This window comes from Roseibium aggregatum, assembly GCF_017309185.1.
GTDB lineage: Bacteria > Pseudomonadota > Alphaproteobacteria > Rhizobiales > Stappiaceae > Roseibium > Roseibium aggregatum_B.
This window is the reverse complement of record NZ_JAEKJZ010000007.1, coordinates 225,074-282,574: the sequence shown is the minus strand read 5'-3', so window position 1 is coordinate 282,574 and position 57,501 is coordinate 225,074. Positions and strand designations below refer to the sequence as shown.

Genomic DNA, 57,501 nt, shown 5'->3' with positions numbered 1-57,501 from the left:
CCGGTATTTCGGGCCGCTCCCGGTCACTGTGATTTCCGCAAAACTCAAGCCGGTCTGGACTGACGAGCCCGCTCGCTTCGAGCAATCACCGAACCGTCGCCCTCCTTCCCAGTCGAGCGGTGAGGAGTGATGCCGTGCGCCATGCAATCCCTCTTGTCCTTACCGGCCTGTTCCTCGAGTGCGCCTCAACTTATGCGGAATCGGCAAGAGCCGAGACGTCCATGCTGCAAGCGGCAAGTGATCCATGTGCCGCTTTCATCACTGAGGCCTCACAGCGTTTTGGCATTCCGGCGCATTGGATCCGAGCGGTCCTGGACACGGAAAGCGACGGCAATCCGAATGCCGTCTCCGCCGCCGGCGCCATGGGACTGATGCAGCTGATGCCCGGAACCTGGGAGGAGATGCGCGGTCGATACGGCCTTAGCGCCGATCCGTATGAACCGCGCGACAACATCCTCGCGGGCACGGCGTATCTCCGCGAGATGTTCGACCGATACGGCAATATCACCGGCATGCTGGCCGCTTATAATGCCGGACCAGTTCGTTACGATGCCTATCTGGAAACGTGTCGAGCGTTGCCATCCGAAACGCGGACCTATGTCGCGCTGCTCGCCCCGGTACTCGGCGGTTACCCGCTCCCGGACGCCGGCGGTGCATCCGCTTGTTTCCCAGGTTGGTGGGGTGCATCGCTTCTTCCCGATCATCAATCCACCGACGCATCTGCAAACCGGCAGCAATTCGACGGCAGGTCCAGTGCAGCACCGAATGCAGCTGGAACGGACCACAAGGACAACCGTTCCGGGGCGGCTGAAACTCTGTTTGTCTCCAGATCTTCCGGGAAGGGTTTTCGATGAGCGCGGTCGACGGAGCCCGCACTCTGGAGTGCATCTGCGCAGGAGTGAGCAAATTAGGGCCGGCGGCGTGTGACGCGGCCGGGGGATGGCGAGATAAAAGGGCGCAAGGTGCGCTTGGGTCGGTCGGTTGTTTTTGCTGGTCTTTTTGTTGTGTTTCGCAATGTGTGGCCAAAGTCCGCAATGTGCGCACACTCCCTATCGTTCTGAACTTGCGTGGATTTTTGCACCTTGCGGAGATGTTCCATGTCCGATGAGCACGATTTCCGCATCCGGCCCGGACGCGTCCGGTCATCGCGCGCGCAGCGGGCCCGCCCGTTCATTGCCCAGGCATTGGCGGCCGCCCAGAAGGCCGGCGGGCATGTGTCGCGCACGGGCCGGATCAGCACCGGCAAACACTCGCACTTCGGACGCGGCCGGAGGGCCAGTGTTCAGGCCAACCGGCTGCTCGCGGGCAAATCCCGTGTCGTGGTTATCAAGACCCGGGTCGTTCGGCATTCGGCACGATCCGCACCTATGTCAGCACATCTCAAATACCTCGGCCGGGAAGGCGTGACCCGTGACGGGGAAAAGGCGCGGATGTTTGGTCCTGGAAACGATTCTGTTGATCCGAAAGAGTTCGCCGAGCGTTGCCAGAACGACCGGCATCATTTCCGTTTCATCGTCTCGCCGGAAGACGCCACGGACCTGGCGGATCTCAGATCCTTCAGTCGGGATCTGATGCGTCAGATGGAAAAGGACCTCGGCACAGACCTCGACTGGGTTGGCGTAGATCACTGGAATACCGACAATCCTCATGTCCATATCATCCTGCGCGGGAAGGCCGATGACGGCCAGGACCTGGTTATCTCCCGGGATTACATCAAGGAAGGCATGCGCGCCCGTGCTCAGGATCTGGCGACATTGGAGCTCGGACCGTGCACCGATCTCGATATCCGATACCATCTGGAACGCCAGGTCGAAGCAGAGCGTTGGACCCAGTTGGACCGCCAGCTTGTTCGTGACGCCCGCAGGACCGGCATCATTGACACGGCGCCCGACCCGGACCGGCAGCCGGATGAATATCACGCCCTGAAGGTTGGACGCTTGCGCAGGTTGGAGGCGCTTGGCCTGGCCGATCAAGTCGGTCCCGGGCAATGGGTGATTGGCGAGGGTGCGGAAGCGACGTTGCGCGAACTGGGAGAGCGCGGCGACATCATCAAGCGGATGCATCGTGCTTTGGCTGGTCGGGGTATCGAGCGTGGGTCGTCAGGCTATGTGCTCGCTGGGGAGAGCTTGGACACGCCCATCATCGGCCGCCTGGTCGAGCGCGGTCTCGACGATGAGCTGAAAGGGTCCGCTTATGCCGTCGTCGACGGCGTCGACGGGCGGACGCACCACATCAGGATTTCCGACATTGACGCAGCTGGTGACAGCGCGCCGGGGTCTATCGTTGAACTCCGAAAGTTTGATGATGCGCGCGGGCAGCGCCGCGTGGCGCTCGCCGTCCGCTCCGATCTCGACATCGAGCGGCAGGTCACCGCCTCGGGGGCCACCTGGCTCGACCGGCAGAACATCGCCCGTGATCCCGTTGCTCTCTTCGAGGGTGGTTTTGGGGCTGAAGTCAGAGACGCTCTTGAGCGCCGGGCAGAGCATCTGATTGAAGAGGGCTTCGCCGAGCGGAAGGGCCGGCGCATGTTTTTCGCCCGAAACCTCATCGAGACACTGCGCCGCAAGGAGCTGGAAGCGCTTGGCGATCGGCTGACAGCCAAGACCGGGCAGCCATTCAACCGTGCTGGTTCCGGCGAATATGTCGCCGGCACCTACCGCCAACGCTTTGACCTCGCCTCGGGACGTTTCGCCATGATCGACGACGGTCTCGGTTTCCAACTCGTTCCGTGGACCCCATCACTCGAAAAGCAACGTGGGCAGCTTGTGTCCGGCGTCGCCCGCTCTGGTGGCGGTGTGGACTGGAGCTTCGGGCGCAAACGAGGTCTCGGGCTTTAAAATTTGATCGATAGGGACCGCCACAATGTCTGCGACAAAAATCCTCTGGGGCCAGCTTTTGGCGGTCTCTCTCATTGCGACGCTTACCACCTGGGGCGCAACGCAATACGTTGCCTGGAGTTTGGGCTTTCAGGCGCAGCTCGGAACTCCCTGGTTCGAAGTGGCCGGTCGGCCGATCTACTATCCGCCTGCCTTCTTCTGGTGGTGGTACTTCTATGATGCGTATGCGCCGAACGTCTTTCTGCACGGCGCCGTCATTGCCGCTTCCGGCGGATTTCTGTCCATTGTTGTTGCCATCGGCATGTCAGTCTGGCGGGCGCGCGAAGCAAAACGCGTTGAGACCTATGGCTCCGCCCGTTGGGCCGAACGGGAAGAGGTGAGAGCGGCGAACCTTCTGAACTCTGATGGCGTAGTCCTCGGCTGCTACGAGGAAGACTATCTCCGCCATGACGGTCCGGAACATGTGCTCTGCTTCGCCCCCACCCGCTCCGGCAAGGGTGTCGGTCTGGTCGTCCCGTCACTGCTGACCTGGCCGGGCTCGGCCATCGTTCACGATATCAAGGGAGAAAACTGGCAGCTCACGGCGGGCTTTCGCGCCAGGCATGGCCGGGTTCTGCTGTTTGATCCCACCAATCCGAAATCGGCCGCCTACAATCCGCTGCTCGAAGTGCGGCGAGGCGAATGGGAAGTGCGCGATGTACAGAACATTGCGGACATCTTGGTGGATCCGGAAGGGTCGCTCGAAAAGCGGAACCACTGGGAGAAGACGTCCCATGCGCTACTCGTCGGTGCCATCCTGCATGTCCTCTATGCCGAGGAAAACAAGACACTGGCCGGTGTCGCGGCTTTCCTTTCCGATCCGAAACGTCCGATCGAGTCGACCTTGGCGGCGATGATGAAAACTGACCATCTGGGAGAAAGCGGTCCGCATCCAGTTATTGCCAGTGCGGCACGTGAACTGTTGAACAAATCCGAGAACGAACGCTCCGGAGTGCTCTCGACGGCCATGTCGTTTCTGGGGCTTTACCGGGATCCCGTTGTGGCCGAGGTGACGCGACATTGTGATTGGCGGATTGCCGACATGGTGGGAGGCCCAAGCCCCACGAGCCTTTACCTCGTGGTGCCGCCGTCGGACATCAACCGAACCAAGCCGCTGATCCGCCTGATCCTCAATCAGATCGGCCGACGCCTGACAGAAGATCTTCAGGCAAATGCCGGCCGGCACCGGCTCCTTCTGATGCTCGATGAGTTTCCGGCTCTGGGGCGATTGGATTTCTTCGAGTCTGCCCTTGCCTTCATGGCCGGCTATGGCCTCAAGAGCTTCTTGATTGCGCAATCTCTGAACCAGATCGAGAAGGCTTACGGGCCTAACAATTCGATCCTCGACAATTGCCATGTGCGTGTCAGCTTCGCCACGAATGACGAGCGGACCGCCAAGCGGGTTTCCGATGCTTTAGGCACTGCGACGGAGATGAAGGCGATGAAGAACTATGCGGGTCACAGGTTGAGCCCCTGGCTCGGCCATCTGATGGTTTCCCGGTCCGAGACCGCACGCCAATTGCTGACCCCAGGCGAGATCATGCAGCTTCCACCCACCGATGAGATCGTCATGGTCGCGGGTACGCCGCCGATCCTGGCGAAAAAGGCACGTTACTATGAGGACAAACGGCTCAGCGAACGCATCCTGCCGCCGCCTGAACCGGCTCCGCCCCTCCAACGACAGACTGATGATTGGAGCGAACTGCCGGTTTCTGACTGTTCCGAGGTCATCCATAGAACGCAAGAACAGGTCGCAGACGACGAGGATCCAACGGGATCAGAGCGCCGGCACCAACCGGAACTCAGCAGATTTGAGCCCGCCGAACTGAGGGAGCCGGTCAAAAACGAATTCGAGATCGATCTGATAGACGAAACCGAGGATGACACCGCCCGGACCAGCCGGATGACCCGGGTCATGCAAGGCGTGGCGAGGCAAGTTTCGCTCGATCCCGGTGATGGCATGGAGCTTTGACGGCTATGGCGGCTCGCAAGAAAAAGGCGCAGATCTCTGCCTATCTCGACCAGGACGTCATGAAGATGCTCTCCGATTATGCTGCGCGCCGGGACCTCTCGCAGTCGCTCGTTGTCGAGGCTGCCATTGCCTCCTTTCTGTCCCCGGACGCAGATGAGCGACGCGAGGCAGCTATCACCAAACGCCTGGACCAGATCGACCGGCGGATGACGCGGCTGGAGCGCGATCTCGGGATATCCGTCGAGACTCTTGCCATATTCGTTCGGTTCTGGCTTGCGACTACACCGGCACTTCCAGAACCGGCAGCGCAGGCTGCGCGCGGTAAGGCCGGTGAACGATACGATGCTTTCGTCACTGCGTTGGGGAGACGATTGGCGAAAGGGCCAAAGTTGAGGCAGGAAATTTCGGAGGATGTTTCAGGGAAACCAGATTAGGGCAATCAAATGAACATGGCCGTTTCTGTGTCCGAAATAGTTTTGGCGTCTTGATTTCGTAACGTCTGTCCGACGCAATCATGGATCAACTGACTGCGAGGGACGATGCCAGAGCTGGCAAGCAGCAATGCGCGCCCATGTCAGTCATTTAGCTCCTCTGGAGCGGTGCCCGTAAGCTGCCGTCTAATACGGTCCGCAGAAACGAGGAAATGGAAGCGGGAAGCGAAAGTTCACTGAAGAAGCCAAGGCACGACAGACTTGCCACGGGGTTCTTCTTCCTCCGGCCCGTAAGCGGACCATTGATAGAGAATGCATCCCTTATGTGTTGCTAGTCGTAACTTGAATTGGGAGCCGGCACCTCGAGCAGTTTCAGGCCAACGTTATTTTCAGTTTTGCAAAAAAAGGAGACATACTGGTCGATCGAGCTGATTTCCCCATCCCTTCGAGGGAAGCCGAACTCCTGCAGGAAATCCATCAAGTTGTACAATGATTTTTTTGAAAGTTCCGTTTTGTCTTTCTGTTCTACTAGCGAGATTAAGTTGGGATGTTTGAGAACTTCGGCAAGCGCATGAGCTGAAAAAGCAGGTGTTTGCGAAGCTGCCGCACGCGCTATTGCAATCGTCCGCACGCTCCAGGCAATCCTTCTGTTTATTGAAATGGCTCTCAGTTCGTTCCAAAGAGATACGATCGCCCAGCCGACATCGGAGGCCTTCAAGATTTCATCTTCGTAACTCGGCGCAAATTGAAATATCTCTTGCAGCTCAACAAGAACATCGTGCGGATCGAAGATCGCCAATGCTTCTGAGATGATGTGCCAGACAAATAGGTCGCCTTGCTCGGCTTTAGCCGTCAACCAATCTGCGCTGTAGAGATAGAGGGTAGCCGGACCCATCCCCGTCACCGTCGGCTCCGACACACTGCTTATGGCTAGCAGATCAATGTCCGAGTCACTCGAATGATCACCGCGAGCCCTACTGCCAAAGAGAAACAGTGCTGAAATACTCATGTCTCTGCGGCATCGGCATAGCGTTTCAGTGCGTCTTTGGAGAGCTTTCTGGCAACTTCTCTAGCTTGGACCACTTCGTCCGCATTTCTCAGAACGATCTGTTGCTTGACAGGAGGTAATACTCCGTCAGCAACATCGAGATTGTGTTCACTCATCAAATAAAAACTAACTGATAGGCGGCAGTTAACTTTTAAGCACTTGTCCGTCATCTCGTACTCATACTCAACTGCGGCTTGCTTTTCCTCTGGCAGGTTAGGATTCGGAACGATCTCCAGATCAATGGAGTGATGCCATTGGAAGTCTAGCGAGCGATCTATAGTTGCAGGTTGACCCAACGTCGCTTCATGGATTCGATTCAGGTTGTAATCGCGAAAATCGTTGTGTTCGCTCGACCAAGCTCTGACATACCAGCGGCCGGAATTGTAACTTAGAGCATGGGGTTCCACCAATCGCGTTGATGCAGTTGACCCGGTCATTGACCGATAACCCATGTCAAGTTGGCGCTCATTGCGGATGGCGTCCAAGACGTTCATGAGAACATTGGTATCCACTCTCTTTTTTGTGAGCGTGGTGACCTCTATTGCCTGCCTTTCCTCAAACCAAGTCTCATCGTACTCCATCCAACCGCTCTCAATGGCGACAAGTTGCAGAAGGTATCTCTGGGTCGATGCTCCGAGAAGCGCCGGGACGAACTCACCTGATCGGAAGTACGATTTCTGGCCGGCATCATAGCTTAGGTTCCTTGGAGCGATTTGCTCGTACGTTGAGATGTCTGCAGAGGCCTGCTGTGGAGAAATTCCAAAAGTGTCGACTAGGTCTTTGCGATTAAGGCGAGCAGTCCAAAATAGCCGGAACTCTATGAACTCTAAGCGCTTTTGAACATTCCACTTCGTCTTCTTTTTTGAAGCCTGATCGCCAAATTCGACCATAAAGTACCCCTTTCTACAGAAGATTCGTCTAGTTTATTGACTGATATGAGATTCATGCCTACATTAATATGCGAAATCGAGCGACTCGGGTCAACAAGCAGGATTCATCATTAACCAACGCAGAGACGAACGCGCATGAGGAAGAGTGTCGAAGATGATCTGAAGGCGATCGGCGCGGGTCTCGACGTTGATGTTCTGCCGACAGTGTTTAATCGGGGGGTCATTCGGCCCGATACCTCCCTGGTTATCTTGAAACCTTCGGGCCAGGAGAAAGCCGATGCACGGCAACAATCGACACGATCCGCAACCCGACCATGGGAACGGCCCGCCAGAGGGCAAGGGACGTCCGGACAATCCGGGGCGCCCGGTTCCGGAGCACCGTTCGTCCAGCCAGGACTACGGTCTCTCTATGCGGAATGCGTAGGGGAATGCCGGGACGCTTACCCGGGTCTTCTCGCGTATCCTCAAGAACGGCAGATGTGGCTTTACGTTGAAAGTGATCTTATCGGAGGCCTTAGTCGACGAGCCGCATTTGTCGTTCAACTCCCCTACAACATCAGCAGGCCGGTTCGAGCCTGGGGCTTCTGGACCACCGCAGTCAGCAAAGCCTGGATCGGACCTAGGCACACGAACTTTCCCGACGGATCGATTTGCGCGTTCGAGCCAAGGGACGAGACATGGTGTCCCGGCGACTCGGTGACCCTTCTTCTGGACCTCTATAGCCTTTGGGCTGTGCGGCATCTCTATTTTGAGAAATACGGGAAATGGCCCGGACGACAATCGGTGCCTCTTCCGGCTGAGCGTCTGCTTGAGCTTGGCGATGACGAATATTGCGGGTGCGATATTCCGCTCGGAACCTACGCCGAGTGCTGCAAGTCATCAGATCAGGCGAACACTTCCGGTTCCGATCTATTGCATTTCATGATGAAAATGCGAGCACCTCCAGAGGAGGTCACTCGGTTTGTATGGAACCCAACTGCCCCTCCACGTCGGAGAGGCAAGACAACGTGCCAAACATGAGAAGGAGAAATTGGATGGCAGGCAAAGGCAACGGCGGGAGCTACCGCAGTGCGAAGTCAGGGCGCTACGTGACCAAGTCCTATGGGAAATCAAATCCGAGGACCACTGTGAAGGAGGCGCCCGGAAAGAGCGGTTCTACTGGGGGCAGCTACCGGAGTGCAATCTCCGGACGCTTCGTGACAGCGAAGTATGGCAAGGCCAACCCAGGGACGACCGTTCGGGAGAAGTGATTAGGCGGCGCCGCGGCGCCTTGGCAACCGACGAACTGCGGCTCAGGACCGGAGGTGGTAGTTGCCTAGCGCAATGTCGTCTTCGGCCAACCAGCATTCTAAACCTGCCAGTTCGCAGACGGCCCCGAATTTGTCATTCAATAGTATGGTAGGTGGCCATCTGAGCGATGCCCAAGTGCCATTTTCCTGTCTTTGCACGCCACGCTACGACGCCATCGAATAGGTATTGAACCCCACCAAAATCAGGTCTTTTTAATCATCCCCGTCCGGGAGCATTTCTGCCATCCCCGGCATCAACGGGGAATTAATGGCAACATCACATCAAGACCTGGAAGGTCACGCACGCAGCGCGCGAATGCTCCGCTCAGCGCTCGGACCCGCGATCGCTTGTCTTCTGGAAGACCCTGCCGTCATTGAGGTGATGCTTAACCCGGACGGGCATATCTGGGTTGACCGCCTTTCCGAAGGCCTGTCCGGAACCGGAGAGTGGGTGTCACCGGCCGACGGCGAACGCATCGTGCGCCTGGTCGCGCACCATGTCGGCTCGGAAGTTAATGATGGTGCGCCGCGTGTTTCAGCCGAACTCCCCGAAACGGGGGAACGGTTCGAAGGGCTTCTTCCCCCGGTAGTCGCCGCTCCGGCCTTCGCCATCCGCAAGCCCGCTGTCGCTGTTTTTACCCTCGAGGATTATGTTGCGGCCGGGACCATGACGCCGGCACAGGCGGAGGCGCTCCGTTCGGGCGTCGCGACACGCGCAAACATTCTCGTTGCTGGCGGCACGTCAACCGGCAAGACCACGCTGACTAACGCTCTGCTGGCCGAAGTCGCCAAGAGTTCCGATCGTGTGATCCTCATCGAGGACACCCGCGAGCTTCAGTGTGCCGCACCAAACCTCGTCGCCATACGGACAAAAGACGGCGTCGCCTCGCTGTCCGATCTCGTGCGCTCTTCCTTGCGTCTGCGCCCGGATCGCATTCCGATCGGGGAGGTCCGCGGACCGGAAGCTCTTGATCTCCTGAAGGCCTGGGGAACGGGTCATCCCGGCGGCATTGGCACCATCCACGCCGGATCTGCCATCGGAGCATTGCGCCGGCTCGAACAGCTCATCCAGGAAGCGGTGGTCACCGTTCCCCGCGCCCTGATCGCGGAGACGATCGACCTGATCGCAGTCCTAGCAGGCCGCGGCTCTCAGCGGCGGCTCGTGGAGCTTTCCCGTGTCGAGAGCCTCGGTTCCGACGGTGACTACCGCATTTCCCCAGCCGTTCCCGCAACTCCCTCTCATTCAGGAGATCCTTCATGATCCGGACCACCCTTCGTGTATGCCGTCCCATCGCGACCGCTGTAGCCGTCGTTCATGTCAGCTTGCTCACCGCATCTGCCGTTCACGCTGCCGGGTCTTCCATGCCGTGGGAGGCGCCGCTGCAGTCGATCCTGGAATCCATCGAGGGCCCAGTCGCCAAGATCGTCGCGGTGATCATCATCATCGTGACGGGACTGTCTCTGGCCTTCGGCGATACGTCCGGCGGCTTCCGGCGCCTCATCCAGATTGTTTTCGGTCTCTCGATCGCCTTCGCCGCCAGTTCCTTCTTCCTGTCGTTTTTTTCCTTCGGCGGCGGGGCGCTGATCTGATGGCGGAGACCTTCGATCAACGTGATGTGGTGCCGGGGTTCACCGTGGCGGTGCATCGGTCGTTGAGCGAGCCGATCCTGCTCGGTGGCGCGCCCCGAGCCATTGCGATCCTGAACGGTACGCTCGCCGGCGCCGTGGGGCTCGGCCTGCGCCTTTGGTTGGTCGGCCTCGCCATCTGGCTGATTGGGCATCTGGCCGCCGTCTGGGCCGCCAAGCGCGATCCTCTCTTTGCTGAAGTTGGACGCCGGCATCTGCGTTTTCCCGCGCATCTGAGCGTGTGAGCGGAGGCCCTGTCGATGATGAACCTCTCCGAATACCGAACGCGCAACAGCCGCTTTGCCGATTATCTGCCGTGGGCTGCCCTGGTCGAGAAGGGCGTGGTGCTCAACAAGGACGGCAGTTTCCAGCGCACGGTCCGTTTCCGTGGACCGGATCTCGACAGCGTTGTTCCGGCCGAACTCGTCGCTGTCACCGGCCGTCTCAACAACGCCTTCCGCCGTCTCGGCTCCGGCTGGGCGATCTTCGTCGAGGCGCAGCGTCATGCCGCCAATCACTACCCCGACAGCAGTTTTCCGGATGCGGCCTCAGCACTGGTCGATGCAGAACGCAAGGCGAGTTTTGAAGAAGCCGGCGCGCATTTCGAGTCGAGCTATTTTCTGACCTTCACCTATCTGCCGCCCGCCGAAGAGGCCGCCCGCGCGGAACGCTGGCTGTTCGAAGGCCGGGAGACCAACGGGCTGAACCCGCAGGAGGTGCTGACCGGGTTCATCGATCGTACCGATCGGATCCTTCAGCTGATCGATGCTTTCATGCCCGAATGCGAATGGCTCGACGATGCCGGGACGCTGACCTATCTGCATTCAACGGTCTCGACCAACCGGCACCATGTTCGCGTGCCGGAGACCACGGTCTATCTGGATGCGCTGCTCGCGGATCAGCCGCTCGCCGGCGGACTGGAGCCAAGGCTCGGAGACAAGCATCTGCGGGTCCTCACCATTACCGGGTTTCCGTCCGCGACGACTCCAGGCCTGCTCGACGAGCTCAACCGGCTGGCCTTTCCCTATCGCTGGTCGACCCGCGCGATTCCGTTGGACAAGACGGATGCGACAAAACTCCTTACCAGGATCCGCCGCCAGTGGTTCGCCAAGCGCAAATCCATCGCCGCGATCCTGAAGGAGGTAATGACCAACGAGCAGTCAGCACTCGTCGACACCGATGCCGCGAACAAGGCGGCCGATGCCGATCTGGCGCTTCAGGAACTCGGCGCTGATCATGCCGGCATTGCCTATGTCACGGCGACCGTCACGGTATGGGATAGTGACAGCAAGATTGCGGATGAGAAGCTGCGGCTGGTTGAGAAGGTCATCCAGGGACGCGATTTCACATGTCTGCCGGAGACCCTCAATGCGGTCGATGCCTGGCTTGGCAGCCTGCCGGGTCATGTCTACGCCAATGTCCGCCAGCCACCGGTCTCCACCCTCAATCTCGCCCACATGATCCCCTCGAGCGCGGTGTGGGCGGGGCCGGAGCGGGACGAGCATCTTTCGTCTCCTCCCTTGCTCTACGGCAAGACGGAAGGCTCGACCCCGTTCCGGTTTTCCCTTCATGTCGGCGATGTCGGCCACACACTGGTCGTCGGCCCGACTGGCGCAGGCAAGTCCGTCCTTTTGGCGCTGATGGCGCTGCAGTTCCGAAGGTACCGGAACTCCCGGGTGTTCGCCTTCGATTTCGGGGGATCGATCCGCGCAGCCTGTCTCGCCATGGGCGGTGACTGGCATGATCTCGGCGGCGGCCTCACCGAAGGCAGCAGCGTGTCGCTGCAGCCTCTTGCCCGGATCGATGCCGCCGTCGAGCGCTCCTGGTCCGCCGACTGGATCGCCGCTATCCTCATGCGCGAAGGCGTACCCGTCAACCCGGACGTTAAGGATCATATCTGGACGGCGCTGACATCGCTTTCTTCCGCACCGGTAGAAGAGCGGACGCTCACCGGCCTTTCCGTCCTTCTCCAGTCAAACGACCTCAAACAGGCTCTGCGTCCCTATTGCATCGGCGGTGCCCATGGCCGGCTGCTCGATGCGGAAAGCGAACGTCTGGGGTCAAGCAGCGTTCAGGCCTTCGAGACCGAGGGGCTGATCGGCACGGGAGCCGCGCCTGCCGTGCTCGCCTATCTGTTCCACCGGATCGAGGACCGGCTCGACGGGTCGCCGACCCTGATCATCATCGATGAAGGCTGGCTGGCGCTCGACGACGAGGGGTTTGCGGGCCAGCTCCGGGAATGGCTGAAGACGCTTCGCAAGAAGAACGCCTCCGTCATCTTCGCCACGCAGTCTCTGTCCGACATCGATGGCTCGGCCATTGCACCCGCCATCATCGAGAGCTGCCCGACACGGCTCCTGCTGCCGAACGAGCGCGCAATCGAACCGCAGATTGCCGGCATCTATCACCGCTTCGGTCTCAACGACCGACAGATCGAGATCCTCGCGCGGGCAACGCCCAAACGTGACTATTACTGCCAGTCCCGGCGCGGCAACCGGCTCTTTGAACTGGGCCTTTTCGAAGTCGCGCTGGCCCTTTGCGCGACCTCCTCGAAGACCGATCAGACCGCGATCAGTGGAATCCTCGCGGACCACGGCCACGAAGGTTTCCTCGATGCCTGGCTGCGCCACCGCGGTCTTCCCTGGGCCGCCGATCTCATCCCCGACCTCATCAATCTGGAGACCTCCTCATGACGGTTCGCCGATCCCGAGCAATTGTTGCTGCCGCCGCGCTCCTCACCATTCCCACATTGGGCTCCGTAGCCCTTGCTCCGCCGGCGCATGCCTGGCGGGTGGTGTTCGATCCGTCGAACTACGCCCAGAATGTTCTGACGGCGGCGCGGACGCTGGAACAGATCAACAACCAGATCGTTCAGCTTCAGAACGAAGCTCAGATGCTGATCAACCAGGCCCGCAATCTGGCGAGTCTGCCTTACTCCTCGCTACAGCAGCTCCAGCAGTCCGTGCAGAGGACACAGCAGCTTCTCCAGGAGGCTCAGAACATCGCCTTCGACGTCCAGCAGATCGATCAGCTGTTCCAGCAGCAATACGGTAACATCGACCTCAGCGCGACCGAGCAGCAGCTGATCGCCGGCGCGCGCAGCCGCTGGCAGAACACGATCGGCGGGTTGCAGGACGCCTTGCGTGTGCAGGCCGGCGTCGTCGGTAATATCGAGACCAACCGCGCGCAGATGTCCGCGCTGATCGGTCAGAGCCAGGGGGCGACCGGTGCGCTTCAGACCGCCCAGGCGGGCAACCAGCTTCTGGCGCTTCAGGCCCAGCAGCTTTCCGATCTCACTGCTGTCGTCGCTGCCAATGGCCGGGCGATCGCCTTGAGCGAAGCGGAACGAACGGCCGCGGCCGAACAAGGCCGCATCCAGCGCCAGCGCTTTCTGACGCCGGGCTCCGGTTACCAGCCCGGCAACGCACGCATGTTCAACAACTGATTTTTTTTGGAGGACATCCCCATGGACGGCAAGATGCTGGCCCGGCTGGCTGCCATCGTTTTTGTGGCGATTGCCATCACCGCGAGCCTGATCGAGATGTCCCGCAAGAACGAGGCGGTGCCCGTACTGACTGCACCGGTCGCTCCCTCAGCCTCCGATCCGCTGCGCACCGATCTGCGCCGCTGTCAGCAGATGGGCAGGGCTGCACTCGATGACGAAGACTGTCTCGCTACCTGGCAGCAAACCCGGGACCGGTTTCTCGGCAGGGATACTCGAACCAGCGAGGCTCGATGATCCATGGGCGGCACGGGTGTCATCGATAATTTTCTTGGGGTCTTCACCAGCTACATCGACAGCGGCTTCGGCCAGCTCGGTGGTGAAGTCGCCTTCATCGCGACAACGCTCATCGTCATCGATGTGACGCTGGCTGCGCTCTTCTGGTCCTGGGGTGCCGACGACGACATCATCGCCCGTCTCGTGAAGAAGACGCTGTTCGTCGGCGTCTTTGCCTATCTCATCGGCAACTGGAACACTCTCGCCCGGATCGTCTTCGAGAGTTTTGCAGGTCTCGGCCTGATGGCCTCCGGCACTGGCTTTTCCGCGGCCGATCTGCTGCGCCCGGGCAAGGTGGCGCAGGTGGGTCTCGATGCCGGGCGGCCGCTGCTGGAATCGATTTCCGACCTGATGGGCTGGGTGGCCTTCTTCGAGAACTTCATTCAGATCGCCTGCCTGCTCTTCGCCTGGGCGCTGGTGATCCTGGCCTTCTTCATTCTCTCCATTCAGCTCTTCGTCACACTGATCGAGTTCAAGCTGACGACGCTGGCAGGTTTTGTGCTCATTCCCTTTGGTCTGTTCGGAAAGACAGCGTTTCTCGCCGAACGCGTGCTCGGCAATGTCATCTCTTCCGGCATCAAGGTGCTGGTGCTCGCCGTCATCATCGGCATCGGCTCGACGCTGTTCGCGCAGTTCACTGCCGGCTTCGGCGGTGTCACGCCGACGATTGACGAGGCAATGGCCGTGGTCCTCGCAGCCCTGTCCCTGCTCGGCCTCGGGATCTTCGGCCCGGGTATCGCGAACGGTCTCGTCTCCGGTGGACCGCAACTGGGTGCCGGGTCAGCCGTCGGTACCGGTCTCGCGGTCGGCGGTGCTGCCGTCGCCGGTGTCGGGGCCGCCGGTCTGGCTGCTCGCGGAAGCGCTCTTGCTTTGTCGGGAACCGCGGCTGCCGCTCGCGGCGGTGCTGCGATGGCGGGTGGAGCCTCGACCGCCTACAGCCTTGGGTCGGCCGGACAGTCGGGTGCTGCCGGTGTCGCGTCCGGCGTTGGCGCTGTGGCAAATGCCGGGGCGCGAGCTGCCGCTTCACCACTCAAACGGCTGCAGTCAAAAGCAGCGGAAAGCTTCCAGGCGAGCCATCAGTCCGGAGCCCGGACAGCCTTCGAGGCAACAGGCGGTGCGATTGGCAACACAGGTGCTTCGGACACATCGTCTGCATTTCCGGGTCCCGCATCGCCTGCCGCCGATGCCCCACCTGCCTGGGCAAGGCGCATGAAGCGCTCCCAGCAACTTTCCCACGGTGTGTCCGCTGCTGCTCATGCCGTCCGTTCCGGCGACAGCCACGGTGGCGGCGCCTCCATCAATCTTCAGACAGGCGACCGCTCATGAGCCTCTTCAAACGATCTACCGTTCACTACGGCAAATCCCCGGAACCTGTAACGCCTTATCAGAAAGCTGCCCAGGTCTGGGACGAGCGCATCGGCTCGGCCCGTGTCCAGGCAAAAAACTGGCGTCTGATGGCCTTCGGCTCTCTCATCCTCTCCGGTGGTTTTGCCGCGGCACTCATCTGGCAGTCGGTCAACGGTTCCGTCGTGCCCTGGGTGGTGCAGGTGGACAAGCTCGGGGAGGCGCAGGTGGTTGCTGCCGCCACCGTCAACTATGAACCGTCGGATCCCCAGATCGCCTTTCATCTGGCACGGTTCATCGAGAAGGTCCGCAGCATTCCGGCCGATGCCATCATCGTCCGGCAGAACTGGCTCAGGGCCTATGAGTTTACGACCGACCGCGGGGCCCTCGCGCTCAACGATTTTGCGCGATCCAACGATCCCTTCGCCCGGGTTGGGAAGCAGCAAGTTGCGGTCGAGGTTTCCAGCGTCATCCGGGCCTCGCCGGGCAGTTTTCGCATCGCCTGGGTCGAGCGACATTACGAGAACGGGCAACTGTCGGCGACTGAGCGCTGGACGGCGATCCTGACCATCGTCATCCAACCGCCGCGAGATGCCGAGAGGCTTCGGGCCAATCCACTTGGCATCTATGTCAACGCCATCAACTGGTCGCGGGAGATGGGGCAATGAAGACGGCCTTCCGTAAATCCGCTTTTCCGGCATTCCGGATCTTCGCAAGTGCGGCTGTGCTTCTCTGCGCAACGGCTCTGGCGGGCTGCGCCACCTACAAGCCTACGCAGATCAGCTACGATGCCAACGTGCCGCCCCTGCCGGCGGTGCTCAGAACGGTGGGCGACGAGCGGCCAAAACCCCTGCATACACCGCCGGTCTGGACCCCAACAAAAGGAGGCAAGGCGGCAAAAACGTCAGCCGGCAGGATCGAGAATGCCAATGCCGCCGCGCGCGTCGAGCCGCGGCGTGAGGGCTACTACAACGCCATTCAGATCTATCCCTGGTCGGAAGGGGCGCTCTATCAGGTCTATACCGCTCCCGGCAAAATCACCGACATTGCGCTGGAACCGGGCGAAGCCCTGACCGGAGCGGGCCCGATCGCGGCTGGCGATACGGCCCGCTGGATCATCGGCGACACCACCAGCGGCTCCGGTGAAGAGCCCCAGGTCCACATCCTCGTCAAACCGACCCGCCCGGACATTGAGACCAATCTGGTGGTCACTACCGACCGCAGAGTCTACAGGATCGAACTGCGCGCGGCCGAGGGTTCCTATATGCCCGCGGTCGCCTGGAACTATCCAAGGTTACCCGGTTCTCAACGTTCTGCCGTGACGGCAACGCCACGCATTCCGTCGCTCGCGGCGCGGAACTATCGATACGGGCTGACCGGCGATACCCCGCCCTGGCGCCCGGTCGCCGTCTATGACGATGGCAGGCGGGTCTATGTCGAATTCCCGGGTGGCATCGCCCAGGGGGAGATGCCGCCGGTCTTCGTGCTCGGACCCGAGGGAAAACCGGAGATCGTCAACAGCCGCGTCTACAGGAACATCCTGATCGTCGACCGGATATTTGGTGCCGCGGAACTTCGCCTTGGCAGCGGCAAGCATCAACAGACAGTCAGGATTGTCCGGACGGATGGAAAGCACAACGACCTGACAAAAGGACAAGCTGCTGGTGATCATTCAGAGCGACCAACGATCGGCGATGGAGGTGAGGGGGCATGAGCGGTCCGGACCAGAATACGGAAAACGGCGATCCGCACGCCAACGCTGATGTCAGGGCGGCAATGCGCCTGCGAGCCGATCCGCCTCGCGTGACGCGTCTCTCGCGCAAGGTGCTCGCAGGGGTCGGGTTCGTCGCCTTGCTCGGCATCGGAGGAGCCTTGATCTATGCCTTCCAGACACCGAATCGGAGCGGGGAAGGCGAGGAGCTGTTTTCGACGGAGAACCGCAACACCGCCGATGGGTTGAGCGCTTTGCCAAGCGACTATACCGGCCCGGTTCTCGGACCGCCCTTGCCGGGAGATCTTGGCCGGCCGATCCTCAAGGCGCAGGAGCGCGGCCAGCCGGTTGTGCCTCCAGCGATCCAAACGCCCACGCTCGACGAGCAGGAACAGCGTCGTCTTGCCGAGGAAGAGGCCGCCCGCACCAGCCGCGTCTTTTTCCAGACGGGACAGGCTGTGTCGGGCGGTATTGGACCGGGTGCAGTGCCGTCGAGTGGCGGCAGTGTTCCAGGTGGGGTTGCGGCACAAGACAACAATACCGCATTCCTGAATGCATCCGTGGATCGCCGGACCACGGCATCCGATCGTGTCCTGGCGCCGGCATCGCCTTATGTGCTGCAGGCCGGATCCGTCATTCCCGCCGCGCTCATCACCGGGATTCGCTCCGACCTGCCCGGTCAAATCACCGCCCAGGTCACTCAGCATGTCTATGACAGCCCCACCGGGAGACTGCTTCTCGTTCCGCAGGGCACCCGCATCGTCGGCGAATATTCCAACGATGTCGGCTTCGGACAGCGTCGCGTTCTGCTCGTCTGGAACCGGCTGATCTTCCCGAGCGGCCGGTCCATCGTGCTCGAACGCCAGCCTGGAGCGGACTCGCTTGGGTCTGCCGGGCTGGAAGACGGCGTCGATTACCACTGGTGGGATCTCGCCAGGGCCGTCGGGCTGTCGACGCTGCTCAGCGTTGGAGCGGAGCTCGCCGCAAGTGACGACGACCGCCTTGTTCAGGCGATCCGTGAAGGCGCCCAGGACACGATCGACGATGCCGGGCAGCAGATCGTCCAGCGCCAGTTGCAGGTCACGCCCACTCTGACGATCCGGCCGGGGTTCCCGGTGCGGGTGATCGTCACCCGTGATCTCGTGCTCGAACCCTATGGAGATTGATCGTGGTGAAACTGAAGCTGGGGCCGTTACCGGACGACAAGCCGGTCAAGGTAAGTATCGAGCTGCCAGCGAAGCTGCATCGGGATCTGGTGGACTATGCCGAGATCCTTGGGCGGCAGAGCGGGCAGACTGTTGAGGTTCCTGCCAGGCTGATTGTTCCGATGCTGGAACGGTTCATTGCAACGGATCGTGGGTTTGCGAAAGCGCGGCGTAGTGTCAGCGAGAACCGCCGGGGACAGGATATCGTTCTTCCAGGAGAGCAATGAAGTTGGCCAGTGCCGGATTGTCATTATCGCCACGCCAATGCGCGGAAAAACTGATACGGCTCGGGCCCGTCCCGTCACGGACCTCAAGATAAGCAACGTCGGGAATGCTTGACCCCAGGCTTGCTTCGAGAACGAGGCTTACGCCGAAACCGGCGGAGACCAGACCTTTGATATTCTCCTGACTGACATTGTGGGCAACCAATTTCGGTTGCCCGCCGAGCGGCACAAGCTTGGAAACGAGAACATCTCGCAATTCAGGTCCAGGGTCATGATCGCTCAAGAGGAAAGTTTCGTCTTTCAGGTCGGTCCAATGGATAACCTTGTTTTCAGCTAGCGGATGCGAGCTAGGTAAGGCAACCATGATACGTTCTGTCCAAAGAGACCTTGCGCCAACTTCTCCAGGGGAAGGATCGCCGGTGACTATGGCTATGTCCAGGAAGCCGCTGGCAAGATCAGGAAGTAGGTCAGAGGGTGAAATCTCTACCATGTGAAAATCGATCTGAGGAAACTTGCGTGCGTAATCCGTGAGGCTTGCACGCAAGTTGCCCGACGAGAGTGAAGTATAGAACCCAACCGTCAATTGACCGGTGACACCACGGCTGACCACCTGGGCTGCGGCAGTCAGGAGATCAACTGCATCGACGAGATAGTGGCATGTTCGTATGATCCCGGCACCGGGTTTCGTCAGATGCACTCCCCCACTGGTTCGCTCGAATAAGCTTACGCCAAGCCGGGTCTCCATTTGAGTGATAGTACGACTGAGCGTTGATTGTTTTACTCCGAGCGCAAGAGCAGCCTTTCGAAGGCTTCCAAACTTTGCGGCTGCAGCGACATACCGTAAATGCCTGATCTCTATAGAGGAGGCTGGGGCACTTGGGCGTTGTTCTGAAAAAGCAACTGACTTCAACTTCTTTTCCAGCTTCTCATGTCTCCTTTGCTTTCGGACATTAGACATTGTTTGATTGTTATTTGTCTTGTAAGATTTTTGGTTTCCAAACAGCTAACAATCTATCCAAGTAAGTGATGGTCCGAGATTCATTACTTTTGTCTTCGAACAGGTAGTGCTTTTCCCATTGCAATAATGGATGTGTCCACATAGGTGAAAAAGTGGCGATTTGTTTTCGATTGTTTCCAATAGCGCCTTGCTGCCCTGGTGGCGACCGTCCGGTTGAAGGTCCACCAATCCGAAGGGTGGGGCATGAGAAATCAGAATGGCACGGTGAGGGACATCTTTCAGAAGTTCCCGGGCTTGTGTTTCGCTGTAGGCCTCATTCCAACCTGCATCTTTTTGGAATGGAATTTCACGACCAATTCCGAAAAACGTTTGGTCCCCGATACTGACACAATTCTCATCCAAGTAGGTAAAATGCGGTACTGCTTCGCAGACGGCCCGCAGTTCTTCCGAGGGGTCGTGATTGCCTGACACCACCAGCAGGGGAGCATCGGACGCAACAAGAATATTCAAGGTATCGCTGAGCCCGACACCGCGTGTTGCAAAGTCACCTGCACCTACAATAACGTCGGCATTCCTGCTTGCCGCGACGATCCTGGCAGCGGTGTCTTTGTTCCTGTGCAAGTCGCTGAAGGCAAGAATTCTCAACATGTTTCTCCAATGTCTAGGACATAGCTGCGGGAGCGGCCGTTAGATTCCGATTGCACGGTAGGCTGCAGCCACTTCTTCGATTGCGAGGTAGTAGGCAGCAGTTCGAAGGTCTTCAATTTCGTTGTTTGGATTGTTCCAGAGTCTCGACATCGCGCCGTAGGCCGAGCACATGATGTCGTCCAGGCCGGAGCGCACGAGGTCGATCTCCCTGCGGCCGGTAAGGAACCCGTTTTTGTGTTCTTTTGGAAATTCACACCCTGTCATTTGCTCCAGGGACTGTGCCAGAAGTTGGTAGCCAGTCTCATCCCTGCGTCGTTCCATCAGTCCGAAAGGAATATGGGTAAGATTTTTCACCCATTCGAAGTAGCTGACCACTACGCCTCCGGCGTTGGCGAAGAGATCGGGAATAATTGTGATTTTTCTTTCACGAAGAATCCGGTCGGCCTCAAATGTCGTCGGGCCATTTGCGGCTTCAACGATCAACCGGGCGCGGATTCTCGAAGCATTCCCTTCATGGATGACGCCTTCGACGGCCGCGGGGACGAGTATGTCGCAATCAAGTTCCAGGTCGTCCGGTGCGGGAGGAGTTACCCGGCCGCCATTGAACCCGGCTACCGATTTGTGAGTAGCCAGATGCGCATGTAGCGCTTCGATTTCGATACCTTCCTTGTTGCTGACTGTGCCTGAGCGCTCAACAACCCGGACAATCCGGCACCCATCCTCCTGGCTCAGAAATTGCGCCGCGTGATAGCCAACATTTCCCAGACCCTGGATGATCACGGTGCGGCCGTTTAGCTCCCCTTTTCTGAATCCAGACCGCGTCCAATCGCTCTCATGCCGGAAGAATTCCCGGATTGCGTATTGAACCCCACGACCTGTCGCCTCAGTACGCCCTTCAATACCACTGCCGCCGAGAGGTTTTCCTGTCACGCAACCCATTGCATTGATGTCCAGCGGAACGTGTCGGCGATACTCATCCGCCATCCACATCATATGACGCTCATTCGTTCCCATATCAGGTGCGGGAACGTTCACGGCTGAACCGAGAAAATTGTGCCTGATCAACTCTTGCGTGAACCGGCGTGTTATCTTTTCCAATTCAACGTCGCTCCAGTCGCCGGGATCGATGGCAAGAGCTCCCTTCGATCCACCGAATGGCAGACGCATGAGCGCGCACTTATAGGTCATAAGTGCCGCAAGTGCCTCGACCTCCTCCTGGTTTGCGTTCGGGGCAAACCGTATGCCGCCTTTCCCCGGGGCATGATGGGTGGAGTGAACGGAACGCCAACCAGTGAACGTGTACATCCGATCGCGCAACCGGACTCCGAAGCGGGTCACGTAGCTTGCGTTGCATACGCGTATCTTGGCGGCGAGCCCGTCTTCCATCTCCAGATGGGAGACCGCGCTGTTGAACATGGCGTCGACGCTCTGGAGAAAATTTTCGCTGGACATTGCTTTCCCGGGAACACAGAGACACTCGATGACCGGCATCCCTGATGCACAAGGAACAATCACCGAAACAAAGGATAGAAACCGGCATGGCCGGTTTCTATGGTTGGCTAGCGGAGGAAGCGCTTTTCGTTCTTCTTCACACGGTCCATGTTCTGCAGACGGAAAATTTCGGAAACGGGAACGATGGTCTCGTTGGCGTTCTGAATGCCGCCGTCACGGATGATTTGTGCCAAGACGTTTTGCATGCCGGTCACCGCGGCTCGCACGGCATGATTGCCGTAGATGAGAATACCGATTTTTTTCAAGGATTTCGCTCGCGCCTCGGTCATCTGGGGATAGGCAGTCGGGACGATCACAATCGGGATCGCACCTCGCCAATTCGAGACGAAGCTCTCTATTTCGTCGGGTGTCTTCTGCTTGGAGTGAATCAGGATCAGGTCCGCACCGGCAGCTTCATAGGCCTGAGCGCGTTCAAGAGCCTCGACTTCGCCGCGGCCGGCAATGAGTGCTTCGGTGCGAGCGATGATCAGGAAATCCGGATCCTTGCGCGCATGGATCGCCGCCTCGATCTTGCCCTGAAACTCGGCGATGGAAACCAGGTCCTGCCGGCCTCCCTCCACAAGGGACGTGACTTTCGGAAACATCTTGTCTTCAATGACGACAGCTGAAGCGCCCGCAGCTTCATACTGTTCGACCGTGAAGATCACATTGATCGCATTGCCGTAACCGGTGTCCACGTCGGCAATGATCGGCAGGCTTGTGCGGTGGGCCATGTTCCGCATGTTGTTCAGATGTTCCGCCATCGACACCAGCGAGACATCCGCCAGTCCCATGGCTGCGGAGTATTCAAAGCCGCTTGCCCAGATGCCGTCGAAACCGGCTTCTTCCACCAGGATTGCCGAGAGCGGATCGTGGGCCGCCATAACCTTGGCCATTCCTCCGTTTGCGAAGATTTCGCGTAGATTCTTATTTGTTTTTCTCATGATCATACCCTTTGGCTTCAGGCAGCCCCTTGAGTGCGTGACAATCTGGAAACCGCATTGCTGATCGCGGCACAGGCGTTGGCCAACTCCTCTTCCGAGGAGGCATAGGAGATGCGAATGAAGCCATCCGCGAGAAATCCGGAACCAGGTACAACGGCGACACCGGCTTCCTCCATCAGATAGAGGGCAAAATCCATGTCTGTCGCGAGCACTTTTCCGGAAGGAGCCCTGGTTCCTAGAAGACCCTGACACTCAGCGAACACATAAAATGCCCCATCGGGTGCCTTGCAACTGAGGCCGGGAATTTGATTGAGAAGTCCGACGACCTGATCCCGGCGCTTTTTGAACGCATCCCGGAATTCGCGGATGAAGCTCTGATCGCCATTCAATGCTGCGACTGCGGCGTGCTGAGCGATAGAGCAGGTATGTGATGTTGATTGCCCTTGAACTGTGTTCATGGCCTTGATGAGTTCAGCGGGCCCTCCCGCGTATCCGACGCGCCAGCCTGTCATGGCATAGGATTTCGAGACGCCATTTACGGTCAGCGTGCGGGAAGCCAGGTCCGGTGCAATTTCCGCCATCGTACAGAATTCGGTGTCTCCATAGACGAGATGCTCATAGATATCGTCTGACAGAACCCAGACATCCGGGTAATCGCGAAGGACAGCCGCCAGATCCTCCAGGTCCTCGCGTGAATAGACCGCCCCCGTCGGATTGGAAGGGGAATTCAGCATCAACCATTTGGTTTTGTCCGTAATTGCAGAGCGCAAATCGTCCGGGGTCATGATGAAGCCGTTTTCGACACGAGTTTCTACGGGCGCCGGGACCCCGCCCGCCAGCTTCACAATTTCCGGATAGGAGACCCAGCAAGGTGTTGGGAATACCACTTCGTCGCCCTCATCGAGACTTGCCAGAAGGGCGTTGAAGAGCAGTTGTTTCGCACCGCAGCCGACCGTTACCTGGTCAAGCGTGAAATTAAGGCTGTTCTCGCGCTGAAATTTTGCGATCACGGCTTTGCGCAAGGACTGGATACCGGCGACTGCCGTGTACTTCGTATGCCCGGCCCTAATCGCCTCGATCGCCGCCTGACAGATGCGATCGGGCGTTTGAAAGTCGGGTTCTCCCTGACTCAGGGTAATGACCTGTTTGCCTTCCGCTCGAAGGGAAGCGGCACGTTCTGTCATCGCCTTGGTCTGGGAAGGCTTAACAGATGACAGTTTCTCAGACAGGATTCCCATCTTTTGGTCCTTTGACTTTTGAAAAATGGGGCCGCCACAGCGGCCCCTAGTTGGGGGAGGAGGTGTTAGCCCCTTGCTTTTGCCCAAAGCTCCAGAAGCATGTCTCGATTGGCCCCGGCCTCTCCCTGGTCCACTTCGATGATTTTCAGATCTTTCATCAAAGGCAGGCCGCTGAATTGCAGCGCACCGTCCATATCGATGCGCGAAGGTCGGCGCAGGGTAAGGCCGACAAGTGCTGCCTGCATTTTTTGCGACAGGAGCAGGTCATAGACCCGTTTCGCATCTTCCGGGTTGGGGCCATTTGCAATCAGGGCAAGGCCTTCGGGTGACAAAAAGGTGCCGTCCTCCGGGTACAGCACGTCAATTTCCTGCTGCCCGCCGACTACGTACCTCTGGGCGGCGTATTCCATCGTCATGCCGACGGGATATTCACCCTGCGCGACTGCTTTGTAGACACCACTGGTGCTGCCTTGGGTCTCAACGACGTCGGCCAGCCTTTGAACGCCCTCTTCGCCGTAGAGCGTGTAGATGCCGTAGAGTTGGGCGTAGGCGGAGCTCGAATTTGCCGGATCGGCCATCGTGACCTTGCCCTTCCAGCTTTCGTCCATAATGTCCTGCCATGAGGTGGGCGCGTCTCCTTCAAGGACATCCTTGTTGACCATCAGAACCATTACGTGGGTGTTGGTTCCAGTCCAGGGTGCGTCTTTCGCCTGCAGAGCGGGATAGAGGTTGTCCACCTCGGGGGAGTCGTATTTCGCAAAGAGATTCGAGAACCCGGTCAGCGTAGAAAATCCGCTGCTCCAGAAAAGATCCGCAACGGTCGCATCCTTTTCCGCATCGATGCGCCTGAGGAGTGAGCCCGATCCGCCGGCAATGACGTTCACTTTGATGTCTGGCGCCTTCTCGCGGATGATATCGAGAGCCAGAGCTACCGAGTCCTCGCTGTTGGAGGTGTAGAGATTTACTTCGCCGGCCGACGCGACGCCTGAAAAGGCGATCATCGCTGCGGCTGCTATATTCAGAAGTGTTACTTTCATCGTATTCCCCTTTGGTTTTCAGGATGAAAAGAGCTTCACATTCATGACCTTGATGCCGAAGAAGACGGGAACGAGGATGATGATCATGTTGATCACACCGAACGCTGAAGCCCGGGCCATCAGGTCGCTGCTTATGAGTCGGAAAATCTGAATAGGCAGAGTTTCCTGTCCGGCCTGATAGATGACGACGCTGGCACTGAGTTCTGCGACCGTGGTTACCCAGGTCAGGATGGCTGCCGCGGCAATGCCGGGTGCCATCAAAGGCAGAACGATGTTGAAGAAGGTCCGGACCGGGGGGACGCCGAGACTGACCGATGCTTCTTCCAGCGAATTGGATATGTTGTGCAGGTTGGCGGAAGCGTTGCGCACGCCGAAAGGCAAGCGCCGCAACATCATCGCCAAAACCATCAGAGCGGCGGTCCCCGTCAGAACCAGTGGGCCTGTGTTATAGCCCTGAGCCAGCGCAATCCCAAGAACCGTTCCGGAAATGGTCAAGGGCAGCAACAGCAGATAGTCCAGGGTCGCGCTCAGCGGGTTGCGCTTCTTCACGAGGAGGTAGGACACCAGTGTTGCAAAGATCACTCCGAGCACTGTTGCAAGTGTGGCAAACCGCAAGGAATTGCCAATGACAGCCAGGTTGAATTCCCAGATCCGGGAATAGTTGTCGAGGGTGAACTGTCCCCAATACATCACGGGGCCGCGGGACTGAGTGAATGAACCCACGAGCACGACGAGCGCCGGCAGCAACGAAAGCACAATGATGAACCCGGCGCTTCCCGAGGCCAGGAGGGATTTCCAACCGGTCAGCTTTGCCCTCGGTGGGGTCCGGCCGGCAACCATGTGATAGTTTCGCTTGCTGATGTACCATTTCTGCAAGAATAGAACGGAGGCCACCAGCAGAATGGAGACCGTCGCCAGCGTCGACTGCATTGTGGGGTTGCCGCCAAGTTCGCTGATGAAACTGCGATAGGTCATTACGGACAGCAACGGAACGCGCTGTCCAAGGTTGATGGCGATCGCGAAATTGCCCACCACAAGTGTGAAGACGATGAGACCCGCCGAAAGTACGGCTGGCGTGATGGTGGGGAACACCACCTTGAAATAGGTCGCCAGCGGAGCTGTTCCGAGGCTCAGACCGGCTTCTTCCAAGCTGTGATCGAAGCCCCTGAGTGCGGCCAGCGCGGCAAGGAAGATGTGGACGTAGAAGGTCAGCGTCATGACGTAGACCAGCCCGAACCAACCGTAGAACCTCGGAAACGGGATGCCCAATGCCTTGAGGGCATTTGTAACCAGACCGTTGTTGCCGAACACCATGATCCAGGATTGCGCCGAGATTAGCTCGGGGATGATGAGAACGGAGAGCGGCAGCAAAAAAACGATGCCGCCGAAGGGGATTTCGTATCTGGCGACGATGAAGGCAAGAAAGACCCCGACGACCGTGCAGGTGAAGGTGACCGTCACACCGAGAATGATCGAATTGAGCAGGGCTTCCAGATATTTGCCCTTCGACAGGAAAATGGTGAAGCCTTCGAACGAAAACGTGCCGCTTTCGCCGATGAAGCTGCGCATCAGAATTCCCGAAATCGGATAGGCGATGAACAGAAGCAGAAAGGCCAGTGCGATCAGGCTGAGAAAGCCCCAAGGGAAGAACCTGTTCATCGCGAAGCCTCGGGAACAAAGAGGCATTTGTCGTTGAACGAGATGACGACCTGGTCGCCCCGCTCGAGGGAAGAGGCTTCCGATTCCCCGAACGCGTTGACATGAACATCGTCGCCGTTGTCCAGAACAACGTGAAAATTTGTACGATATCCCTGGAACTGAAGCGTTTGAATCCTTCCGGTTATCTGCCCCGGGCCAGGGGTGCCAATAGCTTTCTGAATGCCGAGATTTTCAGGCCGGGCAACCATCAGGTACTTCCCGTCAGCCGCCGCAGCCATCTGCCGGCCGCGAACGGTCGCTCCGTTGACTTCGCAAACGCTTGTGCCGTCAGACTCGGTGCAGATGTATTTGGCGGCAAGCAGATTGGCAGACCCTACGAAGCGAGAAACATATGCAGAGATGGGGTTTCTGTAGACTTCGTCCGGTGCACCGCACTGATCGATACGACCATCTTTCATGACAGCGATCTCGTCGGACATGGCCAAGGCTTCTTCCTGGTCATGAGTTACGAAAATCGTTGTTGTTCGGGTCTCTAGCTGCAGCGACCGGATGACATCGCGCATCTGGACGCGGAGAGAAGCGTCCAGGTTTGAAAGTGGCTCGTCCATAAGAAGCACACGCGGCTCGACCACAAGGGCACGTGCAAGCGCAACACGCTGACGCTGACCTCCGCTCATTTCCGACGGTAATCTGCCACCAAGTCCGGTGAGTCCGACGCGGTCCAGGTATTCACCGACCTTGCGTTGGATTTCTTCCTTGGGCTTTTTTCTGGCTCTCAAGCCATACGCAACGTTTTCAAAAACCGTTTTGTCCGGAAACAGTGCGTAGTCCTGGAAAACCATTCCAATCTCGCGCCGATGCGGAGCGACATGTGTCACATCTTCGGGACCGAAGCTGACAGAGCCCGCTGTCGGAGTCACGAATCCTGCCACAACGCGAAGCAAAGTTGTCTTGCCACAGCCGCTTGGGCCAAGCAATGTGAAGAAGGTTCCGTCGCAAATTTTTCGACTAATGTTTTTTAGAACCTCGAAATCGCTATAGGATTTCTTGATGTTGCTTAAGTTGACTTCAGTCAAACCTAGCCCCCCAAACGTATTAGCTTTGGCACAGTAAATGTTGTGCCCGCTTCATTAGGGGATGCGGCAAACGAGAAAGATAGCGTTTCAATCTAACGAAAATGTTAGAAATACTTAATTAGACGGCTTGATATTGCTGAAATTCTCCAGGAATTTGGGCGGTGATTAAGTTTTTATGACGAATCTGTAACACTCTGGGAATGGGGGGAAGTCGCAGAATGCTACTGCGGGAGAGCGCCGTTTCCTTTTGCAGGTCCACTCAAGAGTAGAGTTCCCACTCGATGTCCGCATCGTTTGGCCTGCTATCCGGCGACCGTCGTGTCAGCCAGTCGATCAATTTTTCAATATTGCGGATGCTTCTGTTTTGTCCGTCATAAAGTGCATAGAAACCGGAACCGACAACGGTGATATCCGGACACAGGTTGACCAGCCTGTTGTCGCGGAGTTCCTCCTCTACAAATATTCTCGGTGTCAGGCATATCCCGGCGCCGTTTCTGGCGGCTGCGATGCTCATCAAGATATGATCGAACACTTGGCCTTTTAACGTCCGGCTCGCCTCGATTCCTGCTTTCTTAAACCAGTTTGGCCAAGCCGAAATTCGACTTCTAATATGTAACAAATTGTAATTTAGAAGATCCGCGGGTTCTTCTATGTGGTTTCCACTCAGCAGGCCGGGTGAAATAACCGCAATTGTTTCATCGTCGAGAATGCGTACGCATTCCATTCCCGACTGTTTCATCGAGTAGCGCCGGATTATCAAGTCATTGTTCTCTGCCTCCATGCGCAATTCATCGGTCGTCGACGTTTCGATTCTGACCTCGATTCTAGGGAAGGCCCGTTGAAAATCGGCAGTTCGAGGTATTAGCCACTGTGTAGTGAAAGTCGGCGTTGCATTGACCCGAACGCGGTTCAAAACGCCTGAACTTGAAAGATTTTCTGAAGCAACGGCAATGAGATCGAGACTTTGCTTGATATCCTGCAAATAATTTCGGGCCTTGGGCATGAGTTCAAGTCCGTTTCCCTTTTTGCGAAATAGCTTCTGGTTAAAGTAGTGCTCGAGCAACTTGATTTGTTGGCTAATTGCGCTGTGGCTGACGTTCAATTCGTCAGCAGCCTTGGTTACGCTTTCATGGCGCGCAGCGGCTTCAAATGCGTGGAGGGCCTTAAGCGGCGGCAAACGTCTCATCGCGTGATTGTCCGGCTTCCTAATATGCCAGTGGTAGCGGAGTTTCAGGACCGCCGCAATTATCGACCCAAGCAATCTTGCACTCAGATTGCTTCAACATGCAGCACGTGGCACGTCTACTGAAACTGCTTCAAATTGGATTTACGAGTCCAGAGAACCCGATTCCAGGTGCTTCCGTGGTGCTTCCGGGAGCTAGTTGCCGTGCTAGTCGGCCTCAGTGGAATCTTGTTAAGCTGCTGAATTTATGCTAAAAAACTGGCGCACCCGACAGGATTCGAACCTGTGACCTCTGCCTTCGGAGCGCAACACATCGACCCCGCGAGATCTAGTAGGGGATGTGCATAGTCCAAGGTCGACGTTGAATTACTCGTACTTTGCCATCCTGCAAGGCCAGATCTTTTCAAGACAATTTGCTTTGTATCTTCAGGCGTACTTGTCCCATACGGATTTCGAATTCCCGGACATTCGCAATCATCAGCTGCATCCGATTTACACGCCATTTCACGCTGGCCCACGAACTATGCCAGAAAGGCCTTTCTTAAATCGCTGCTGCACCTCACGGTCGTTCCTATGACCGATTGCAGCAAGAAAATTGCCGAAGCTTCGTTAGTTCGTGCCTCCAGAAGGTATAGGTCGCAGGGGTTTTCCGAAGGCGCGCAGGTAAGCACTACGCAGTCTCCTACCGATGAGCTTGAAGGTCATGAATGTCTAGCTGCTTCAGGAAAGGAGTTGCACGCACAGGTTGATGATGCGATTCTCAAAATCGCGCGAGTTCTCGCACGGCAAGCCGCCAGAGAAGACCATGCGCGCCAAGTAACTGGGAGCGCAAGTCATGTCGAAACGCGCGGCAATTTACGCGAGATTTTCCACCGACCTGCAAAATGAACGATCGATTGAGGATCAGTTCACTTTATGCAGGAAACATGCGGTAGAGCACAATTTAACAGTCATCGCGACCTTCGAAGATAGAGCCCGGTCGGGTGCTTCAGTTTTTGGACGAGAAGGTCTCGTCAAACTCATGGATGCCGCGCGGGATGGCGAGTTTGATGTCGTTGTTATTGAAGCACTTGATAGGCTCTCTCGTGATATGGAGGACCTAGCGGGCATTCATAAACGCCTATCCTTTCTCAATATCGAAATTCGCGCGGTGCATGATGGCGTCGCCAACACGGTTCTTGTCGGTCTCCGGGGGCTGGTCGGTCAGCTCTATCGTGAAGACAACGCGCACAAAATTCGCCGAGGTCAGGCAGGGCGTGTCGGACAAGGCCTCAACGCAGGTGGATTAACTTACGGCTACGCATCGGTTCCGGGTGAGCCGGGAAAGAGGCAGATCGTCGAAGACGAGGCAGAAATCATCCGTCGCATATTCCAGGAATATGTCTCGGGGCGCACGCCGCGCGATATCGCGCGTAACCTCAATAGCGACGACGTTCCGCCTCCTCGCAGAGCAAAATGGAACGCTTCGACGATCAACGGCAACCTGCAGCGTGGCACGGGCATCCTGCAGAACGAACTCTACGGTGGTCGGCTTGTCTGGAATAAGGTGCGGATGGTGAAGGACCCCGACACTGGCCGTCGTGTGTCTCGCCCCAATCCGAAAGAAGAGTGGCAGTCGTCCAACGTGCCAGAACTCGCAATTGTCAGCCGCGAACTGTTCGAGCAGGCGCAGGCGCGCAAACGCGAGCGCAGCCTTGACCATCCACACCACTATCGCCGGCCGCGCCATATGCTTTCGGGGCTGCTTCGGTGCGGCGCATGCGGATCGGGCATGTCGACAAACGGCAAGGACAAGTCGGGCCGTATCCGTATCAGGTGTTCGGCCGCGACGGAAAGCGGGTCATGTCCCGATCCGAAGACCTTCTATCTCGAAACCGTGGAAGCCGCGGTTCTGGCCGGACTGCGATCCGAGATGAAGAGCCCCAAGGTGCTTGCTGAATACGTGAAGACCTATCACGAGGAGCGCAAGCGTCTGTCGGCGGAGGCCGACTCCATTCGAACGCGGCTTGAGCGGCGTTCCGGTCAGCTCAAGCGTGAGATTGACCGATTGGTCGATCATCTCGCTAAAGGCATCGGCGATCCACATGTGATCGGCCCCCGCTCGACGGAACTCTACCACGAGCGCCAGGCGGTGCTGACTGAGTTGGAGAAAGCTCCGCCCGCCTTCGAGGCGGTAACGCTGCATCCTGCTATCCTGAAGCGCTACGAAGACCAACTCGAAAACTTGCAAGATACACTCGCGGAAGGCATCCGTTCGGGCGACCGGGAATGCGCTGAAGCAATAAGGGAACTCGTCGAAACGGTGACTGTCTATCGCGATCCCTCAGAACCAGGTGCCGTCGAGATCGAGATTGCTGGACGCCTTAACTCGATCCTTGGCGAGCACGCCTACCCCAATGGCGTCAAACGGGTGTGGGGATTGGTGGTAGCGGAGGAGGGACTCGAACCCCCGACACGCGGATTATGATTCCGCTGCTCTAACCGGCTGAGCTACTCCGCCATCCAGGGCGACAGGCCTTGCAATGAGGCCCGCGCGACGTGGGGTGCTTATAGTGAGGCTGCGGGCAGGCGTCAAGCGGGGAATCCGCGCCTGTCCGCAAAGTTTTTTCCCGCGCCCGGGCAGGACGTTCAGGCCGCGGAAACCGGGCGTTCGCCTTGTGGAAAATCGACTGCCCAGTCGCCGGTGCGTTCCGTCTTGTGGATCCAGCCGCCGCCCAGAACCCTGGCGGTCTCGTCGTCGCTGTCGAAGAAGACGCAGGCCTGCCCCGGAGCGACGCCGGTTTCGCCGTTCATCAGATCGACAAAGGCCTTGCCGTTGAGGATCTTCAGTGTGGCGGGTGCCGGCGGACGGGTCGAGCGGACCTTGGCGAAGACCTCGATCTCGTCGCCCTCATCGAGCGGCTGGTCGCCGATCCAGTTCATTTCGCGCAAGAGGATCGTCTTCGTGGCAAGCGCCTCGCGCGGGCCGACGACGACTCGGCGCGCATCGGCATCCAGACGGACCACGTAGAGCGGTTCTCCGGTTGCGACCCCGAGGCCCCGGCGCTGGCCGATGGTGTAGTGGATAATGCCGTCATGGCGTCCGAGCACCCGCCCGTCCATATGAACGATGTCGCCGGATTCGGCAGCGTTGGGGCGAAGCTTGCGGATCACCTCGGCGTAGTCGCCGTTCGGCACGAAGCAGATGTCCTGGCTGTCCGGCTTGTTGGCGACGGAAAGGCCGAATTCGGCGGCGAGTTCGCGCACCTTCGCCTTGGGCATGCCGCCCAGGGGGAAGCGGACGAAGTCGAGCTGCTCCTGGGTGGTGGCGAACAGGAAATAGCTCTGGTCGCGGTCGAGGTCGGCCGGGCGGTAGAGCGCGCGCTTGTTGCCCTTTTGCGCGGAGCGCACATAGTGGCCCGTGGCCAGCGCGTCGGCGCCGAGGTCCTTCGCGGTCTTCAGAAGATCGGTGAACTTTACGGTCTGGTTGCAGGAGACGCAGGGGATCGGGGTTTCGCCGGCGATGTAGCTGTCGGCGAAACGGTCCATGACCTGTTCCTTGAAGCGGCTTTCATAGTCCAGCACGTAGTGCGGAATGCCGATCACCTCCGCCGCGCGCCGCGCGTCGTGAATGTCGACCCCGGCGCAGCAGGACTTGGCCTTGGCGACCGCCGCGCCATGGTCGTAGAGCTGCAGGGTGACGCCGATGACGTCATAGCCTTCCGCCTTCATCAGCGCGGCGACGACGGAGCTGTCGACGCCGCCGGACATGGCGACGACGACGCGCGTGTCCTCCGGGTGGCCGGGCAGATCCAGACTGTTGTTCATTTCGTTGACTTCCAGAGGCGTTTGGCGGATCGGGGCGGCAGGGCCGGACCCCGAGGGGTGGCGCTCTCGCGCTGGGCTGGCGGCGCGCCGATCCGCGGACCGTTTCAAAATTCGCGGCACTATACAGACAAGCGGTTCCAAAGCCAATTTTTAGGGGCAGGCTTGCCCGGCATGGCAGGCATGCATTGCCTGTCCGGCAAAGCTTGCCGCCTTCCAGTGGGGTCTGTTTTGGAGTGTTGTTTAAAAATCTTATTTAATTCAATGTCTTGCTTCGAGTGTGGCAGTTGGCCCGGGGTTTGCTTCCTGTGCGGTGACGAAATGTGCCCGTAGTGACGGGCGGTAAATTGGGGACCGATGTGCTGCCAATTGGATTGATGACCGAGGTATCCGCCGGGGCGCTCGCTGCCGGTGCCGGGGCGTCCGCGGGTTTCGGGGCCGCACCCGGCGGACAGGGAGCGAAGAGCGGAGCTTTCGCAAAGGAACTCGGCGGTGCCTTGAACGAGCCCGGTGGTCCGGCGGCGGATGCGGCGCCTGAGGCGTACGCCGGTGAAGTGGCCGGTGATGCGGGTGGCGATCTGGCGGGCGCCGCCGGCGTGGAGGTGCCTTATCTTCCGGCCGAACCTCAGGCCGGTACGCCGGGCGCGGCGCCTGCCGTCTCTCCAGCGGAAATCGGTGCCGGTGCCGAGACGGCCAAAGGTGCCGGTGGTGGCGCGGGGCTGATGCCGGAAGCCGGCGGTCCGGCCGGTGGAGCACCGGGTCTGGCAGCCGCCGGAGCCGGAGCCGGGCAGACGCCCGCGGACGGGACGTTGCCCGGATTGCCAAAGGGTGCGGCGGCTACGCCGGGCAGCGGCAAGCAGGGCGTTCCGGCAGGAGAGGCCGGTCCCGTGGCGCAAGAAACGGTTTCGACCGCCGGAGCCGATCCGCTCGCGCAGGTCTTGAATGGTGGTGGGCCGGCCGAGGACGGCGCGGCCGATGCCGTCGCTCAGGCCTCGATAGCTCAATCCGGGACGGCGAATGCGGCGCTTCAAGGCGTGGACGCAAGCGCGGCGCAGGCCGATGTTGGCGACGTGCCGCAAACGAACCGGCGGCGCTGGCGCAACGAGCTGCCGCAGGAATTCAGGGCGCAGGCTGTGTTGCCCGCCGCTTCTTCCCAGACGGCGGCAGCCCAGGCAACGGCTGTTGACGCCGGGGCCGGCGTAGCCGTGACGGCCGGGGCCGCGGTTTCGGCCGAGAGCTCTCTTTCGGAAGGGAGCCTTTTGGATGCCGACGCCGTTGAACACGGCGTCGAGGCGGTGAAGTCCGGCCCGAGGCCGGCGAACGAAACGCCCGGGCTTGCGCTGACCCAGGCGCAAGAGACCGTCGATGGAACCGGTGCGGCGGATCAAGATGGGATCGCGCGGACGTCCTCCACCGTGTCTCCGACCCCGTCCTCGTCCGTGTCTTCATCCGGCGCACAAGTGCCGGGTCCGGCGGCCGCGCAGGCGGCGTCTCCCGTGCAGCAATCGCTTGCGGCGGCCGAACTGTCGGCTGACGTCGCCGGAGAGCCGGCAGCGGAAGACGGGCTTGTGTCCGACGTTTCGCAATCGGTTTCGGAAACCGGCGAGGAGATCTCTACGGTCAAGGCCGGAAGCGACGACAAGCGGCCGGGCATTCTCTCCGTCGAGAAAGCCATGCGTCAGGCCGAGAAGACTTTGAACGGGCCGGCTGCCGGAACGGACCGGGCAGCCTCTTCCGGGCAGATGAGCCCGGTGGAGGCGTCGGTCGCGGCTGCCTTCCTGGCGTCTCAACTGGCGCAGGACGACGGCGACTCGGCATCCGTTACCGCCGACCTGAGCCTGAGCGCCGATGCCATGGGCACGGTCCGGGGTGGCGGTGCCCAGGGCGCCATGCGGACGGAAAGCCTGCAGACACCGACCCAGGCGCAGTCCGGTCAGGTTGCCACCCAGGTGGCGGCAGAGATCGCGCGTAATCTGAAGGACGGCAACACCCGCTTCCAGATGCGCTTCGATCCGCCTGAACTGGGGCGGGTCGAGGTCAACATGAAGGTCGCATCCGACGGTAGCGTGCAGGCGCATCTGATCGTCGACCGGCCCGAGACCCTCGACATGTTTCTGCGCGACCAGCGCGGGCTGGAGCGGGCGCTTGAAGCTGCGGGTCTGAACGCGAATTCGGAAAATCTGCAGTTCTCCCTGAAGCAGGACGGCAGTGGCGGCTTTGCCTCCGGCGAGGAGCAGGGCGGTCAGGCCTCCGGCAGTGAGGGCGGTGCCGCCACCGCAGAGGAGACTGCCGAACCGTTGGCGGAAGAGATTGTCCGGCTGACCCTTGCGCAACAGCGCGGCGGCCTGGATCTGAGAATTTAAGGCAGGACCTGCCTTCAATGAGGACTTGAATCATGACGACAGTGACGTCCAGCACCTCGACGGCGCAAAGCAGCAGTTCCGTCAGCCAATCCGGCCTGATGGCGAACTACGAGCTGTTCCTGAGCATCCTGACGACCCAGATCCAGAACCAGGATCCGCTCGATCCGCTGGACTCGGCCGAATACACGACCCAGCTCGTTCAGTATTCGAATGTCGAGCAGTCGATCCAGCAGAACCGGAACCTGGAAAGCATCATCGCCTCGCTGGAAACCACCCAGAGCATGGGCTACGTCAGCTACATCGGCAACGAAATCACGGCGGATGGTTCCACCACCACCCTGTCCGGCGGGCAGGCTTCCTGGAATTACGCGCTGGATGAGGATGCCTCGGGGACCTACGAAATCCGCAATTCCAGCGGCACGGTGGTCTACAGCGGCGAGGCCGACCTGAGCGCGGGCAATCACACCTTCACCTGGGATGGCAAGACCGAAAACGGCCAGAACGCGGACAGCGGCCTTTATACAATTTCCTTCGACATGCAGGATTCAGGCAGTAACACGGAATTTGTGGATACGTCGGTCAAGGGGATCGTCGATGCCGTGGACTGGTCGAGCGGCGAGGCGATCCTGATCGTGGACGGCAGGGAGTTCCCGGTCTCCGCCGTGCAATCGGTCGCCCGTCCGAGCTGATCGGGGCCGGTCCAAAGGGCCGGTTGGAACGGCGGTTCTCAGATGCAGGCCAGGCTCGCGTCGTTGCGCGGGCCTTTTGCCGTCATTTGCCGGTTCATAAATTCCCTTCGGAGCCCTTCTTTGAATTTTCAGAGTTTTTCGCCGGATTCGAAATGCGTTGCAAATTGCATCGGGTGGTAACCATGGTTAACAAATCGATATTGTTCAGTTAAAGTTTTGAATTGAATTCTTCGCGAAATGCTAAATATCATTCACTAAATTTAGATTTTATAGTTAACGAAACAACAATTTTGCTTTAGCCGTTTGTTAAGTCTCGTCTTGTAGTCTCAAATCAACCTTGGTCATGGTTAGTGTGAGAGTACAATGACCGAACAAATTCGTTCGCGTGTTAAATATGTCATCGGACCCGACGGTAGCCCGCTTACCATTGCGGATCTGCCCCCCACCTCGACGAAGCGGTGGGTGATCCGCCGCAAGGCGGAAGTGGTTGCGGCCGTCCGCGGCGGGCTCCTGTCTTTGGAAGAAGCCTGTCAGAGATACACTCTGACGGTGGAGGAATTCCTCTCCTGGCAAAGTTCCATTGAAAAGCACGGGCTTGCAGGCCTGCGCGCAACCCGGATCCAGCAGTATCGCGGCTGATCCCCGTCGTTAGATAAAGGCGCGCATCGGGCGCGCTTGCAAAGGGTCGGCTGTGCCGGCCTTTTTTGTTTTGACGCTTCGGACTTCGGGCGCCGGTCTCCGGACTTTTGGATGGAAGGGGCGGGGCCGAGCGGAACGCGGTGGAGCCGGACGGCGAGGCGGGGTCGACTGGTTCGCCGGAAAGAACCGGCCAGGCAGTGGGCCGGTCCCCGCGGTAGCGGCCCAACTCTCACCATGAAGCCGTCACAGACTTATCCAAAAATTAATGAAGTGGGCAGTTTTTCCCCACTTCCGTTGCGTTTTGCAATTCGAAAAACGGCGAAAATCCGGCGTTTGCCCGCTCCGGTAAATATTTCGTTAACCACTTGTTAACCCTCTGGGCGGCAAATTTTGCCCATCAAAGGTGTGGCGTGGTGCGTCGACTCCAATAATAACGGCAAGACATGCTTCAGATGCGGGCTGGCATTCGTGAACGGGCTGATTGAATTCATAAAAACACTGGGGGCGGCGCGTATAGCCGCGATGGGTGCGGTCGCGGCGATCCTGGTCGGCGTGTTCGCGTTCATCATCTTGCGTGTGACGGCGCCCCAGATGACGACGCTCTACAATGAGCTGACGCTCGAAGATTCCGCGGCCATCGTCTCCCAGCTGGAGAGCCAGGGCGTGCAGTTCGAGCTGGCCCGCCAGGGGGGCAGCATTCTCGTCCCCAGGGACCAGGTGGCGCGGCTCCGGATGCAGCTCGCCTCCGAAGGACTGCCCACCGGCGGCTCGATCGGCTACGAGATCTTCGACCGGACCGATACGCTCGGAGCAACCAGCTTCGTCCAGAACATCAATCATCTCAGGGCCATGGAAGGCGAGCTGGCGCGCACGATCGGTTCGCTCGACCGGATCCGCGCCGCGCGAGTGCATCTGGTCATTCCTGAGCGGGAGCTCTTCCAGCGCGACCGCCGTCCGCCGTCCGCATCCATCGTGCTGAATGTGCGCGGCTCGCTCGGTCCGGGCGAGATCCGGGCCGTGCAGCACCTGGTGGCGACCGCTGTGGACGGGCTCGATCCGGAACGGGTGTCGATCGTCGACGAGAGCGGCCGTCTCCTGGCCTCGGGCAACGGGGCGGACGAGGACGGCATACTGTCGGCCACCCTGCAGGAGCGCACGGTGTCCGTGGAAAGCCGCCTGCGCAATCAGATCGAGGAAATCCTGAATTCCGTGGTGGGGCCCGGCCGGGCACGGGTCCGCGTGAACGCGGAGATCGACTACAACCGCCTGACGGAGACGACGGAAACCTTCGATCCGGAAGGGCAGGTCGTTCGTTCGACGCAGACCAAGGAAGAGGCGAGCTCCGCGATTTCGCGAAACGGCCAGGTGACCGTAGCGAACCAGCTTCCCAACGCCGATGCGCAAAACGGCGACGAGGGCAACCGCGATACCACGGCCCTGACCGAGGAGATCGTGAACTACGAAATCTCCCGTTCGACGCGAACGGAAGTCGTCGAGGCCGGCCAGATCAAGCGCCTGTCGGTTGCTGTTCTGGTCGACGGTCTGTACCAGCCGGATGACAACGGCGATGTCGCCTATGCGCCGCGCAGCCAGGAAACGCTGGACCGGATCGCCGTTCTCGTCCGGTCTGCCATCGGGTTCGACCAGCAGCGCGGCGATGTCGTGGAAGTGGTCAACCTCCAGTTCGCGATGCCGCCGCAGGACGACCTCCTGAGCGAAGGCGACGGGCTGTTCGAGTTCACCAAGGACGACATTATCCGCTTCGCCGAACTGGGCGTTCTGTTCCTGATCTCGGTTCTCCTGCTTCTGTTCGTCGTCCGGCCTCTGCTGCGGCGGATCGTTACGCCGGAGGAAAAGCAGCCTCAGGAACTGATGATCGGTCCGGACGGCACGCTGGTGGCAGAAACGGAAGTGCCCCAGGAGGACGAGAACGAGGATGAGTTCGTGATCGAATGGCTCGAGCAGGCCCGCCAGGAAGGCGCGCTGCAGGCAAGTTCGATCGCAAAGGTGGGCGATCTGATCAAGGATCATCCTTCCGAAGCCGTGACCATCGTCCGCGGCTGGCTGGATGAGCAGGCGGCGTGATGACGGGCGATCAATTCCAAACTCAGCTTCAGGTCAGCGCGGACGAGGAGGAGCGCGAACTCAAGGGCGCGGAACGGGCGGCCGTGCTTCTCCTGGCGCTAGGGGAGTCCCACGGCTCGCCGATCTGGAACAAGCTCGACGAGATAGAGGTCCGGCAGGTTTCGGCGGCCATGGCCAATCTCGGTCCGGTCACGCCGAGCATGCTGGAGGATCTGTTCAAGGATTTCGTCCGCAGGGTCAGCTCGAAGGGAGCGCTGACGGGCAACGTCGAGGCGACCGAACGTCTTCTGTCGAATTTTCTACCGGGTGAAAAAGTCTCCGTGATCATGGAGGAGATCCGGGGGCCGGCGGGCCGCAACATGTGGGAAAAGCTCTCCAACGTGCAGGAGAACGTTCTCGCCAACTATCTCAAGAACGAATACCCGCAGACGGTCGCCGTCGTCCTGTCGAAGATCAATTCCGACCACGCTGCCCGGGTCCTCGGCATCCTGCCCGAGGAGCTCGCGCTTGAGGTCGTCAGCCGCATGTTGCGCATGGACGCCGTCCAGAAGGAGGTTCTGGAAAAGGTCGAGCAAACCCTGCGTGTCGAGTTCATGTCGAACCTGACGAATACCTCGCGCCGCGACAGCCACGAGATGATGGCCGATATTTTCAACAACTTCGACCGCCAGACCGAGGCGCGGTTCCTGGCCGCGCTTGAGGAAGACAACCGGGAGGCGGCCGACCGCATCAAGACCCTGATGTTCACCTTCGACGATCTGCTCAAGCTGGACGCCGCAAGCGCGCAGACCCTGTTGCGCCATGTGGAGAAGGATCAGCTGGCGATCGCGCTCAAGGGCTCGACGGACGCGGCCCGCGAATTCTTCTTCGGCAACATGTCCTCGCGGGCGGCCAAGCTTCTGCAGGACGACATGGAGGCGCTCGGCCCTGTGCGCCTGCGCGATGTCGATGAGGCGCAGACGGGCATGGTGAACAAGGCGAAGGATCTGGCGGCCAAGGGCGAGATCATGATTTCCAAGTCCAAGGGCGACGACGAGATCATCTATTGATGCAGCAGGGCTTATCGAGTTTCAGAAGAATGGGCAGCATGACGAACCCGCCGAAATTTCTGTTCAATGTCGACTTCTCCGAACCGGAGGAGCCGGAAGTGGTCGCGCCGCCCGAGCCGGAAATCCCGACGATTCCGGTCGCCGAACACGAGCAGCTGCTCAAGAAGGCCAGGGCTCAGGCTTTCGAGGAGGGGCGGACAAAGGCCCTTCAGGACCTGCAGACCAAACAGGAGACGCTGCTGACCGCGGCGGCCGGCCGTCTGGTGGATGCCGTGGGCGACGTCCTGAAGACGCTGGACGAGCATCAGGCGGCTCAGGAAAAAGATGCCGTCAGCCTCGCATTTCTTGTGGCTAGACGCCTTTGCGCCCATCTGATCGCGCGTCAGCCGCTGGCGGAGACCGTGGCTTTGGTGTCAGAATGTCTCGGGCCGTTGCGCCGTTCCCCGCATCTCGTGATCCGTATCGCGGAAAAGGACGTGGAGGCTCTCAAGGCTCAGGTGGATCCGATTGTCCATGAGAAGGGCTTCGAGGGCCGGCTGGTCATTCTCGGCGAACCGGAGATCGGGCGGGGCGACTGCCATATCGAATGGGCCGATGGCGGCATCAAACGGGACCGAAAAGCCCTGGAGAACGACATCGACGCGAGCATCCGCACCTATTTGCGCGCGCGCGGCGCGGAGACGCGGGGAAAAACGCCCGGAACGTCGGCACAAAAGGACACTGACGTATGAGCGACCAGCAAGATACCAACATTCCGCTCGACGAACTGGAAGCCCCGCAGCGCGGCCCATTGGGCGAAGAGGCGCTCGGGCCGCAATCGGCGGCGGATCTGGAGGCGGTGTTCGACGTGCCCGTCCGGATCTCGGCGGTCCTCGGGCATTCTAAGATGCATGTTTCCGACCTGCTCAAGCTGGCCTCCGGTACCGTTCTGGAGCTTGACCGGAAAGTGGGCGAGGCAATCGATATTTACGTAAACGACCGGCTCGTGGCGCGCGGTGAGGTTGTCCTGGTGGAGGACAAACTCGGTGTGACCATGACGGAAATCATCAAGACGGACCGGTAGGAAGGATAACGGATGCGTCTGTTAATTGTCGGAACGCTCGGCGGTCAGCTGACAACGGCATCGAAAATGGCCATGCAGGGCGGTGCTCAGGTCACGCACGCAGACGATATCGAGGGCGCGCTCAAGGTCCTGAGATCCGGGCGCGGCGCGGATCTCATGATGGTCGAGGTCCATCTCGACATTGCCGGCCTGATCCAGAAGCTTCAGAACGAGCGGGTCCATGTTCCGGTGGTCGCCTGCGGCGTCGACACGGACGCGAAGGCGGCGGTCACCGCCATCCGCGCGGGGGCCAAGGAATATATCCCGCTGCCGCCGGATCCGGAAATGATCGCGGCGGTGATTGCCGCGGTCGCGCAGGAGCGCGGCGATCTTATCTACCGCGACGAGGCCATGGCGGCCGTGGTCAAGCTTGCCGAACAGGTGGCGCCCTCGGAGGCCTCCGTGCTGATCACCGGTGAGTCCGGTACCGGCAAGGAAGTCATTGCCCGGCATGTGCACAAATGCTCGAACCGGGCCTCGCAGCCGTTCATTTCGATCAACTGTGCCGCCATTCCGGAGCACCTGCTTGAATCGGAGTTGTTCGGACACGAGAAAGGCGCCTTCACCGGGGCGGTGGCGCGCCGGATCGGCAAGTTCGAGGAAGCCGACGGCGGAACGCTGCTGCTGGACGAGATTTCCGAAATGGATGTGCGCCTGCAGGCCAAGCTTCTGCGTGCGCTCCAGGAACGGGTGATCGACCGCGTCGGCGGCACCCGCCCCGTTCCGGTGAATATCCGGATCCTGGCGACTTCGAACCGGGATCTGGCCGAAAGCGTGCGTCAGGGCCAGTTCCGCGAAGATCTGCTGTTCCGGCTGAATGTGGTGAACCTGAAACTGCCCGCACTCCGGGAGCGGCCGGCGGATGTCATGGAACTCGCCCAGTTCTTCATCAAGCATTACTCGGAGGCCAACGGAGTGCCGGTCAGGCCCGTTTCCGTTGAGGCCCGTCAAGCGCTGTTGACCAATCCGTGGCCGGGCAACGTGCGCGAGCTGGAAAACACCATGCACCGCGCCGTACTGCTCGCCGGCAGCGAGGAGATCGGGGTGGAGGCCATCCGCATGCCGGACGGCTCGCCGCTGACGGTGGCGCGGGGGCCGGCGGAACAGGCCGTGCAGACCGCGGAAGCCGTGACCCGGTCCTTCGTCGGGCGGACCGTGGCCGATGTGGAGCGCGACCTGATCCTCGACACGCTCGATCATTGTCTGGGCAACCGGACGCATGCGGCGAAAATTCTGGGTATTTCCATCAGGACGCTGCGCAACAAACTGAACCAGTACACCGATGAAGGGGTCAGCGTACCGGGGCCGGGCGAAGCCCGGATCTGACGCATGAAATCGCAGGCGGTATCAACTGACGGCCCGGTAGGGGCTGGAAACCGGGTTTAAGAATGTCGGACACGGCGGCAGGCGGACAACAGGGGGGCGGGACCCCCGCGGGCCCGGCGGCGGATCAGCCGGCGGCAGCGGCGCCGCAGGCGGCCGGCGTTTCCGGTTTTCCGACCCTTCAGGAACTGATCGATACCCTGCGCAAGGGTGACGTTGGCCTTGCCACCGGTATTCTGGTCATCCTGACGCTTCTGATCCTGCCGATGCCGCCGATGATGCTCGACACGTTTCTCGCGGTGTCGATCATCTTTTCGGTCATGATCCTGATGACCGGCCTGTTCATTCAGCGGCCGCTGGAGTTCTCCTCCTTTCCGACCGTTCTCCTGATCGCGACCATGTTGCGGCTCGGTCTCAACATTTCGTCGACCCGGCTGATCCTCGCCAACGGTCACGAGGGTACCGCGGCGGCCGGAAACGTCATTCAGTCCTTCGGCAATCTCGTCATGGGCGGGAACTTCGTCATCGGGATCATCGTCTTCGCGATCCTGGTGATCGTGAACTTCGTCGTCATCACCAAGGGTTCGGGCCGTATCGCGGAAGTCGCGGCGCGCTTCACCCTCGATGCGATGCCGGGCAAGCAGATGGCGATCGACGCGGACCTGTCGGCCGGTCTCATCGACGAGGCGGAGGCGAAGGTCCGGCGCAAGGCGCTCGAGGACGAAAGCGCGTTCTTCGGGGCGATGGACGGTGCTTCCAAATTCGTGCGCGGCGATGCCATCGCCGGGCTTCTGATCACATTCATCAATATCCTGGGCGGGATCTTCATCGGCGTCGGCCAGATGGAGCTGTCCTTTTCGGAAGCGGCCAACAACTACACGCTTCTGACCATCGGCGACGGCCTGGTGTCGCAGATCCCGGCGCTGATCGTTTCGACCGCGGCGGGCCTTCTCGTCTCCAAAGCCGGTGTGCACGGCGCGGCCGACAAGGCCCTGTCGGCGCAGTTCACCGGTTACCCGAAGGCGCTCGGCATGTCGGCGGCGGTCATGGTGATCCTGGCGATGCTGCCGGGCATGCCGATGGTGCCGTTCCTCGGCCTGGCCGGTGGGGCTGCCTATCTGGCTTATCAGGTCGGCGCGAAGAAGAAAAAGGAAGCGGCCAAGGTGGCCGAGGCAAAAGCCATCGAGGCCGCGCCGAAACCGCCGCCCGAACCGCCGATCACCGACGCGCTGAAGATGGACGAGCTGCGGATCGAACTCGGCTACGCGCTGCTGCCGCTTATCAACGGCAAGGCGCAGTCCGATGCCGACGTGCTGACACAGCAGATCAAGGCTTTGCGCCGGCAGGTGGCCGGCGACATGGGCGTGATCATGCCGCCCGTCCGGATCCTGGACAATATTCAGCTGGCAGCCAACGACTATGTCATCAAGGTCAAGGAAGTGGAGGCCGGGCGCGGCAATCTCTATCCGAACCACTACATGGTGATGGATCCGGCGGGCGGGCAGGTCAAGCTGCCGGGAACCCACACGACCGAGCCGACGTTCGGCCTGCCGGCAACCTGGGTCGAGGCGCAGTACCGAGAAGACGCCTCGTTGCGCGGTTACACGGTGGTCGATCCGGCGACGGTGCTCTCCACCCATCTGACGGAAACGATCAAATCCAACATCAGCGAGCTTCTGACCTATGGCGATGTGCAGAAGCTCTTGAAGGAGCTGAAGGGCGACCAGGCCAAGCTGGTGGAGGATCTCATTCCCTCCCAGATCACGGTCTCGGGCATTCAACGCGTCCTGCAGACCCTCCTGAACGAACGCATTTCGGTGCGCGATCTGGGCACGATCCTGGAAGGCGTCTCCGAGGCGACCGGCATGACGCGCAACACCGACACCATCGCCGAGCACGTGCGCACCCGGCTCGGCCGGCAGATCTGCGCGGCCAATCTGGCACCGGGCGGCTATCTGCCGCTGATCGCGCTGTCACCGCAATGGGAGCAGGCGTTTCTGGAAGCCATTGTCGGCGAGGGCGACGACCGTCAGCTCGCCATGCAGCCGAGCAAGCTGCAGGAGTTTGTCGGCCGCGTGCGCGACGCCTTCGAGGATGCCGCTCAGCAGGGCGAGGTTCCCGTTCTCCTGACGTCGCCGCAGACCCGGCCGTTCGTACGGTCCATCGTCGAGCGGTTCCGGGCGCATACAACCGTCATGAGCCAGGCCGAGGTTCATCCCCGCATCAAGCTGAAAACCATCGGCTCGATCTGAGCGCTGCTCCAGGAGTAGCGCCGGCGCATCCGGAGTCTTCAGACGTATTTGCTGATACGCGACATCACCGCCGTCGGGCTGGCGTAGCTTGTGCTGGAGCCGGTGTTTTGCATGACAAAGGAGGTCGTGGCCAGTGAAGCGTCGGTGCTGATCGTCGTGAAGGACGCGGCGACGTTGCGCAGCTGCTGCATTTTTTCCGCCGAGGCGGCGCGGCGCTGGCTCCAGGATTTGTTGTAGTCGGACCACGTCGACTTCCGCTGCGAGCGGAACCTGGAGTGATAATCGCGTTGAACGTAGTTTCCGACTTTAGGCATGTTCGCATCTTTCCTGGATACGACTGGCAGCTTCTCACGGCATGGTTAACGGGTGATTAACCGAACGCAAATCGCGAATTTCGGCCTTGGGGCGGCAGGGCTGGATTGGTATCAGGTTCGGCACGGACAAGTGAAAGGGCGACCAATGCACGAAACGCTGATCGATTTGAACGGCTATACGGATATTCCCGAAGGCAAGGTGGCCTTTGTCGTGACCTTTCTGGAAATGCTCAAGGCCCCCGACCAGCCGCTGTCGCGGCCGCGGCCGGACCTCGTCCTGGAACGCTGGCACGAACCGGATCTCGAGGAGTATCGCGCTCTTTTCAGGCAGGTCGGCGGCGACTGGATCTGGTTCGGGCGCCTGACACTGGACGATGCCGGACTCGCGGCCCTGCTCGCGGAACCGACCCGGGAGAGTTTCCGCCCGATCGTTGACGGTAAACCGGTGGGTATCCTGGAACTCGACTTTGCCAATCCGGCGGAGCCGGAACTTGCCTACTTCGGCCTGATCCCGGAGGCGATCGGCGGCGGCGCGGGGCGTTGGCTTATGGCTCAGGCCGTCGAAAGGGTCTGGTCGCGGCCGGATACGGAGAGGTTCTGGGTACACACCTGTACGGGCGACAGCCCGCAGGCCATCGGATTCTACATGTCCTGCGGTTTCAAACCCTACAAGCGGGCCATCGAAGTCGACGACGATCCACGTCTCTCAGGTCTCTATCCGAAGGACAAGGCGCCGCATGTGCCGGTGATCGAGGGCCCTTCGGAATAGTGCCGCGGCCCCATCGTGAAACCTAGGCACTTGCCTTGACCCGCTCCGGAAACGCTCCGGCAATCGCCTGACGGTTCGCCGCCAGAACACCGCGTTCGGTGATGAGGCCGGTCACCAGCCGGGCAGGAGTTACGTCGAAGGCGGGGTTGCCGACGTCAGAGCCCTCGGCGACGATGTCGATGGTTTCGATGGCGCCGTTCTGGCTGCGTCCGGTCATGCGGCTGACTTCCTCGCCGCCGCGTTCCTCGATGGGAATTTCGCGCACGCCGTCGGAGAGGGAAAAATCGATGGTCGGCGATGGCAGCGCCACATAGAAGGGCACGCCGTTGTCCTTGGCGGCAAGTGCCTTCAGATAGGTGCCGATCTTGTTGCAGACGTCGCCGGTCGCTGTCGTCCGGTCGGTGCCGACGATCACCATGTCCACTTCGCCGTGCTGCATCAGATGGCCGCCGGCGTTGTCGACGATGACGGTGTGCGGCACACCGTGATGGCCGAGTTCCCAGGCCGTCAGGAAAGCGCCCTGGTTACGCGGGCGGGTCTCGTCGACCCAGACATGAACGGCAATGCCGCTGTCATGGGACATGTAGACGGGCGCGGTCGCCGTGCCCCAGTCGACAGTCGCGAGCCATCCGGCGTTGCAATGGGTCAGGATGTTGACCGGCTCGCCCTCGCGCTTGGTCTTGGCGATCTCCACGATCAGTTCCATACCGTGCATGCCGATCGCCATGTTGATGGCGATGTCCTCGTCGCAGATCTCGTTTGCGAGCGCGAAGGCGGCTTGCGCGCGGGAGTCCGGGGCAATCTGAATGAGTGACTTGCGCGCCTTGTCGAGGGCCCAGTGCAGGTTGACGGCGGTGGGCCGCGTCTGGAGAAGAGCGGAGCAAGCCTCGTGCAGGGCTGCGTCGGACGGATCGGCGCGCATGGCAAGCGCTACGCCGTAGGCGGCGGTTGCCCCGATCAGCGGCGCGCCGCGGACCTGCATCACGCGGATGGCGTGGGCGGCGTCTTCCATTGTCTCGAGCCGGGCGATCTCGAAGGCGTAGGGGAATTTCGTCTGGTCGATGATCTCGACCGCGCTGCCGTCTTCCGAAAGCCAGATCGTGCGATATTTCTTGCCGTCCACATTCATGGCGATGCCTCCCGGATGACCGCGTTCTTCCTGCATACCTCATGACAGGCGCCCGGGCCAGCCGGCCGTGCAGGCTCGGGGGTATTCCCTGAATGCACGCTTCAGGCGCCAATCCGGTGCAGAAGAGCGCGAAGAAACCTGCAAGCCATGAGAATGAATGGTGAAAAGGCTTTGATACCGTTCTCCAAAGCCGGATTGGCACCCTCAAGATCCATCGCGGAACTGAAATTCATGAAACCGTACCCTGGTGGCCAAAATTCCCTTAATATGCGTTAACCATGTTCAGAGCATTGCCGGTGGATAGCTGGTGGTAAAGCGCTCGTCGCGGTTTCGTCCCGGTAGGAGTTGGTTAAGACTCTGTTGACCAAGGGCAGTAGATACGGAGTCAGACGCCTCATGTCCGAAATGCAGGATAACGTTGTTCCGCACACACGCATGCGCTCCTTGCGCGACGCGATCCGCAAGGTTCAGCTCGGCGAGGTGGAGCGCTCGGATGTGGTCGTGGAACTTCAGGACACCGAGCGCGCCCGCCTGGACATGCTCGCCGACGAGTTGAAGGACGTCTTCAAGGAAATTCCCGAAGACGACGATCAGTTCTCTTTGCAGATCCTGCCCGGGTCCACGCCGCGCCTGTGGATCGATGCAACCAGCCACGTGGCGGTCGGTGGCGACCGGCGGACCTACCGGTTTTTAAAGGATACCCGGCTTGGCCGGGTGGTCATCCTGGAAACCGCGAATATCGACGACATGGCGGATTGCCTGACGGAATATATCGCCGAGCGCGTCCTGGAGCGGGAAAAGGCGCTGGAAGGCGATTGGCTTAACAACCGGCTTCGCCAGGTGGCGCTCGACAGCAAGGCTGTCCGCGCCGAGGACGGCAGGGCGCCCTGGCTGACAGTTGCGGGGTCGTTCGTCATCGGCCTTGCGGCCGGTGCGGCTGGCCTTGTGGCCTTCGCCTGGTTCGCCAATCCCCTTTGACCTGTCGCCTGCGCGCGAGCGGGCGCCCGGCCGTTCGCAATGCTTGACGATGTAAGCGCGGGCGCGGTCGCCAGGGGCGGCGTCAGTCTATGAAACCCTGAATCCGGACCCTGACGAACGCCGAGGCGGTCTTACGGGATTGCGACCTGCCGCTCCGACATCATGGAAACGGGGGTGTCAGGCGCCGCGAAACCGTGTTCTTGCATGCTGCAGGACCAGCCGGAACCAGTCTTTTCGATCGTGAACAGGTTGTAGCGGGCTGCGGGTTTCTTACCGCCCGGCGCACTTGTCGCCGAGGGGACGCCGACCACCGGGACGGGACCGTTCGGACCTTCGATGCTCTCGAAACTGTCGATATGCGTATGGCCGTGCAGGATCAGTTCCGCGCCGGCGCGTTTGATGGCTGCACGGACGCGCGAGGCATCCGAGAGGCGCTTGTGCCAGCGGGTGGCGTCTTTGAAGGGCGGATGATGCAGCATGACGACGCGGAAAAGGGGCTGCCGGCCAAGGTCTTCCAGGATGGCGCGAAGCCGTTTGCTCTGTTTGCTTCCGACCCGTCCCGTTGCAAACCAGGGGGCACTGGCCCGGCCAGTGGTCACGCCGATCAGGGCGATGTCGCCGCGTTTGCGTATGTAGGGGAAGGTCGCTTCCATCCGCGTGTCTTCCTCGGGGGCGGCCGGCGCATCGTCGGCGCACATATAGGGCCACCAGGCGGCGCGGGCCTTGCGGACCGCGCCTGGAACATACGCGTCGTGGTTGCCGGGAACGACAGAGACATTTCGTGGCTCGCCGATCTCTTCCAGCCAGGATCTCGCACCGCTGATTTCGAGCGGGAGCGCGATGTTGACCAGGTCGCCGGTGATTGCGATATGATCCGGCGCCTTGGCCTTCATGTCCTCAATCAGCCTATCCAGGTAGCTGGCGCCCATGATCTTGGAGCGGTGCCGCTGCCAATTCAGATAGCCCAGGAAACGTTTTGAAAACAGCTGGAGCAGCTTGGGGTCCGGAAGGGGGCCAAGGTGGGGATCTGAAAGATGCGCGAGTTTGAAGCTGGACATGAGGCGCATCTTCAAAACGAAAGGCGCCGCGTCAAGGGGAAATGACGGAGCGCCTTCAAACAGGTGGCTTTGCCACGCCGGAACCGGAACGGACGTCCGTTACTTTACCGGCCTGCCTGCCTTGACCGGCTTGAGCGCCGGTGCGGTTTTCGGAGCCTTCGGGGCATCGCCTTCCGCGGAGAGCGTGGTCTCGCGCAGGGTGGCGCCGATAACATTCACGAATCCAAACATGGGTTTCCTCCACGAACCCTTTTCCTCAACCTTAGTTGGAGGAGAAGGTGATCAAGGTCGCGGCGACGCGCGGGTTGGACAGATCGATGGCGGGTTTCCACTGGTAGTGCGAGTGGCGGCGACGGCGCTTGCCGAACAGAGCGTTGAACATCGGGTTTCCTATCTTGGAATACAGAGGGCGGCATTGCCCTCAAAAACATCATATTGCCCGATATATAGGCATCGATTGCCTGAAAGAGGAGCGCTATTCTGCGAGGGCTGCTTTGCGTTGCGTGCATGGGTTAATGAAGTATTTATTCAACTATTGAGGGCGTGGACCGCAGCTTATGTTGAAGATTTTGTCTTTGCTTCCAAAGCGTTGGACCAAGCGTCTGGTGCAGTCCTATTGCCTGGTCCGCAATCCGTACAGCCTGGGAGTCCGGGTAATCGTGGAAGACGAGCTGAACCGGGTTCTGCTGGTCCGCCACAGTTACCTCGAGGGATGGTATCTTCCGGGCGGGGGCGTCGACGGTGGCGAGAGTCTCGACGAAGCCGCGTGCCGGGAGGTTCGGGAGGAGGCGGGGATCGTTGCCGTCGAGACGCCCGCGTTTCTCAACATCTACCTCAATCAGGAAGCGACCGGCCGGGACCACGTCGGCCTGTTCCACCTGCAGGCCTGGTCGCGGGGGGAAAACTTCCTGGCCCCAAACGCCGAAATCCTCGAAGCGGATTTCTTCGATCTGGAAGCGCTTCCCCAGGGCCTGAGCGCGGCGACCGCGCGGCGGCTCGCGGAACACAAGGCGGGGGCTTTCCCGACCGGAGGCCGTTGGTAAGGGAGAGCCTCAAACTGTCTTTCCGCATCCGTCGGCCTCATCACGATGAGGCCGACGGATGTCAGCTGAAGCTGTTATCGCTCAGGCGGCGGTCTTGAGCCTGTTCCGGTCGTGGGGCCGTTCGAAATTCAGGTCCGGACCTACGGGAACGACGCGGGTGGGATTAATCGACTCGTGGGAGCCGTAGTAGTGTTCCTTGATCGTCGCCATGTCCACCGTCTCCGCGATTCCGGGCATCTGGTAAAGCTCACGGAGATAGTTCGAGAGATTCGGGTAGTCCTCGATCCTGCGCACGTTGCACTTGAAATGGCCGACGTAGACAGCGTCGAACCGGACGAGGGTGGTGAACAGGCGCCAGTCGGCTTCCGTCAGCCGGTCGCCGGCGAGGTAGCGCCGGAACGACAGGCGGTCTTCCAGGAAGTCGAGAGTATCGAACAGGGCATGCACCGCCTCTTCGTACGCCTGCTGGGTGGTCGCGAAGCCGGACTTGTAAACGCCGTTGTTGACGGTGTGGTAGACCCGCTCGTTGATCGCGTCGATTTCGGAGCGGAGCTCCTGGGGGTAGAAATCCGCCGTTGAAGCGGTCAGCCCGTCAAAAGCGGTGTTGAACATCCGAATGATTTCGGAAGACTCGTTGCTGACGATGGTCTCGTTTTTCCGGTCCCACAGGATCGGTACCGTCGCCCGGCCGGTATAGTCCGGCTTGGCCTTGGCATATATGTGCCAGGCGTATTTCGCGCCGGTAAGCGGCTCGACCTCCGGAAACTCCCAGCCGTTTTCCAGCATGAGCGGCTTGACTGCGGTCACGGACACAATCTCCTCGAGCTTTTTCAGCTTGCGGAAGACAAGCGTCCGGTGCGCCCACGGGCAGGCATAGGAAACGAACAGGTGATATCGGTCCGCTTCCGCCTTGAAGCCGCCGGTGCCGTTCGGGCCTGGCGACCCGTCCGCGGTAATCCAGTTCCGGAAGGCGGCGTCTTCGCGGACGAATTTACCGCCGGTTGACTTCGTGTCGTACCATTTGTCCTTCCAGGTGCCGTCGACCAGCAGTCCCATGACAGTCTCCTTGATTTGTTTCCCGATTAAGTCGTTTCCAGGCGGCGGAAATCAATCGGCTGAATGCTGTGTTTCCGGCCATTGAACAATCGGCCCGAGCGATAGAGAAAGGCGCCGCGGCCACCCGGTTTCAAAAAAGCGCTGGACCTGACACTGGCGGCGTGCTAACCGCTTTCGCTCATTCAGGAAATGCCGGGGAGCGCACAAAGTTCCCTCAAGCCACGGACGAGACTGGGATACATGACCGCAGGTCTGACACTCCGACGACGAACCAGCCGACGAGATTTTTCTCGTTCGCACCGTCGCGGCTGACCTGTTCCCGGATAGACCGGTTCATTTCCGTCTGGGTAGCAGTCAGGCGCGTTCTTCTCCAAAAGACCGCTTGACAGGAACTCTCCCATGAAACTCTCCACCTGGGCCATACGGGCCGAAGAGGCTTCCGATACTGCCACCATCGACGATCTCCAGGCAGAGGCGTTCGGACCGGGCCGTTTCGCCCGTACCGCGTTCCGGATTCGCGAAAACGTGCCGCATCGGCCGGATCTTTCCTTTGTCGGCGTTGCCGGGCCTCATATTGCCGGCTCCATCCGGCTGTCGCCGATCACGATCGGGACAACGCGGGCGCTTCTGCTCGGGCCCTTGACCGTTTCTCCCGACTTCAAGAACCGGGGACTCGGCAAGGCGCTGATGCGCACGGCGATGGATTCCGCGGCGGCTGCCGGCGAAGAGGCGGTGTTGCTGGTCGGCGACGCGCCCTATTACAGCCCCTTCGGCTTCCAACAGGTTCCCCCCGGGCTGATCACCTTGCCTGGTCCGGTCGATCCGGCGCGCCTGCTCATCGCGCCCCTGAACGGTGGCGATATGCCGAGCGGGCACGTTCAGGGCGGGTGGGGCTAGAGCCCTTCCCGGTCATATTGAATCATTTGACTGAGACAAAATTGGTCTCTGGCGAGGCGGATTGCGCGCAGCGGTGTTGTCCACCTCAAGCGCTATCCAACAAAGCCAGAGACCAATTTTGCCTGGCCCTAAGAGATTGACTTTTCACTCGCTTTTGCCCGAGCCGGGTGGCTTTTGACGGCCCATCGGCAGCGTTGCGCCGCTCGCACGATGCACCGCATCGCACTTCGCGACGCGCCTTGCCGAGCGAGCCGTCAAAAGCCATCAAATGGTTCAACATGACCGGGAAGGGCTCTAGAGATTCAATCTCATCTTGAGGAGACGCAAAGCGGCGCCTCCTCAGGCTGGGGGGCCGTAGAGGGGAAGGTTCGGTGTCTTCTCTTGAAAACGCCTACCGTCCTTCGCGATACCAGGTCATCGACAGGGCGCCGAGCAGAAGAGCGAGACCGAGCAGGCCGACCATCAGCGGATAGCGGTCGACGCCGTTCAGGACGCTGGCCTCGGTCGCCTTCAGGCCGATCCAGCCGTTGCCCGCGTAGCTGGCCGACTGGCGCATGGAGACGACACGGGGCACGTCAAGGTCGCCGCCAATATCTCTCAAGCGCCGTGAAGCGCCGCCTGTGGCCTCCGTCAGAGGAGAGAGAACCTCCGTCGTGGACAGGACATCGGTATATTCGCGCGGATTTTGCGGGCCGACATGGATGAGGGTGCTCATGTCGCCATCGGAGACCGAGTAAAGACCGGTTTCATTGGCCAGAGACCCGCCGCGCCACAATCCGGGCTCCTGTTCGGTGAGTGTGACTGCTGACTGGTCGCCGGTAGGGGAGACCACGGTCACCTCTCCGACCGTTTCCCCAAGGGTCTGGCGTTCGATCGCCAGTTCAGTGCCGCGCAGCGTTACCTTCAGCGCTTCTTCTTCCAGGTCCGGTTCCTGCATCAGCCAATGGGCGAGCCGGCGCAGGAGCGGGACGTGGGGGCCGCCGCCCTCATAGCCGCGCGCCCAAAGCCAGACATGGTCGGACAGGAGCATGGCGACCCGGCCTTCGCCTTCCCGGTTCAGAACCAGGAGTGGCGTGTCGCTCGGGCCGCTCATCAGGGTCTGGCCCTTGTCGAGTTCGGTATCGACCGCCCGGAACCAGCGGCTCCAGGCGGGCGGATCCTGATCGGCGCCCGGCAGTCCCCTGGTCACCGGATGGCGCAGGCCGATCTCGGCCAGTTCGGCGTGATATGGCTGCTCCAGGATCGTGCCCGTGGGCCGGGCAGGCAGGATCGGGGCAAGGGGCGTGCGATACAGGCTGCCGCCCTCGGCATAGTCCGGCCCGCCGGCCAGGAGAACCGCTCCACCGTCGCGCACGTAGCGGGCAATATTATCGAAATAGAGCATCGGCAGGACGCCGCGCCGGACATAGCGGTCGAAGATGATCAGGTCGAATTCGTCGATCTTGACGGAGAACAGTTCGCGCGTCGGAAAGGCGATCAGGGACAGCTCGTTGATCGGCGTGCCGTCCTGCTTTTCCGGCGGGCGCAGAATGGTGAAATGCACCAGATCGACAGAGGCGTCGGATTTGAGCAGGTTGCGCCAGGTCCGTTCCCCGGCATGGGGGGAGCCGGAGACGAGAAGCACCCTGAGGTTTTCGCGGATGCCGTCGATCGTGACCACGGCACGGTTGTTCAGGGCCGTCAGCTCGCCGTCGAGCGGTTCCGCCTCGAATTCGAAAATATTGTCCCCGCCATGGGCGATGGCGACCGGTATGTCGATCTTTTCGCCGGTGTGGGCGACACGTTCGCTGACGATATCGCCATCCCGTTTGACGGTGACGCGCACCCGGTCGCCGGGACCGGTGCCCTGTCCCTGGTCGACGACCGTGAGGCTGACGGTCTGTTCAGAGCCGACGAGACCGAAGCGGGGGGCCTTGTCGAGCACGATGCGCCGGTCGCGCTCTTCGGCGGTGCCGGTGATCAGGCTGTGAACCGGCGCATCGAAGCCGAGGGCGCCGGCGTTTTCGGGAATATCGTGAACCTGGCCGTCGGTGACGATAACCGCGCCACCGACCCGTTCCGGCGGCACGTCCGCAAGGCCGTTGGCCAGGGTCTGGAACACCTCGGTACCGTCGCCGGCATTGGAGTTGCGGGCGTCCAGAACCCTGAGCTCGAATGCGCCGAGCGCCTCGATCCGGTTTTGCAGGACCTTCGCTGCTTCCTCCGCCGTCGTTTCCCTGTCCGCAAGCCGCTGGCTCTGGCTCTTGTCGACAACCAGAGCAACGACGCTTGAAAGCGGCTCCCGGTCTTCCCGCTCGATGGCCGGGTTGACAAGGGCCAGCAGCAGCAGACCCATGGTGAGCGACCGTAAGGTCCAGCCGCGCAGGCCGAGAAAGCCGGAAATCCCCGTCAGAACCAGAGCGAGAACGAGGCCTATGCTCAGCGCCCAGACGGGCAGCAAGGGGTCGAAGGAAAGGGACCAGACCATCGGCGCTCCTGAAACCTATTGTCCGAGCCGCTCGAGGAGAGCGGGGATGTGAACCTGATCGGCCTTGTAGTTTCCGGTCAGGCTGTACATGACGATGTTGACGCCGGAGCGGAAGGCGAAGTCCCGCTGTCTCGGGTGATTTGGCACGGTCGGATACATGAAGTCGCCTTGCGGGGTGATGGCCCAGGCCGCGGCGAAGTCGTTGCCTGTGATCAGGAGCGGCGAAACACCGTCACCGGCCCGGACCGGCCGGTCGCCGCGGGCAGCCACTTCCTCCAGGCTCTCGACCCAGAGCGGACTGGTGGCATAGCGGCCGGGGAAGGAATTGAGCAGGTAGAAGGCCTTGGTCAGAACATGATCGGGCGGAACCGGTTCCAGGGGCGGAACATCCAGGTCCTCGAGTATCTCGCGCAGTTTCAGCGTCGCAGGTGTCGACGAGAAGCCGCTGGCCGATGCGTTGATGTGATCGCGCGTGTCGAACAGGATCGTGCCGCCGTTGCGCATGAAGGTGTCGATGCGGGCAATCGTCTGATCGTCCGGCTTGTCCATGGCGGGATCGATCGGCCAGTAGAGAAGCGAATAGAAGGCAAGCTCGTCCCGGGCGATGTCGATGGCGACCGGCTTGCCCGGCTCAAGCGCTGTGCGTTCGGCCAGAAATTGTGTCAGCCCGGCAAGCCCTGCCGCGCTGGCGTCGTCGATTTCCGGATTGCCGGTAAGCACATAGGCCAGCCGTGTCTGCAGGGTGGACTCCAGTGCCCGCAGGTCGTCCGAGTTCGATTGCGCTTCCACCCGGCCGCTTCCGGCCGCCGTGAACAGAGCCGCGGCGAGCACAAGGGCGATGGCCGTTCCGGCGGTCCGGCCGCGCAGGCCGATACGGCTCAAGCCCCCCGCGAGGAGGAAGACCGCGACCGCGTCGGCGACCATCAGGAGGAAGGCGAGGGTGAAGAAAAAGGATCTCATGTCGATGGGATCCGATTCCGGATAGGCGCCTTCAACGGCCCGTTCGCCAAGAGTCTCCAGGGCGAGGGGAAGGAGTTCGTCGCCGCTTCCCATCAGGTTCAGGGCGCGGAAGCCATCCTCGGTGCCATAGAGGCCCGGAGGGGTCCTGCGGCTCGCCGATGCATCGCGGAACAACGCGGCGCTGACGGGCGTCACTTCCACCGGGGGTGGCCCAAAGCGTCCGTAGCCGTCAAGCAGGCGCAGAGGCGGCAGTACGCCCTTCGAAGCCGTGCTGTCGTCAGATGTCTCCGATGCGGCGGCAACGTTCGAAACCGCAAGGATCCGGCGCAGCATGTTCAGGAAAACGCCGGAAAGCGGGAGATTGGACCAGGCGCTGTCCGCGGTGACATGGAACAGAACGACGGACCCGGCCCCGACGGGACCCGCGGTCACAAGTGGCGTGCCGTCCTCAAGCATCGCCCAGGTCCGGTCGGGAAGATCGGACGTGGGTTCGGCGAGGACCTGGCGGGTCACGGTGACTTCCTGCGGTACCTTCAGGCCGGAAAAGGGCGAATCCTCTGGAAAATCCGCCAGATGCTGCGGCTGTTTCCACGACAGCGACCCGCCGAGCGAGCGGTCGCCGGAGCGCAGCCGGACCGGAATCAGGTCGTCGCTTCCCCCGGCGGTGCGCGGTCCGGCGAAGCGGACAAGGGTGCCGCCGTTCTGGACCCATTCGCGCAAGGCCGCGGTTGTCGTGTCCGGCATTCGGCCGACATCGGCCAGCACCAGAACCGAGATGCCCTGGTCGATGAGCTCCGGGACCGCATCCGCAATATCCGTATCCCTTGGATGGCGGATATCGGAGAACGGGGCGAGCGCGCGTTCCAGGTAATAGAGTGGCGACAGCAAAGGCTGATCGAGATCGCCGGACTGGCCGGAAACCAGGCCGACCGTTCGGCGCCGCCAGCTGTCGTCGACAAGTTGAACCGCTCCGGCGGCGGCCTCTCCAGCCACTTCCACCCGGGCAACGTCGTTGCGCAATTCGCTCGGCAATTCGAACCGGGCTTCCGTTTCGGTCTCGTCCCTGCCGAAAACGGCTTGAACTTCCCCAAGCACCAGTCCCTTCAGGTCGAGCGCCTGGACGGTCGCGGTGTTCAAATCGCGCTCCGGATGGCGGACCACGGTGACCGAGAGCGCCTCGGCATCGTTGGACAGGTCCTTCAGGCCCATCGGCGTTTCCAGTCCGGTGAGGACCGTGATGGGCGTATTCCCGGTGATCGCGGCAAGATCGGTCAGAAATGCGCCTTTGGTCCGGGTGCTGTCCGTCAGCCAGACGACGGCGCCCGGCGCAGACTTTTCGGCGGCCTTGCGCAGGCCGATATTCAGTTCGCTGCGCTCCGGCGGATAGGGGCGCGGTTCGAGCGCGCGCAGTTTTTCAAGGGCGCTTGCGGCGGCTTCCGGAACAAAGCCCTGCGATGGGCCGTCGGCGGTGGCGGCCAGCAAAACGGGGCGGCCGTCGTTTTCAGCGTCGGCGAGGAGCTGTTCCGCGGTGCCAACCTGCTGGGGCCAGCTCTTCGCGGAGGTCCAGCCGTTGTCGACCAGAAGCCAGAGAATGCCGTCGCCGGTGTCGATCGGGTCCGCCGTCCGCCAGACCGGCCCGGCCAGGGCAACGATGACCATGGCGGCCAGAAAAAGGCGCAAAAGCGTCAGCCACCAGGGGCTGCGCTGCGGCGTTTCCTCATGGCGGTCGATGTCGAGCAGCAGCCGGGTCGGCGGAAACTGGATTTCGCGCGGCCGGGGCGGCGTCAGCCGAAGAAGCCACCAGATAACCGGCAACAGGGCAAGAGCCCCCAGGGCAAAAGGCGCGGTAAAGGTCAGGGGCAGGCCAGCGAACACGGCTCAAACGCCTCCTTTCTGCATCACGTCCAGCGCACCGGACAACGCGCTGTGCAGCACCAACAGCGGCTCCGACGCGGGCCGGTCGGTATGGTGTAGAACATAGGTCCAACCGGCCTTGCGCGCCATATCCCTGATTTCCGCCCGGTGGGCCTCAAGCTTGTTTTTGTAGTCCTCGCGCCAGGTTTCCGCCCGGCCCGCCGTCAGGCGGAACCCTTTTTCGGGGTCGGTGAACTCGACCCGGCCGTCGAAGGGAAATGTCTCTTCGATCGGGTCAAGGACCTGGACGACGTGGCCGCGCGCACCGGTGCCCGCGACCCGCCCAATCCAGGCGGCAATGTCTTCAAGGGGATCGAGGAAGTCCGAAATCAGGACGATATCGGCAAAGCGCTTCACCGACATGGTGTCCGGCAGGGCAATCGGTTTGGACAAATGGGTCAGGGCATCGGCGAGCCGTTCGGCGGCGCGACGGTCGGAGAAGGGGCGTGTCAGGCCGGGGAGCCCGATACGTTCGCCGGTTTCCGCAAGCATGTCGGCGAGTGCCAGCATCAGCACGATCGAGCGGTCCCGCTTGCTGACGCCGGCCAGGCGCGATTGGAAGACCATGGACGAGGAGAGATCGGCCCAGAGCCAGACCGTGTGGGCGGCTTCCCATTCCCGCTCGCGGACATAAAGATGGTCATCGCGGGCGGAGCGGCGCCAGTCGATGCGTTTGGCCGGTTCGCCCATGTGGAATGGCCGGAACTGCCAGAAACTCTCGCCCGGACCCGCCCGGCGCCGTCCGTGCCAGCCGGCGATGATCGAACTGGCGACATGGCTCGCTTCCACCAGCAGGTCCGGCAGCGCGTCCGCAACCGACCGGGCCTCGCCGATAACATTGGGCCAGGTCTTTTGATCAAAGCCGGCTTTCGTGTCGTGCATGTCCATGCGCTCAGGCTCCCGAAGGCGTCAGGGTCAGGCGATCGTTTCCTTCACCCGGCTGATCACGTCACGGACCGTGTGACCGTCCGCACGGGCTGCG

General features: G+C 60.6%; 51 protein-coding genes and 1 tRNA gene (2 of these 52 only partly in view). 30 read left to right on the top strand and 22 right to left on the bottom strand.

Annotated features, from left to right (window positions below):
* From JF539_RS25420 to JF539_RS25400, 5 genes are all read left to right on the top strand, one after another.
* Positions 1-130, top strand: the final stretch of a protein-coding gene (locus tag JF539_RS25420) for a S26 family signal peptidase (RefSeq protein WP_207143928.1). 440 nt of this gene lie to the left of the window's left edge; the window shows 130 of its 570 coding nt (coding positions 441-570); the start codon falls outside the window, past its left edge; its stop codon occupies positions 128-130.
* Between the two features lie 91 nt (positions 131-221).
* A complete protein-coding gene (locus JF539_RS25415) occupies positions 222-854 on the top strand; it encodes a lytic transglycosylase domain-containing protein (protein WP_207143825.1) in 633 nt (210 codons plus the stop codon).
* Positions 855-1,097: 243 nt separating this feature from the next.
* A complete protein-coding gene (locus JF539_RS25410; RefSeq protein ID WP_207143820.1) occupies positions 1,098-2,837 on the top strand; it encodes a relaxase/mobilization nuclease domain-containing protein in 1,740 nt (579 codons plus the stop codon).
* A gap of 25 nt (positions 2,838-2,862) precedes the next feature.
* The gene (locus tag JF539_RS25405; RefSeq protein ID WP_207143817.1) at positions 2,863-4,848 is read left to right on the top strand and encodes a conjugal transfer protein TraG; all 1,986 of its coding nucleotides are present in this window, start codon (positions 2,863-2,865) and stop codon (positions 4,846-4,848) included.
* A gap of 5 nt (positions 4,849-4,853) precedes the next feature.
* Positions 4,854-5,282: a CopG family transcriptional regulator gene (locus tag JF539_RS25400; RefSeq protein WP_207143815.1), complete on the top strand. Its 429-nt coding sequence runs from the start codon at positions 4,854-4,856 to the stop codon at positions 5,280-5,282.
* 328 nt (positions 5,283-5,610) lie between these two features.
* Here JF539_RS25400 and JF539_RS25395 read toward each other — a convergent pair whose 3' ends face one another.
* Entirely contained in the window at positions 5,611-6,288 is a 678-nt protein-coding gene (locus tag JF539_RS25395; RefSeq protein ID WP_207143812.1) for a nucleotidyltransferase domain-containing protein, read from the bottom strand.
* Positions 6,285-7,217, bottom strand: coding sequence for a helix-turn-helix transcriptional regulator (locus JF539_RS25390; protein ID WP_207143809.1), 933 nt, complete (start codon positions 7,215-7,217; stop codon positions 6,285-6,287). Before JF539_RS25390 ends, JF539_RS25395 begins: the two co-directional genes overlap by 4 nt.
* A 1,557-nt stretch (positions 7,218-8,774) precedes the next feature.
* Between JF539_RS25390 and trbB the strand changes: the two genes are divergently transcribed.
* Genes trbB through JF539_RS25335 form a run of 11 tightly spaced genes read left to right on the top strand, consistent with a single transcriptional unit; the run spans position 8,775 to position 18,397 of the window.
* Entirely contained in the window at positions 8,775-9,767 is a 993-nt protein-coding gene (gene trbB, locus JF539_RS25385; RefSeq protein ID WP_207143805.1) for a P-type conjugative transfer ATPase TrbB, read from the top strand.
* The gene (locus JF539_RS25380; protein WP_207143803.1) at positions 9,764-10,096 is read left to right on the top strand and encodes a TrbC/VirB2 family protein; all 333 of its coding nucleotides are present in this window, start codon (positions 9,764-9,766) and stop codon (positions 10,094-10,096) included. Before trbB ends, JF539_RS25380 begins: the two co-directional genes overlap by 4 nt.
* Complete coding sequence (locus JF539_RS25375; RefSeq protein WP_207143800.1) at positions 10,096-10,377, top strand: VirB3 family type IV secretion system protein; 282 nt, start codon at positions 10,096-10,098, stop codon at positions 10,375-10,377. Before JF539_RS25380 ends, JF539_RS25375 begins: the two co-directional genes overlap by 1 nt.
* Positions 10,378-10,392: 15 nt before the next feature.
* Positions 10,393-12,825 carry a conjugal transfer protein TrbE gene (gene trbE, locus JF539_RS25370; RefSeq protein ID WP_207143797.1) on the top strand — a complete coding sequence of 811 codons (2,433 nt, stop codon included), beginning with the start codon at positions 10,393-10,395 and terminating at the stop codon, positions 12,823-12,825.
* Entirely contained in the window at positions 12,822-13,577 is a 756-nt protein-coding gene (trbJ, locus tag JF539_RS25365) for a P-type conjugative transfer protein TrbJ (RefSeq protein ID WP_207143793.1), read from the top strand. Before trbE ends, trbJ begins: the two co-directional genes overlap by 4 nt.
* 21 nt (positions 13,578-13,598) lie before the next feature.
* On the top strand, positions 13,599-13,871 hold the full coding sequence (gene trbK-alt / locus JF539_RS25360) for a putative entry exclusion protein TrbK-alt (RefSeq protein ID WP_207143789.1): 273 nt from the start codon (positions 13,599-13,601) through the stop codon (positions 13,869-13,871).
* Positions 13,872-13,874: 3 nt separating this feature from the next.
* Positions 13,875-15,236 carry a P-type conjugative transfer protein TrbL gene (gene trbL / locus JF539_RS25355; RefSeq protein WP_207143787.1) on the top strand — a complete coding sequence of 454 codons (1,362 nt, stop codon included), beginning with the start codon at positions 13,875-13,877 and terminating at the stop codon, positions 15,234-15,236.
* The gene (trbF, locus tag JF539_RS25350; RefSeq protein WP_207143783.1) at positions 15,233-15,922 is read left to right on the top strand and encodes a conjugal transfer protein TrbF; all 690 of its coding nucleotides are present in this window, start codon (positions 15,233-15,235) and stop codon (positions 15,920-15,922) included. Before trbL ends, trbF begins: the two co-directional genes overlap by 4 nt.
* The gene (gene trbG, locus JF539_RS25345) at positions 15,919-16,968 is read left to right on the top strand and encodes a P-type conjugative transfer protein TrbG (RefSeq protein ID WP_207143779.1); all 1,050 of its coding nucleotides are present in this window, start codon (positions 15,919-15,921) and stop codon (positions 16,966-16,968) included. Before trbF ends, trbG begins: the two co-directional genes overlap by 4 nt.
* Entirely contained in the window at positions 16,965-18,131 is a 1,167-nt protein-coding gene (locus tag JF539_RS25340; protein ID WP_207143776.1) for a TrbI/VirB10 family protein, read from the top strand. Before trbG ends, JF539_RS25340 begins: the two co-directional genes overlap by 4 nt.
* Positions 18,132-18,133: 2 nt before the next feature.
* Entirely contained in the window at positions 18,134-18,397 is a 264-nt protein-coding gene (locus JF539_RS25335) for a DUF2274 domain-containing protein (RefSeq protein WP_207143773.1), read from the top strand.
* Here the strand turns inward: JF539_RS25335 and JF539_RS25330 are convergent.
* The 9 genes from JF539_RS25330 to JF539_RS25290 form a co-directional block, all read right to left on the bottom strand.
* A complete protein-coding gene (locus tag JF539_RS25330) occupies positions 18,348-19,304 on the bottom strand; it encodes a LysR family transcriptional regulator (protein WP_207143770.1) in 957 nt (318 codons plus the stop codon). The genes JF539_RS25335 and JF539_RS25330 overlap by 50 nt on opposite strands.
* Before the next feature lie 93 nt (positions 19,305-19,397).
* Entirely contained in the window at positions 19,398-20,000 is a 603-nt protein-coding gene (locus tag JF539_RS25325) for a metallophosphoesterase family protein (RefSeq protein WP_207143767.1), read from the bottom strand.
* A gap of 39 nt (positions 20,001-20,039) precedes the next feature.
* The gene (locus JF539_RS25320; RefSeq protein WP_207143764.1) at positions 20,040-21,452 is read right to left on the bottom strand and encodes a Glu/Leu/Phe/Val family dehydrogenase; all 1,413 of its coding nucleotides are present in this window, start codon (positions 21,450-21,452) and stop codon (positions 20,040-20,042) included.
* A gap of 107 nt (positions 21,453-21,559) precedes the next feature.
* The gene (locus JF539_RS25315) at positions 21,560-22,435 is read right to left on the bottom strand and encodes a phosphonopyruvate hydrolase (RefSeq protein ID WP_209017589.1); all 876 of its coding nucleotides are present in this window, start codon (positions 22,433-22,435) and stop codon (positions 21,560-21,562) included.
* 17 nt (positions 22,436-22,452) lie between these two features.
* Positions 22,453-23,673, bottom strand: a complete 1,221-nt coding sequence (locus JF539_RS25310) for a pyridoxal phosphate-dependent aminotransferase (protein ID WP_207143759.1) — start codon at positions 23,671-23,673, stop codon at positions 22,453-22,455.
* A 65-nt stretch (positions 23,674-23,738) separates the two neighbouring features.
* Complete coding sequence (locus tag JF539_RS25305) at positions 23,739-24,710, bottom strand: extracellular solute-binding protein (RefSeq protein WP_207143758.1); 972 nt, start codon at positions 24,708-24,710, stop codon at positions 23,739-23,741.
* A gap of 18 nt (positions 24,711-24,728) precedes the next feature.
* On the bottom strand, positions 24,729-26,369 hold the full coding sequence (locus tag JF539_RS25300) for an ABC transporter permease (RefSeq protein WP_207143755.1): 1,641 nt from the start codon (positions 26,367-26,369) through the stop codon (positions 24,729-24,731).
* A complete protein-coding gene (locus JF539_RS25295; RefSeq protein ID WP_207143754.1) occupies positions 26,366-27,445 on the bottom strand; it encodes an ABC transporter ATP-binding protein in 1,080 nt (359 codons plus the stop codon). The genes JF539_RS25300 and JF539_RS25295 overlap by 4 nt, the downstream gene beginning before the upstream one ends.
* A gap of 259 nt (positions 27,446-27,704) precedes the next feature.
* Positions 27,705-28,631 carry a LysR substrate-binding domain-containing protein gene (locus tag JF539_RS25290; RefSeq protein WP_207143752.1) on the bottom strand — a complete coding sequence of 309 codons (927 nt, stop codon included), beginning with the start codon at positions 28,629-28,631 and terminating at the stop codon, positions 27,705-27,707.
* An 832-nt stretch (positions 28,632-29,463) separates the two neighbouring features.
* Between JF539_RS25290 and JF539_RS27530 the strand changes: the two genes are divergently transcribed.
* Positions 29,464-31,095, top strand: a complete 1,632-nt coding sequence (locus JF539_RS27530; protein WP_209017600.1) for a recombinase family protein — start codon at positions 29,464-29,466, stop codon at positions 31,093-31,095.
* On the opposite strand, the gene JF539_RS25275 is transcribed toward JF539_RS27530, so the two are convergent.
* Positions 31,052-31,128 (bottom strand) — tRNA-Met (locus tag JF539_RS25275). The two genes, JF539_RS27530 and JF539_RS25275, sit on opposite strands and share 44 nt — an antisense overlap.
* A 128-nt stretch (positions 31,129-31,256) precedes the next feature.
* Positions 31,257-32,435, bottom strand: coding sequence for a tRNA 2-thiouridine(34) synthase MnmA (mnmA, locus tag JF539_RS25270; RefSeq protein WP_207143750.1), 1,179 nt, complete (start codon positions 32,433-32,435; stop codon positions 31,257-31,259).
* Positions 32,436-32,809: 374 nt separating this feature from the next.
* On the opposite strand from mnmA, the gene JF539_RS25265 reads away from it, so the two are divergent.
* The 9 genes from JF539_RS25265 to flhA all read left to right on the top strand — a co-directional run bounded on the left by JF539_RS25265 (position 32,810) and on the right by flhA (position 43,934).
* Entirely contained in the window at positions 32,810-34,795 is a 1,986-nt protein-coding gene (locus JF539_RS25265; protein WP_207143748.1) for a flagellar hook-length control protein FliK, read from the top strand.
* Positions 34,796-34,827: 32 nt separating this feature from the next.
* Complete coding sequence (locus JF539_RS25260; RefSeq protein WP_207143745.1) at positions 34,828-35,484, top strand: flagellar hook assembly protein FlgD; 657 nt, start codon at positions 34,828-34,830, stop codon at positions 35,482-35,484.
* Positions 35,485-35,847: 363 nt separating this feature from the next.
* Entirely contained in the window at positions 35,848-36,123 is a 276-nt protein-coding gene (locus JF539_RS25255; protein ID WP_029065927.1) for a DUF1153 domain-containing protein, read from the top strand.
* Between the two features lie 468 nt (positions 36,124-36,591).
* Positions 36,592-38,208, top strand: a complete 1,617-nt coding sequence (gene fliF, locus JF539_RS25250) for a flagellar basal-body MS-ring/collar protein FliF (RefSeq protein WP_207143743.1) — start codon at positions 36,592-36,594, stop codon at positions 38,206-38,208.
* Entirely contained in the window at positions 38,208-39,257 is a 1,050-nt protein-coding gene (fliG, locus tag JF539_RS25245) for a flagellar motor switch protein FliG (protein ID WP_207143741.1), read from the top strand. Before fliF ends, fliG begins: the two co-directional genes overlap by 1 nt.
* 38 nt (positions 39,258-39,295) lie before the next feature.
* Positions 39,296-39,988 (top strand): FliH/SctL family protein, encoded by a 693-nt coding sequence (locus JF539_RS25240; RefSeq protein ID WP_209017588.1) that lies wholly within the window; start codon positions 39,296-39,298, stop codon positions 39,986-39,988.
* A complete protein-coding gene (gene fliN / locus JF539_RS25235; protein WP_207143735.1) occupies positions 39,985-40,320 on the top strand; it encodes a flagellar motor switch protein FliN in 336 nt (111 codons plus the stop codon). Before JF539_RS25240 ends, fliN begins: the two co-directional genes overlap by 4 nt.
* A 12-nt stretch (positions 40,321-40,332) precedes the next feature.
* On the top strand, positions 40,333-41,685 hold the full coding sequence (locus tag JF539_RS25230) for a sigma-54-dependent transcriptional regulator (protein WP_207143732.1): 1,353 nt from the start codon (positions 40,333-40,335) through the stop codon (positions 41,683-41,685).
* A gap of 62 nt (positions 41,686-41,747) precedes the next feature.
* Entirely contained in the window at positions 41,748-43,934 is a 2,187-nt protein-coding gene (flhA, locus tag JF539_RS25225; RefSeq protein ID WP_207143729.1) for a flagellar biosynthesis protein FlhA, read from the top strand.
* A 38-nt stretch (positions 43,935-43,972) separates the two neighbouring features.
* Here the strand turns inward: flhA and JF539_RS25220 are convergent, their stop codons facing one another.
* Positions 43,973-44,248 carry a flagellar biosynthesis protein gene (locus JF539_RS25220; RefSeq protein ID WP_207143726.1) on the bottom strand — a complete coding sequence of 92 codons (276 nt, stop codon included), beginning with the start codon at positions 44,246-44,248 and terminating at the stop codon, positions 43,973-43,975.
* Positions 44,249-44,393: 145 nt separating this feature from the next.
* On the opposite strand from JF539_RS25220, the gene JF539_RS25215 reads away from it, so the two are divergent.
* The gene (locus tag JF539_RS25215; RefSeq protein WP_207143724.1) at positions 44,394-45,017 is read left to right on the top strand and encodes a GNAT family N-acetyltransferase; all 624 of its coding nucleotides are present in this window, start codon (positions 44,394-44,396) and stop codon (positions 45,015-45,017) included.
* 22 nt (positions 45,018-45,039) lie between these two features.
* Here JF539_RS25215 and mtnA read toward each other — a convergent pair whose 3' ends face one another.
* On the bottom strand, positions 45,040-46,146 hold the full coding sequence (gene mtnA, locus JF539_RS25210; protein ID WP_207143924.1) for an S-methyl-5-thioribose-1-phosphate isomerase: 1,107 nt from the start codon (positions 46,144-46,146) through the stop codon (positions 45,040-45,042).
* 396 nt (positions 46,147-46,542) lie between these two features.
* On the opposite strand from mtnA, the gene JF539_RS25205 reads away from it, so the two are divergent.
* A complete protein-coding gene (locus tag JF539_RS25205) occupies positions 46,543-47,124 on the top strand; it encodes a hypothetical protein (RefSeq protein WP_207143722.1) in 582 nt (193 codons plus the stop codon).
* Positions 47,125-47,255: 131 nt separating this feature from the next.
* Here the strand turns inward: JF539_RS25205 and JF539_RS25200 are convergent, their stop codons facing one another.
* Together JF539_RS25200 and JF539_RS27945 are read right to left on the bottom strand one after the other, a co-directional pair.
* Positions 47,256-48,182, bottom strand: coding sequence for a metallophosphoesterase family protein (locus JF539_RS25200; protein ID WP_207143719.1), 927 nt, complete (start codon positions 48,180-48,182; stop codon positions 47,256-47,258).
* A 99-nt stretch (positions 48,183-48,281) separates the two neighbouring features.
* Positions 48,282-48,413 (bottom strand): hypothetical protein, encoded by a 132-nt coding sequence (locus JF539_RS27945; protein WP_268957603.1) that lies wholly within the window; start codon positions 48,411-48,413, stop codon positions 48,282-48,284.
* Positions 48,414-48,739: 326 nt separating this feature from the next.
* Between JF539_RS27945 and JF539_RS25195 the strand changes: the two genes are divergently transcribed.
* On the top strand, positions 48,740-49,225 hold the full coding sequence (locus JF539_RS25195) for an NUDIX domain-containing protein (RefSeq protein WP_207143715.1): 486 nt from the start codon (positions 48,740-48,742) through the stop codon (positions 49,223-49,225).
* Positions 49,226-49,306: 81 nt separating this feature from the next.
* On the opposite strand, the gene JF539_RS25190 is transcribed toward JF539_RS25195, so the two are convergent.
* Positions 49,307-50,281: a glutathione S-transferase family protein gene (locus tag JF539_RS25190; protein WP_207143712.1), complete on the bottom strand. Its 975-nt coding sequence runs from the start codon at positions 50,279-50,281 to the stop codon at positions 49,307-49,309.
* A gap of 399 nt (positions 50,282-50,680) precedes the next feature.
* Here JF539_RS25190 and JF539_RS25185 point away from each other — a divergent pair, with 399 nt between their 5' ends.
* Positions 50,681-51,178, top strand: coding sequence for a GNAT family N-acetyltransferase (locus JF539_RS25185; protein WP_207143709.1), 498 nt, complete (start codon positions 50,681-50,683; stop codon positions 51,176-51,178).
* A gap of 391 nt (positions 51,179-51,569) precedes the next feature.
* Here the strand turns inward: JF539_RS25185 and JF539_RS25180 are convergent, their stop codons facing one another.
* The 4 genes in view from JF539_RS25180 to JF539_RS25165 are tightly spaced (at most 33 nt apart) and all read right to left on the bottom strand, a layout consistent with a single transcriptional unit that may run on beyond the window.
* Positions 51,570-53,645 carry a hypothetical protein gene (locus JF539_RS25180; RefSeq protein ID WP_207143706.1) on the bottom strand — a complete coding sequence of 692 codons (2,076 nt, stop codon included), beginning with the start codon at positions 53,643-53,645 and terminating at the stop codon, positions 51,570-51,572.
* 15 nt (positions 53,646-53,660) lie between these two features.
* The gene (locus JF539_RS25175; protein WP_207143704.1) at positions 53,661-56,480 is read right to left on the bottom strand and encodes a DUF4159 domain-containing protein; all 2,820 of its coding nucleotides are present in this window, start codon (positions 56,478-56,480) and stop codon (positions 53,661-53,663) included.
* Between the two features lie 3 nt (positions 56,481-56,483).
* Positions 56,484-57,401, bottom strand: coding sequence for a DUF58 domain-containing protein (locus JF539_RS25170; protein WP_207143921.1), 918 nt, complete (start codon positions 57,399-57,401; stop codon positions 56,484-56,486).
* Positions 57,402-57,434: 33 nt separating this feature from the next.
* A protein-coding gene (locus tag JF539_RS25165) for an AAA family ATPase (RefSeq protein ID WP_207143701.1) crosses the window boundary here: on the bottom strand, positions 57,435-57,501 show its 3' end. Its footprint extends 953 nt past the window's final position; 67 of the gene's 1,020 nt are visible here — the last part of the coding sequence; the start codon falls outside the window, past its right edge; the stop codon is at positions 57,435-57,437.

Excerpts from the sequence above, each read along its gene's own strand:
- JF539_RS25415 (WP_207143825.1), top strand. The coding sequence starts at position 222 with ATGCTGCAAGCGGCAAGTGATCCATGTGCCGCTTTCATCACTGAGGCC.
- JF539_RS25410 (WP_207143820.1), top strand. The coding sequence starts at position 1,098 with ATGTCCGATGAGCACGATTTCCGCATCCGGCCCGGACGCGTCCGGTCA.
- JF539_RS25405 (WP_207143817.1), top strand. The coding sequence starts at position 2,863 with ATGTCTGCGACAAAAATCCTCTGGGGCCAGCTTTTGGCGGTCTCTCTC.
- JF539_RS25400 (WP_207143815.1), top strand. The coding sequence starts at position 4,854 with ATGGCGGCTCGCAAGAAAAAGGCGCAGATCTCTGCCTATCTCGACCAG.
- JF539_RS25395 (WP_207143812.1), bottom strand. The coding sequence starts at position 6,288 with ATGAGTATTTCAGCACTGTTTCTCTTTGGCAGTAGGGCTCGCGGTGAT.
- JF539_RS25390 (WP_207143809.1), bottom strand. The coding sequence starts at position 7,217 with ATGGTCGAATTTGGCGATCAGGCTTCAAAAAAGAAGACGAAGTGGAAT.
- trbB (WP_207143805.1), top strand. The coding sequence starts at position 8,775 with ATGGCAACATCACATCAAGACCTGGAAGGTCACGCACGCAGCGCGCGA.
- JF539_RS25380 (WP_207143803.1), top strand. The coding sequence starts at position 9,764 with ATGATCCGGACCACCCTTCGTGTATGCCGTCCCATCGCGACCGCTGTA.
- JF539_RS25375 (WP_207143800.1), top strand. The coding sequence starts at position 10,096 with ATGGCGGAGACCTTCGATCAACGTGATGTGGTGCCGGGGTTCACCGTG.
- trbE (WP_207143797.1), top strand. The coding sequence starts at position 10,393 with ATGATGAACCTCTCCGAATACCGAACGCGCAACAGCCGCTTTGCCGAT.
- trbJ (WP_207143793.1), top strand. The coding sequence starts at position 12,822 with ATGACGGTTCGCCGATCCCGAGCAATTGTTGCTGCCGCCGCGCTCCTC.
- trbK-alt (WP_207143789.1), top strand. The coding sequence starts at position 13,599 with ATGGACGGCAAGATGCTGGCCCGGCTGGCTGCCATCGTTTTTGTGGCG.
- trbL (WP_207143787.1), top strand. The coding sequence starts at position 13,875 with ATGGGCGGCACGGGTGTCATCGATAATTTTCTTGGGGTCTTCACCAGC.
- trbF (WP_207143783.1), top strand. The coding sequence starts at position 15,233 with ATGAGCCTCTTCAAACGATCTACCGTTCACTACGGCAAATCCCCGGAA.
- trbG (WP_207143779.1), top strand. The coding sequence starts at position 15,919 with ATGAAGACGGCCTTCCGTAAATCCGCTTTTCCGGCATTCCGGATCTTC.
- JF539_RS25340 (WP_207143776.1), top strand. The coding sequence starts at position 16,965 with ATGAGCGGTCCGGACCAGAATACGGAAAACGGCGATCCGCACGCCAAC.
- JF539_RS25325 (WP_207143767.1), bottom strand. The coding sequence starts at position 20,000 with ATGTTGAGAATTCTTGCCTTCAGCGACTTGCACAGGAACAAAGACACC.
- JF539_RS25320 (WP_207143764.1), bottom strand. The coding sequence starts at position 21,452 with ATGTCCAGCGAAAATTTTCTCCAGAGCGTCGACGCCATGTTCAACAGC.
- JF539_RS25315 (WP_209017589.1), bottom strand. The coding sequence starts at position 22,435 with ATGAGAAAAACAAATAAGAATCTACGCGAAATCTTCGCAAACGGAGGA.
- JF539_RS25310 (WP_207143759.1), bottom strand. The coding sequence starts at position 23,673 with ATGGGAATCCTGTCTGAGAAACTGTCATCTGTTAAGCCTTCCCAGACC.
- JF539_RS25305 (WP_207143758.1), bottom strand. The coding sequence starts at position 24,710 with ATGAAAGTAACACTTCTGAATATAGCAGCCGCAGCGATGATCGCCTTT.
- JF539_RS25300 (WP_207143755.1), bottom strand. The coding sequence starts at position 26,369 with ATGAACAGGTTCTTCCCTTGGGGCTTTCTCAGCCTGATCGCACTGGCC.
- JF539_RS25290 (WP_207143752.1), bottom strand. The coding sequence starts at position 28,631 with ATGAGACGTTTGCCGCCGCTTAAGGCCCTCCACGCATTTGAAGCCGCT.
- JF539_RS27530 (WP_209017600.1), top strand. The coding sequence starts at position 29,464 with ATGTCGAAACGCGCGGCAATTTACGCGAGATTTTCCACCGACCTGCAA.
- mnmA (WP_207143750.1), bottom strand. The coding sequence starts at position 32,435 with ATGAACAACAGTCTGGATCTGCCCGGCCACCCGGAGGACACGCGCGTC.
- JF539_RS25265 (WP_207143748.1), top strand. The coding sequence starts at position 32,810 with ATGACCGAGGTATCCGCCGGGGCGCTCGCTGCCGGTGCCGGGGCGTCC.
- JF539_RS25260 (WP_207143745.1), top strand. The coding sequence starts at position 34,828 with ATGACGACAGTGACGTCCAGCACCTCGACGGCGCAAAGCAGCAGTTCC.
- JF539_RS25255 (WP_029065927.1), top strand. The coding sequence starts at position 35,848 with ATGACCGAACAAATTCGTTCGCGTGTTAAATATGTCATCGGACCCGAC.
- fliG (WP_207143741.1), top strand. The coding sequence starts at position 38,208 with ATGACGGGCGATCAATTCCAAACTCAGCTTCAGGTCAGCGCGGACGAG.
- JF539_RS25240 (WP_209017588.1), top strand. The coding sequence starts at position 39,296 with ATGACGAACCCGCCGAAATTTCTGTTCAATGTCGACTTCTCCGAACCG.
- fliN (WP_207143735.1), top strand. The coding sequence starts at position 39,985 with ATGAGCGACCAGCAAGATACCAACATTCCGCTCGACGAACTGGAAGCC.
- JF539_RS25230 (WP_207143732.1), top strand. The coding sequence starts at position 40,333 with ATGCGTCTGTTAATTGTCGGAACGCTCGGCGGTCAGCTGACAACGGCA.
- flhA (WP_207143729.1), top strand. The coding sequence starts at position 41,748 with ATGTCGGACACGGCGGCAGGCGGACAACAGGGGGGCGGGACCCCCGCG.
- JF539_RS25220 (WP_207143726.1), bottom strand. The coding sequence starts at position 44,248 with ATGCCTAAAGTCGGAAACTACGTTCAACGCGATTATCACTCCAGGTTC.
- JF539_RS25215 (WP_207143724.1), top strand. The coding sequence starts at position 44,394 with ATGCACGAAACGCTGATCGATTTGAACGGCTATACGGATATTCCCGAA.
- mtnA (WP_207143924.1), bottom strand. The coding sequence starts at position 46,146 with ATGAATGTGGACGGCAAGAAATATCGCACGATCTGGCTTTCGGAAGAC.
- JF539_RS25205 (WP_207143722.1), top strand. The coding sequence starts at position 46,543 with ATGTCCGAAATGCAGGATAACGTTGTTCCGCACACACGCATGCGCTCC.
- JF539_RS25200 (WP_207143719.1), bottom strand. The coding sequence starts at position 48,182 with ATGTCCAGCTTCAAACTCGCGCATCTTTCAGATCCCCACCTTGGCCCC.
- JF539_RS27945 (WP_268957603.1), bottom strand. The coding sequence starts at position 48,413 with ATGTTTGGATTCGTGAATGTTATCGGCGCCACCCTGCGCGAGACCACG.
- JF539_RS25195 (WP_207143715.1), top strand. The coding sequence starts at position 48,740 with ATGTTGAAGATTTTGTCTTTGCTTCCAAAGCGTTGGACCAAGCGTCTG.
- JF539_RS25190 (WP_207143712.1), bottom strand. The coding sequence starts at position 50,281 with ATGGGACTGCTGGTCGACGGCACCTGGAAGGACAAATGGTACGACACG.
- JF539_RS25185 (WP_207143709.1), top strand. The coding sequence starts at position 50,681 with ATGAAACTCTCCACCTGGGCCATACGGGCCGAAGAGGCTTCCGATACT.
- JF539_RS25180 (WP_207143706.1), bottom strand. The coding sequence starts at position 53,645 with ATGGTCTGGTCCCTTTCCTTCGACCCCTTGCTGCCCGTCTGGGCGCTG.
- JF539_RS25170 (WP_207143921.1), bottom strand. The coding sequence starts at position 57,401 with ATGCACGACACGAAAGCCGGCTTTGATCAAAAGACCTGGCCCAATGTT.